General features: G+C 52.9%; 51 protein-coding genes and 1 pseudogene (1 of these 52 running past the window's edge). 33 read left to right on the forward strand and 19 right to left on the reverse strand.

Translation table 11 applies throughout. The features are described from left to right. Positions 1–13 precede the first annotated feature (13 nt). Both ACFE8Q_RS25770 and ACFE8Q_RS25775 read right to left on the reverse strand, forming a co-directional pair. Entirely contained in the window at positions 14–316 is a 303-nt protein-coding gene (locus tag ACFE8Q_RS25770) for a hypothetical protein (protein WP_375448330.1), read from the reverse strand. A 152-nt stretch (positions 317–468) separates the two neighbouring features. Then, entirely contained in the window at positions 469–1,305 is an 837-nt protein-coding gene (locus ACFE8Q_RS25775) for a hypothetical protein (RefSeq protein ID WP_375448331.1), read from the reverse strand. 570 nt (positions 1,306–1,875) lie between these two features. Here ACFE8Q_RS25775 and ACFE8Q_RS25780 point away from each other — a divergent pair. Both ACFE8Q_RS25780 and ACFE8Q_RS25785 read left to right on the forward strand, forming a co-directional pair. Further along, entirely contained in the window at positions 1,876–3,009 is a 1,134-nt protein-coding gene (locus ACFE8Q_RS25780) for a replication initiation protein (RefSeq protein WP_375448332.1), read from the forward strand. Positions 3,010–3,249: 240 nt separating this feature from the next. Then, positions 3,250–5,451, forward strand: a complete 2,202-nt coding sequence (locus tag ACFE8Q_RS25785) for a TonB-dependent receptor domain-containing protein (protein WP_375448333.1) — start codon at positions 3,250–3,252, stop codon at positions 5,449–5,451. Positions 5,452–5,523: 72 nt separating this feature from the next. Here ACFE8Q_RS25785 and ACFE8Q_RS25790 read toward each other — a convergent pair whose 3' ends face one another. The 8 genes from ACFE8Q_RS25790 to ACFE8Q_RS25825 all read right to left on the reverse strand — a co-directional run bounded on the left by ACFE8Q_RS25790 (position 5,524) and on the right by ACFE8Q_RS25825 (position 14,980). Then, entirely contained in the window at positions 5,524–6,276 is a 753-nt protein-coding gene (locus ACFE8Q_RS25790; protein WP_375448334.1) for a phosphatase PAP2 family protein, read from the reverse strand. Positions 6,277–6,362: 86 nt separating this feature from the next. After that, the gene (locus ACFE8Q_RS25795) at positions 6,363–6,776 is read right to left on the reverse strand and encodes an EamA family transporter (protein WP_375448335.1); all 414 of its coding nucleotides are present in this window, start codon (positions 6,774–6,776) and stop codon (positions 6,363–6,365) included. Between the two features lie 33 nt (positions 6,777–6,809). Beyond that, the gene (locus ACFE8Q_RS25800) at positions 6,810–7,826 is read right to left on the reverse strand and encodes a YncE family protein (protein ID WP_375448336.1); all 1,017 of its coding nucleotides are present in this window, start codon (positions 7,824–7,826) and stop codon (positions 6,810–6,812) included. 29 nt (positions 7,827–7,855) lie between these two features. Continuing rightward, on the reverse strand, positions 7,856–10,900 hold the full coding sequence (locus ACFE8Q_RS25805; protein ID WP_375448337.1) for an efflux RND transporter permease subunit: 3,045 nt from the start codon (positions 10,898–10,900) through the stop codon (positions 7,856–7,858). Further along, a complete protein-coding gene (locus ACFE8Q_RS25810) occupies positions 10,890–11,855 on the reverse strand; it encodes an efflux RND transporter periplasmic adaptor subunit (RefSeq protein ID WP_375448338.1) in 966 nt (321 codons plus the stop codon). The genes ACFE8Q_RS25805 and ACFE8Q_RS25810 overlap by 11 nt, the downstream gene beginning before the upstream one ends. Positions 11,856–11,871: 16 nt before the next feature. Beyond that, positions 11,872–13,131 carry a TolC family protein gene (locus tag ACFE8Q_RS25815; RefSeq protein ID WP_375448339.1) on the reverse strand — a complete coding sequence of 420 codons (1,260 nt, stop codon included), beginning with the start codon at positions 13,129–13,131 and terminating at the stop codon, positions 11,872–11,874. Between the two features lie 8 nt (positions 13,132–13,139). Next, entirely contained in the window at positions 13,140–14,270 is a 1,131-nt protein-coding gene (locus tag ACFE8Q_RS25820; protein ID WP_375448340.1) for a hypothetical protein, read from the reverse strand. Positions 14,271–14,272: 2 nt separating this feature from the next. After that, positions 14,273–14,980 (reverse strand): phosphatase PAP2 family protein, encoded by a 708-nt coding sequence (locus ACFE8Q_RS25825; protein ID WP_375448341.1) that lies wholly within the window; start codon positions 14,978–14,980, stop codon positions 14,273–14,275. 233 nt (positions 14,981–15,213) lie between these two features. On the opposite strand from ACFE8Q_RS25825, the gene ACFE8Q_RS25830 reads away from it, so the two are divergent. The 7 genes from ACFE8Q_RS25830 (at position 15,214) to ACFE8Q_RS25860 (ending at position 24,754) form a co-directional block, all read left to right on the forward strand. After that, a complete protein-coding gene (locus tag ACFE8Q_RS25830; RefSeq protein ID WP_375448342.1) occupies positions 15,214–15,891 on the forward strand; it encodes a response regulator transcription factor in 678 nt (225 codons plus the stop codon). Next, complete coding sequence (locus tag ACFE8Q_RS25835) at positions 15,891–17,159, forward strand: sensor histidine kinase (RefSeq protein WP_375448343.1); 1,269 nt, start codon at positions 15,891–15,893, stop codon at positions 17,157–17,159. The genes ACFE8Q_RS25830 and ACFE8Q_RS25835 overlap by 1 nt, the downstream gene beginning before the upstream one ends. 80 nt (positions 17,160–17,239) lie before the next feature. Next, positions 17,240–17,689 carry a PepSY-like domain-containing protein gene (locus ACFE8Q_RS25840; protein WP_375448344.1) on the forward strand — a complete coding sequence of 150 codons (450 nt, stop codon included), beginning with the start codon at positions 17,240–17,242 and terminating at the stop codon, positions 17,687–17,689. A gap of 97 nt (positions 17,690–17,786) precedes the next feature. Further along, positions 17,787–20,324: a TonB-dependent receptor domain-containing protein gene (locus ACFE8Q_RS25845; protein WP_375448345.1), complete on the forward strand. Its 2,538-nt coding sequence runs from the start codon at positions 17,787–17,789 to the stop codon at positions 20,322–20,324. 317 nt (positions 20,325–20,641) lie between these two features. Beyond that, positions 20,642–21,229: a type IV toxin-antitoxin system AbiEi family antitoxin domain-containing protein gene (locus ACFE8Q_RS25850; RefSeq protein ID WP_375448346.1), complete on the forward strand. Its 588-nt coding sequence runs from the start codon at positions 20,642–20,644 to the stop codon at positions 21,227–21,229. Continuing rightward, entirely contained in the window at positions 21,226–22,104 is an 879-nt protein-coding gene (locus ACFE8Q_RS25855; protein ID WP_375448347.1) for a nucleotidyl transferase AbiEii/AbiGii toxin family protein, read from the forward strand. The genes ACFE8Q_RS25850 and ACFE8Q_RS25855 overlap by 4 nt, the downstream gene beginning before the upstream one ends. Positions 22,105–22,423: 319 nt before the next feature. Further along, on the forward strand, positions 22,424–24,754 hold the full coding sequence (locus ACFE8Q_RS25860) for a hypothetical protein (RefSeq protein ID WP_375448348.1): 2,331 nt from the start codon (positions 22,424–22,426) through the stop codon (positions 24,752–24,754). Positions 24,755–25,122: 368 nt separating this feature from the next. Here ACFE8Q_RS25860 and ACFE8Q_RS25865 read toward each other — a convergent pair whose 3' ends face one another. Genes ACFE8Q_RS25865 through ACFE8Q_RS25875 form a run of 3 tightly spaced genes read right to left on the reverse strand, consistent with a single transcriptional unit; the run spans position 25,123 to position 27,033 of the window. Beyond that, the gene (locus ACFE8Q_RS25865; RefSeq protein ID WP_375448349.1) at positions 25,123–25,845 is read right to left on the reverse strand and encodes a LytR/AlgR family response regulator transcription factor; all 723 of its coding nucleotides are present in this window, start codon (positions 25,843–25,845) and stop codon (positions 25,123–25,125) included. Beyond that, positions 25,842–26,843 (reverse strand): sensor histidine kinase, encoded by a 1,002-nt coding sequence (locus tag ACFE8Q_RS25870; protein ID WP_375448350.1) that lies wholly within the window; start codon positions 26,841–26,843, stop codon positions 25,842–25,844. Before ACFE8Q_RS25870 ends, ACFE8Q_RS25865 begins: the two co-directional genes overlap by 4 nt. A gap of 58 nt (positions 26,844–26,901) precedes the next feature. After that, positions 26,902–27,033, reverse strand: coding sequence for a hypothetical protein (locus tag ACFE8Q_RS25875; protein ID WP_375448351.1), 132 nt, complete (start codon positions 27,031–27,033; stop codon positions 26,902–26,904). 20 nt (positions 27,034–27,053) lie between these two features. On the opposite strand from ACFE8Q_RS25875, the gene ACFE8Q_RS25880 reads away from it, so the two are divergent. The 10 genes and pseudogenes from ACFE8Q_RS25880 (at position 27,054) to ACFE8Q_RS25925 (ending at position 33,379) form a co-directional block, all read left to right on the forward strand. After that, entirely contained in the window at positions 27,054–27,644 is a 591-nt protein-coding gene (locus tag ACFE8Q_RS25880) for a DUF6134 family protein (protein ID WP_375448352.1), read from the forward strand. A gap of 12 nt (positions 27,645–27,656) precedes the next feature. After that, positions 27,657–28,292, forward strand: a complete 636-nt coding sequence (locus tag ACFE8Q_RS25885) for a hypothetical protein (protein ID WP_375448353.1) — start codon at positions 27,657–27,659, stop codon at positions 28,290–28,292. Between the two features lie 9 nt (positions 28,293–28,301). Next, positions 28,302–28,910, forward strand: coding sequence for a hypothetical protein (locus ACFE8Q_RS25890; RefSeq protein ID WP_375448354.1), 609 nt, complete (start codon positions 28,302–28,304; stop codon positions 28,908–28,910). A gap of 131 nt (positions 28,911–29,041) precedes the next feature. Next, positions 29,042–29,254, forward strand: coding sequence for a hypothetical protein (locus ACFE8Q_RS25895; RefSeq protein WP_375448355.1), 213 nt, complete (start codon positions 29,042–29,044; stop codon positions 29,252–29,254). 12 nt (positions 29,255–29,266) lie between these two features. Beyond that, a pseudogene (locus ACFE8Q_RS25900) lies at positions 29,267–29,410 on the forward strand (helix-turn-helix transcriptional regulator); the annotation flags it as partial. A gap of 104 nt (positions 29,411–29,514) precedes the next feature. Then, positions 29,515–30,645: a serine hydrolase domain-containing protein gene (locus tag ACFE8Q_RS25905; RefSeq protein ID WP_375448356.1), complete on the forward strand. Its 1,131-nt coding sequence runs from the start codon at positions 29,515–29,517 to the stop codon at positions 30,643–30,645. Between the two features lie 140 nt (positions 30,646–30,785). Then, positions 30,786–31,415 carry a hypothetical protein gene (locus ACFE8Q_RS25910; protein ID WP_375448357.1) on the forward strand — a complete coding sequence of 210 codons (630 nt, stop codon included), beginning with the start codon at positions 30,786–30,788 and terminating at the stop codon, positions 31,413–31,415. A gap of 195 nt (positions 31,416–31,610) precedes the next feature. Continuing rightward, positions 31,611–32,174, forward strand: coding sequence for a Crp/Fnr family transcriptional regulator (locus ACFE8Q_RS25915; protein WP_375448358.1), 564 nt, complete (start codon positions 31,611–31,613; stop codon positions 32,172–32,174). Between the two features lie 77 nt (positions 32,175–32,251). Further along, positions 32,252–32,815 (forward strand): hypothetical protein, encoded by a 564-nt coding sequence (locus tag ACFE8Q_RS25920; protein ID WP_375448359.1) that lies wholly within the window; start codon positions 32,252–32,254, stop codon positions 32,813–32,815. An 84-nt stretch (positions 32,816–32,899) separates the two neighbouring features. Then, positions 32,900–33,379, forward strand: coding sequence for a DUF1905 domain-containing protein (locus ACFE8Q_RS25925; RefSeq protein ID WP_375448360.1), 480 nt, complete (start codon positions 32,900–32,902; stop codon positions 33,377–33,379). A 123-nt stretch (positions 33,380–33,502) separates the two neighbouring features. Here ACFE8Q_RS25925 and ACFE8Q_RS25930 read toward each other — a convergent pair whose 3' ends face one another. Beyond that, complete coding sequence (locus ACFE8Q_RS25930; protein ID WP_375448361.1) at positions 33,503–34,027, reverse strand: TspO/MBR family protein; 525 nt, start codon at positions 34,025–34,027, stop codon at positions 33,503–33,505. Between the two features lie 22 nt (positions 34,028–34,049). Next, positions 34,050–34,187: a hypothetical protein gene (locus ACFE8Q_RS25935; protein ID WP_375448362.1), complete on the reverse strand. Its 138-nt coding sequence runs from the start codon at positions 34,185–34,187 to the stop codon at positions 34,050–34,052. A 95-nt stretch (positions 34,188–34,282) separates the two neighbouring features. Here ACFE8Q_RS25935 and ACFE8Q_RS25940 point away from each other — a divergent pair, with 95 nt between their 5' ends. Together ACFE8Q_RS25940 and ACFE8Q_RS25945 are read left to right on the forward strand one after the other, a co-directional pair. Then, positions 34,283–34,933 (forward strand): MarR family winged helix-turn-helix transcriptional regulator, encoded by a 651-nt coding sequence (locus tag ACFE8Q_RS25940; RefSeq protein ID WP_375448363.1) that lies wholly within the window; start codon positions 34,283–34,285, stop codon positions 34,931–34,933. A 185-nt stretch (positions 34,934–35,118) separates the two neighbouring features. Further along, positions 35,119–37,503, forward strand: a complete 2,385-nt coding sequence (locus ACFE8Q_RS25945) for a TonB-dependent receptor (RefSeq protein WP_375448364.1) — start codon at positions 35,119–35,121, stop codon at positions 37,501–37,503. A 233-nt stretch (positions 37,504–37,736) separates the two neighbouring features. On the opposite strand, the gene ACFE8Q_RS25950 is transcribed toward ACFE8Q_RS25945, so the two are convergent. After that, the gene (locus tag ACFE8Q_RS25950; protein ID WP_375448365.1) at positions 37,737–38,456 is read right to left on the reverse strand and encodes a hypothetical protein; all 720 of its coding nucleotides are present in this window, start codon (positions 38,454–38,456) and stop codon (positions 37,737–37,739) included. A gap of 193 nt (positions 38,457–38,649) precedes the next feature. On the opposite strand from ACFE8Q_RS25950, the gene ACFE8Q_RS25955 reads away from it, so the two are divergent. The 4 genes from ACFE8Q_RS25955 (at position 38,650) to ACFE8Q_RS25970 (ending at position 41,529) form a co-directional block, all read left to right on the forward strand. Next, a complete protein-coding gene (locus ACFE8Q_RS25955) occupies positions 38,650–39,234 on the forward strand; it encodes a Crp/Fnr family transcriptional regulator (RefSeq protein WP_375448366.1) in 585 nt (194 codons plus the stop codon). Positions 39,235–39,294: 60 nt separating this feature from the next. Beyond that, entirely contained in the window at positions 39,295–39,723 is a 429-nt protein-coding gene (locus ACFE8Q_RS25960) for a DoxX family protein (protein WP_375448367.1), read from the forward strand. After that, complete coding sequence (locus ACFE8Q_RS25965; RefSeq protein WP_375448368.1) at positions 39,720–40,394, forward strand: aquaporin; 675 nt, start codon at positions 39,720–39,722, stop codon at positions 40,392–40,394. The genes ACFE8Q_RS25960 and ACFE8Q_RS25965 overlap by 4 nt, the downstream gene beginning before the upstream one ends. A 361-nt stretch (positions 40,395–40,755) precedes the next feature. Next, complete coding sequence (locus tag ACFE8Q_RS25970) at positions 40,756–41,529, forward strand: hypothetical protein (RefSeq protein ID WP_375448369.1); 774 nt, start codon at positions 40,756–40,758, stop codon at positions 41,527–41,529. Between the two features lie 97 nt (positions 41,530–41,626). Here ACFE8Q_RS25970 and ACFE8Q_RS25975 read toward each other — a convergent pair whose 3' ends face one another. From ACFE8Q_RS25975 to ACFE8Q_RS25985, 3 genes are all read right to left on the reverse strand, one after another. Beyond that, positions 41,627–42,247 carry a lipoprotein signal peptidase gene (locus tag ACFE8Q_RS25975; protein ID WP_375448370.1) on the reverse strand — a complete coding sequence of 207 codons (621 nt, stop codon included), beginning with the start codon at positions 42,245–42,247 and terminating at the stop codon, positions 41,627–41,629. 90 nt (positions 42,248–42,337) lie between these two features. Further along, complete coding sequence (locus ACFE8Q_RS25980; protein ID WP_375448371.1) at positions 42,338–43,060, reverse strand: LytR/AlgR family response regulator transcription factor; 723 nt, start codon at positions 43,058–43,060, stop codon at positions 42,338–42,340. Then, the gene (locus ACFE8Q_RS25985; protein ID WP_375448372.1) at positions 43,057–44,061 is read right to left on the reverse strand and encodes a sensor histidine kinase; all 1,005 of its coding nucleotides are present in this window, start codon (positions 44,059–44,061) and stop codon (positions 43,057–43,059) included. Before ACFE8Q_RS25985 ends, ACFE8Q_RS25980 begins: the two co-directional genes overlap by 4 nt. A gap of 218 nt (positions 44,062–44,279) precedes the next feature. On the opposite strand from ACFE8Q_RS25985, the gene ACFE8Q_RS25990 reads away from it, so the two are divergent. The 8 genes from ACFE8Q_RS25990 to ACFE8Q_RS26025 form a co-directional block, all read left to right on the forward strand. Continuing rightward, on the forward strand, positions 44,280–44,720 hold the full coding sequence (locus tag ACFE8Q_RS25990; protein WP_375448373.1) for a hypothetical protein: 441 nt from the start codon (positions 44,280–44,282) through the stop codon (positions 44,718–44,720). Positions 44,721–44,740: 20 nt separating this feature from the next. After that, positions 44,741–45,187, forward strand: coding sequence for a nuclear transport factor 2 family protein (locus ACFE8Q_RS25995; protein ID WP_375448374.1), 447 nt, complete (start codon positions 44,741–44,743; stop codon positions 45,185–45,187). Between the two features lie 531 nt (positions 45,188–45,718). Next, positions 45,719–46,348, forward strand: a complete 630-nt coding sequence (locus ACFE8Q_RS26000) for a porin family protein (RefSeq protein ID WP_375448375.1) — start codon at positions 45,719–45,721, stop codon at positions 46,346–46,348. A 262-nt stretch (positions 46,349–46,610) separates the two neighbouring features. Beyond that, entirely contained in the window at positions 46,611–49,199 is a 2,589-nt protein-coding gene (locus ACFE8Q_RS26005; RefSeq protein WP_375448376.1) for a DUF5686 family protein, read from the forward strand. A gap of 64 nt (positions 49,200–49,263) precedes the next feature. Next, positions 49,264–50,652, forward strand: coding sequence for a flavin monoamine oxidase family protein (locus tag ACFE8Q_RS26010; RefSeq protein WP_375448377.1), 1,389 nt, complete (start codon positions 49,264–49,266; stop codon positions 50,650–50,652). A gap of 205 nt (positions 50,653–50,857) precedes the next feature. Next, complete coding sequence (locus ACFE8Q_RS26015) at positions 50,858–53,215, forward strand: ABC transporter permease (protein ID WP_375448378.1); 2,358 nt, start codon at positions 50,858–50,860, stop codon at positions 53,213–53,215. A gap of 640 nt (positions 53,216–53,855) precedes the next feature. Next, complete coding sequence (locus tag ACFE8Q_RS26020; RefSeq protein WP_375448379.1) at positions 53,856–55,745, forward strand: family 16 glycoside hydrolase; 1,890 nt, start codon at positions 53,856–53,858, stop codon at positions 55,743–55,745. A gap of 7 nt (positions 55,746–55,752) precedes the next feature. Then, positions 55,753–57,671 carry the 5' portion of a c-type cytochrome gene (locus ACFE8Q_RS26025; RefSeq protein ID WP_375448380.1) on the forward strand. Its footprint extends 82 nt past the window's final position, so the window shows 1,919 of its 2,001 coding nt (coding positions 1–1,919); its start codon is at positions 55,753–55,755; the stop codon falls past the right edge of the window.

Consider the following 57,671-nt stretch of genomic DNA (forward strand, 5'->3'; position numbering starts at 1 on the left):
ATTGGTAGTTTTTTTACTCCCATGTCGTTTTATGTACGATTCTGTCGAAATACCCAAGAACCTGCGTTACAGCATCGCGCAGCGTTGCATTAGGTACAAGCGAGTAGCCAGCCGATTGTACAGCAAAAATGGCTTCCTGGCTCGTTTTATTGCCTGTGGCTGGTAGACTGCCAATAATCAGCCGCTGGCGGTCTGGCGGAATCATCCGGTAGGGTTCATTGATAATCTGACTGACAGGTACGGATTTGACTGGAAAACAAATAGTTTCCCAATCAGTGGTGGTAAATAGGTGGTTTTTTTCGCTGGCCTTTCTCATGGCATTTTGAGTGGTTTAGTTAGTACTGCCGTTGCGATTGCAACAGTTTAACAACTCAAAATTAGTGGATTGAAAAAGACATTACTAATTGATAATCAGCTATATAAGTCTTTTAATACCCACTTTGTGATGGGTTTACGGAACCCCTTTGGTTACTTGAATTGATCCAAATTATCAATATCTGGTCGGCGGCGGGCGTACACGTCAGGTACAGCTTGTGAGGAACGAATAGGAAATTTCTTTAGGAATAGCTCTACCTCTTTATTCTGGAAGGGGTGGGGCCTGAAAATTTCTTCTGTGTCAATAAAAACCACGTTGTGCTTGATCTGATTGATGTTACCCAGCTTATCCCGTTTGTTGTTGAGCAAATGTTCGTTCGCACGGTCAAATTCCCCGCTGGGTAGTTTGTATTTCCAGTGAATGTAGAGGTAGGTATACCCTCGTCGGTACGTCGAAAAGGCTAATTCATAACTGGCTATGTCGTTAAGGATGGTCAACCATCCCTTCTTCTCGTTGATCAACTCTTCCATTAGCTGCCTGATTCGAGTCGACGAGCTGGTTAGTTGTTTGCCTGGAGCGATATCATTGCCAAATAAAGTCAGGGGAGGAGGGTCCGTGTGGTCAAGTTGCGTTTCTAGACGTGCCAGTCGGAGTTCGATAGACCCAATGAGTTGATGTAAGCGTTGCTGCTTATCTACATTAGTGAGATCACCGTCTTTTAGTACCCAATACTTGTGTTTTGGGAAAAAAGCTATTCTAACCGCCGGCGTATCGTAATTGACCAGTTTTATGGTCTTACAGTCAAAGTCTCGCCACGGCGCAAATTTGGCCCTCTCACGGGTGTCTATGAAGTGTACGGTAACGCCTTCCCAACTTCCATCCAGATCCCAGCGGGTTCTGTCGGCTGTAAGTTTGGGGCAGTCATCAACGACTTGCTGTAGCTGCGTGACTTTATGGGCGTAATCGCGGGGTGTAAGTTTCTGCTTCATTGTTTTACCTCTGGGGTAAAATTAAGACATTTACTAATGCAATATACTTGTCGTTTTTTGTTTTTCCTGTCGGGCTATGCTACTCCAGTCCTATGACGGTTATCCACACCCTAAATGCCGAATTCTGATGGGGGAAACTAAAATAGTAGGAAACAATTTTAGTTAGTATATTATATAAGGAGTAGACCGCCAAAAAGCAAGGTTTGCTAACCCTAACAGCCTTTGAAAAGCAAGTTATGCTGACCCTGTGCTTTTATAAAAGCAAGGGATGCTGTCCATTAAAGCAAGTAAGTTATCCACATCTGTTTTTATTGATTTATTTCGGTAGACACAATAATCAGTGATAAAGAAAAATAAATTTATTTTTCTTTATCACTGATTATCAGTTAATAATAGCCATTACGGTTAGGTGAACAGCTTTTGATTTCCTAAAAAGCAAGAGATACTAACCCAGATTGGACGCCTAAATATTTTGGTTACGCCTTTGTTGGCGTTAAAAAATTAGAAACAGACTATTACCTGTTTCTTATATTTTTGTGTTCATAAGTCATTCTAACTGAGTCATTTTTTATGGCTGATAAGCGCACTAATCAACTGATGTTGCCTTTTGATCTTCAGTACGAGCCTGAACACCGGCAATTTGTTAAGCAGCATTGGAATGTAACGTTTGCCCGTCAGAAGAAGATGAGTGTGCTGGCAAAACGGATCATGGCCAAGGTGATCGATCAGGTACGAGATGACGACATGAGTCTGCGCGAATTCTACCAGATACGCATTCAAGATATTATTGAAGATAGCAGTGTGTCAAAGTCCGGGGCTTATAGTTCTGTACAGGGTGCCCTTTACGAGTTGGCCCAGGTGATCTGGGAATTTGCCAGTCCTGATGACTCTCAATATTATTTGCTGCATTTAGTCGATACGTCCAAACAACATCGGGTGGGCTATCAGGATGGTATTATTACTATCGTCGTAAACCCCCAACTGGCTCCGTATTTCATTCAAATTGCCCATTATACGAAGTACCAGTTAAAAAACTACATGACCTTGCGTAGCTGGTATTCAATGCGTTTTTTTGAGATATTATCAGCTTTCAAGGATACAGGCGAGTGGATCGTCTCGGTGGAAGAGTACCGTATGTTGATGGATTGCTGGCACGAAAAGGACCAAAAGGGAAAAGTGAAAACTGACAAAGAGGGCAATCCGAAAATTAAATACCCTAATGTCAATTCATTGATCAAGTACACAATGACCGAGCCGCTTGAAGAGTTGGCCAACACGGAGTTGGCATTTACTTATGAGCCTATCTATGAGGAGAAGCGGTATGTGAAAGGACGTAAACGGGTAACTGCATTCAAATTTAGGATGACGAGTTTGCCACGTATGACCATACCGGCCAGTTGGCTTACGAACGAAGTAGTTGGCCGGACGATTACCAGTCTTCGCAAGTGGAAAGTATCGGATAAGAATATAGCGCTCTATCTCGAAGATATTGGCACAAAAAAGGCGGGTGAGTTAGTATATGAGTGGCAGATGAAGGAAAACTCAGACAAGCGTATCGATGACAAGATACGTTACTGCAATAAAGTCTTTGTTCATATAGGTAAGCAAGCTCAGCAAAAGTTGAAAGACGAAGTGACGGCCGCTCTCAACCGCATGAGTGAATCGAGTCAGCGAGATATATCTGGAAATACTGTACCGAAATAATCACCCCTCAAAAGAACTGTACCAAGATTGTCTGAGCGCGGCTTTTAGTGGGGTTCGGTGTACTGGTGTAATCACCACTTTAAAACGGTATATTAAAAATACGACAAACAAAGTGTATTAGGAGAGTCAGTAATGGTCTTTAAGTAATGGCCTTGCAGTTGGGCTAGTAAACCAGATAGCCAGCAGCTTCAAATTTTCTTCATAATTCATTCTGAGTTTTGTGGGCAAATCTAACCGCATATGAGATATTATATACTTTTCGGTTTACTACTGCAAGCTGCTGCATCGGCTTTTGGGCAAACGACCCGTTTTATTCGGGTTGAAGACAGCTTAACGCGTGAGCCGATTATCGGTGCCACCATTCGAACGCCTTCCGGTATAAAACCTGTAATTGGCACCGTCACCAATGTTGTCGGCGTAGCAGCGATGCCCAGCATACCAACAAGTGTCACTGCGCTCATGGTGAGTGCTATTGGCTACGAAACAGAATCGTTTCCGATTACCGCTGGTAGTGATACGCTTGTTTTTCAGCTACATAGTCAAGACCAATCGCTGGACGAAGTAACGGTTACCTCTACCCGCACGAATTCGCGCATTGAGGACTTGCCCATCAAAGTTGAAGTACTTGGTCAGGAAGATATGGATGAAGAGAGCGCGGTCGTCCCCGGTAACGTGAGCAGTATTCTGGGTGATATTTCTATCATTCACATCCAGCGTACCTCAGCCGTTAACGGGAATCAGGCCATCCGAATGCAAGGGCTAGATCCTAAATACACGCAGATTCTGCGGGATGGCCTGCCCCTTTATGAAGGATTTTCCGGGAATCTGGGGGTGTTGCAGATTCCGCCATTGGATTTGAAACAGATCGAAGTGGTGAAGGGGTCAGTTTCGACGCTGTACGGCGGAGGCGCGATTGGTGGCATGATCAACATTGTCTCTAAAGCACCAACGTCCGTAGAGCCCCAATTCACCGCTTTGCTGAACCGGTCAAATTTGAAGGAAACCAACCTGAATGTGTACTACTCGCAACGGTATGGTAAAACGGGTCTGACGCTCTTTAGTGGTTATACCCACCAACAAGCCGTAGACGTGACGGGAGACGGCTTTACAGATAGCCCCGAGATTAAGCAGTTCAATTTTCACCCTCGTTTTTTTTGGAATCCCACAGATCATACCAAACTGGACATTGGCTACGCTTTTACCACTGAACATCGCGCAGGTGGTTATCTGCCAGCGCTTGAAGGGTCTCAACCTGCTGCCTATAAAAACGTAACTGATTTGGATCGACATACGGTTGATTTCAATTCCAGCCATAACACGTCGGCAACCAATTTATTGACGTTCAAAGGAGCTTTAAGCACGTTTCACCGGCAGAATACTGACTATCAGAAATTATCGGATGGACGACAGTCATCGGTTTATCTGGAGGGAAATGATTTGGTGCGTTTTGGAAAACATCAGTTCATAGCCGGAGCTAACTTAACGGTTGAAGCTTTCCGCAAAAATCCCGATAGTACCCGTCTGGTCGATTACACATACAACACCGTTGGTGGATTTGTGCAGGATGACTGGCAAGTTGGTGAGAAAATCGCGTTGCAGGCAGGTCTTCGCTTCGATCATCACAACACATTTGGCAGTTTTTTATTACCCCGGCTCTCGGTAAAGCTCAAACCAGCTGACCCCTGGACGGTGCGTTTGAGCGTAGGCACGGGATACAAAACGCCCAACCTATTTGTAAATCAGACGCCCGGCGCGTTGAACGTAAGCCTGATTTTTCCCCGACTGCTTCCTATTGATGTGGCTACGGTGAAAGCAGAAAGGTCTGTCGGTGCCAACATCGACGTGGCTTATTCCAAGAGTTTTGAGAGTGGTTTTTCGGTGCAGGTCGATCAGGCTTTTTACTATACCTACGTTAATTCGCCGGTGGTCTCTGCCTTCGCCAGCTTGTCGAGCAACTTAGGTGCTTATACACAGTTGATCAACGCGCCCTACGATTTGTTTAGTGTTGGAACGGATACCTACGTCCGGCTCGAATATAAAGCGTACGAACTGTATTTCGGCTACAACCACACGCTCGCAAGGCGCGATGGTCCAACGGATAATACGTACCTGCCGCTGGCACCCCAGGACAAGTTTTCAACCACGATTGCCTGGGAAAATGACCACTTCCGGTTTGGTATCGAAACCAGTTATGTGGGCACACAATATCTCTATAACAACCAGAAAGTAGCGAATTACTGGTTCTTTGCCGGAGCCGCCGAATACCATTACAACGATCACTGGCGGCTGGTACTAAACGGGGAAAATATCTTCAATATCAAGCAGGCCAATTACGAAACTGTTGTGGTGGGTACAAACCCGACCGTGCAACCCACCTTTCGCCCGGTTTGGGCACCACTCGAAGGTCGAATCGTGAATCTGGCGTTGAAATTCACGTTGTGATAAAAACACGAGCTTACCCTGAATGTCCAGTCTCGAACCAAATAGCCCGATACTAGTGCATGAGTTTAGGCACTAGTGTCGGGCTATTTGGTTCGAGACTGGACATTCAGTTAGCACAATACCCACAATCAGCCAGCAGGCACCCAACAGGTAACCGCCCAGCACATCGCTCAGGAAATGAACGCCCAGATAGATTCGGCTAAAGCCAACGACCAGAATCAATCCAGCCGCGCACAGGCCGACTAACCACCGGTTCCCTATGCGGCGACGCCCCCGGACCAGCCAGTAACCAAGTAACCCATATAGCGTCATGGCCGTGGCCGAATGCCCACTGGGAAAGGAATAGCCGGATTCTACGTAATAAGCAACCAGTGTGGGTCGCTTGCGAACGAAGGTTCGTTTCCCTACCTGTACAAAAAGCCCAATGCCGGCCATTAGAATCCACAGAACCAGAATATTGCGCTTCTTCTTTTGCCGGTATAGCATGTATGACCCTATCAGAGATAGGCCTATTGTAACATAGCCGGAGCCCAACCAGGTAAGTACATACAGAGCTCGACTAATCGACTGACGGCGGCCCTGAAAGAGCAGTTGAGAAAACCACTCATCCACCTTAATCATAGGCTCGGAATTGACCAGATTCTCGGCAATTTCAGATAGCGTCAATATATTAATGACCAGTAAAGCGGCCAGCACGGTCAGGGGTAAGCCCCGGAATTGCTCAGTCGAAAGCCGTTCAGCTAGCCACCTGGTAAAGCCAGGAAAACGGCTAGCTAACCAGTTGGAGCGACGATGGATCAAGTGTTCGAGTTGAGTGGTCGTCATGCGGTATAAACTCAGTATGAACCGAGGGAAACTACTAGTAATATTCTGAAGTGATGTGGACGTTTAAGGCAGACTACTGCGATTAATTACAGAATCAACACTAACGTACCCCCAATAATCAGGAGGGCTCCGATTGCCGCTTTCCAGGTGAGGACCTCACCCAGGAAAACGACTGATAACAGAATGGCTATGGCCACACTGAGCTTATCGACGGGTGCCACCTGCGACACGTTGCCTAGTTGCAGGGCTTTGAAATAAAATATCCAGGAAAGGCCTGTTGCTATACCCGATAAACCTAGAAATAGCCAGTTCTGGCGGCTTAGCAAGGGTAAGGTATCGATACCGCCCCGCCAGAAAACCAGGCCCCAGGCCACTACAAGAATGACGACGGTTCGGATAGCCGTAGCCAGATCGGTATTCACCCCTTTGATGCCGACCTTAGCCAGTATGGCTGTCAGGGCGGCAAACAAGGCCGAGAGTAACGCATAGATCCACCACATTATCGACAGGGTTTATTGCGTATGAAACTGTATTTATCTGGCTGTGTATTCCAGCACCAGGAACGTTCCGGGCTTCACCGTAGCCCGAGGCCGTGGGTTTTCAGTCGTAGCGGCTGGGACAGCACCATATTCGGCGGTTGTCAGGAAAATGTGGTTGGTTTTGGGATCAATCGTGATCGTGCGGGCACCACGCTGGGTCGTTACCGTTTGAACGGCCTCAAATTGGCCCGGTTTTACTTCCTTCACGACCGTGAGGGTGCCTTCTCCGTTGGAGCTGATGGCCGAACCGGTCGAGGGGTCAAACACGGCGCCATCGGTTCCGCTGCCCGTTGGTACCTGCGCCAGCACCTTGCCTGTTCGCGAATCCAAGACGACCATGACCTTATTGCAGGTGCTGAACAACTGATGATGCGCTTTATCGAAAGCCAGTCCAGTGGGCTCCTCACCCGTTCCTAACTTCCAGTGATGTTTCACCACCAGGGATTTGGCATCGAATACAGCCACTTCATTTTTATCTTCCAGATTGACGAAAATCAGGCCGTGGTCATCGCTAACCGCCGCTTCGGGTGCACCACCCAACTCGACCGTACCGGCTACGTTGCCCGTGGCGGCTTCTACTACAGTGGCGCTATTACCTTCGTTGTTGAAGATAAAGACCCGCTTGGAGAAGGCGTCGTACATGATGGCATCAGGCTTTTTACCCGTCGGAATTTCCTTGATGGCCTTGAATGTGGTCCTGTCAAACATGGTCGCCGTGTTCGGGCGGCCATTCGTGGTGTAGCCAACATTGGTACCAGGCACAACGGTGATACCATGAATACCCGGTGTAGGCGTGATTACCCCAACTTTTTCGTGGCTTTTCAAATCGAGTACCTCAACCTGCGTTCCATGGGATACATAGAGCCGCCCCCCTTCGGTATCGGCCATCAGGTAGTCCCAGCCGCCTTCGCCCCCAATGGTGGTTTTTTTAACAAGTTGATACGTAGCCACCTGAGCGAAGAGTGGGGCCGTTAATGCCAGGCTTATAGCCGTAATCCATACTGTTTTCATCTGATTTTCTTTGTTCTATTGGTTTGTAGTCAAAGGGTAGCTTGTTGGTTTTTATAGGCTAGACGTAACAGACCGGGAAAAATTAAGAGCAGCAAAGGCAGGGCGGCGCAGAACCCACCAATGACGGCAATGGCCAGAGGCTGATGGAGTTGCGCGCCTGTGCCAATACCCAGGGCCAGCGGCATCAGGGCGATAATGGCACTGGTGGCGGTCATAAGTTTAGGACGGATACGGGCTGAGATGGCAAACTCGATGGATTCGGTGACCGGGGCCGTCTGGTGATGAATCGCAAACTGCTGGAACGTGAAAATGGCATTCTCGGCAATGATGCCTACAATCATGATAATTCCTGTATAGCTACCCACATTGAGCGGCGTTTTGGTAATAAACAGGGCAACGAATGAGCCAGAAACACCCAATATTGAAATGAAAAGAATCAAGGCGGCCGCTTTCAAGTCCCGGTATAAAAACAGCAACACTATAAACACCAACAGGGAAGCCGATACCAGAATGAGCAGCAACTCCCGGAACGATTGCTGCTGCTGCGCGTAGGCCCCGCCATACTCAATGTGCTGGCCTGAGGCCAGCGTAATGCCACTGTCAACTTTCTGCTGAATCTCCTTGACAACACTGCCCAAATCACGATTAGCCAGGCTGGACGTTATTGCTACCATCGGCTGCAGGTTTTCCCGCTGAATCTCGGCCGTGCCCGAATCAACCCGCACAGTGGCGAAGTCGCCAAGCAGCCGAGTGCGACCATCGGCGGTAAAAACGGGGCTTTGCTTGAGCAACTGTAAATCGCTGCCTGCATCAGGGTATTTCAGCCGCATTTTGATGAACTGGCTCCCTTCCAGAATATTACCGACTTCGTTGCCTATTAATCGGGTTGTGAGCTGATTTTGAAGGTCGAGCGGTGTTAGGCCAAATTGCAGTAAGGCGCTCGATTTCGGGCTAAAGACCACCGAGGGGCCGGCAATGGTGATGCCATTGAACACATCGGCCGTGCCAGGCACCTGGGTCACAATGTTACTGATCTGATTGGCCAGCGGGTGCAGTTCGGCAGGCTCATTACCAAACACTTTCACTTCTACCGGATTGGGTTCGCTCATTAAATCGCCCAGCATATCGCCGATAACCTGCCCAAAATCGACAGAGAGTCCCGGTTGGGTCGCTTCAATTTTTCTCCGCAAGTCGTCGATGACTTCGTTGGTGGACCGGGTGCGTTCTTTTTTGAGCGAAATCAGGTAGTCACCACCATTGGGCTCGGTAATGAAAAAGCCCATTTGGGCACCCGTCCGCCGCGAATAAGCCGCTACTTCCGGAATAGTCTTTAGTTGTTTATCGACCCCGGTAAGCATCACATTGGTTTCAGCTAGCGACGTCCCCGGTTCGGAATGGTAATCGAGCACGATAGACCCCTCATCCATTTCGGGCAGAAAACCCGTTTCTAACTGACCATAGATCAGGAGAACAGCGGCCGCCATCGCGCCAGCGAGCCCCAGCGCAATCCAGGGACGGTGAATAAAAACGGACAGAGCCTTGCCAATGGCCGGGTGCGTTGCCGCGTCTTTCTGCTTTTTCTTCTTCGACCCGAACAGGCTATAAATCACGGGTAGCCCCAGCCAGGTGATCAGAAATGAGCAGGTGAGCGTAACTACCATTGTCATGGCCAGCACCTTGAAGAACGCGCCCGCCACGCCACTCATTAATGAAAAGGGGATGAAAATAACAATCGTGCTGAGCGAAGACCCAACCATAGCCGGAAAAAGGTAGCTGATAGCCAGCTGAATTGTCTCGACGGTTGGCTTTCCTTCATATTCTTCCTCCGCCCGATGAATCTGCTCCACAATCACGACAGCATCATCGATAATCAGCCCGATAGCTGCTGCAATACCGCCCAGCGTCATAATGTCGAGCGTGTAACCCATCACGAACAGGACCAGGATTGAAGCCGCCAGAATGATGGGAATGGTGATAAGAATGACGATACTGGCTTTCATCGACCGGAGGAATAAGCTGGTGATGATAATGGCGAGTATCAACCCGATAAAAATACTGTCAGTCACACTGCTGACCGCCTCGCTGACAAAGTCAGCCTGCACGTAGGTAGGCGTTAATGTTACATCGGCGGGAAGCAGGTTCTTCAACTCTTTTATTTTCTGACTTACGCCATTACTCAAGCTGATGAGGTTGGCCGACGGCTGTTTGACCACATTGATCAGCACCGTTTCTTTCCCATTGGCTTCAACACGGGTGTATTCCTGCTGATCATGCAGTTCCACCGACGCGACATCGGCCAGACGAAGTACCCGCTGTCCATCGCTACGAATGATGATATTCTCAACATCCTGCCGGGAATGAACCGTCGCATCGGTCAAGGTCAGATAAAGGCGGTGATAATCTGACACTAACCCATCGGACTGGATAAAGTTGGTGTTGCCCAGCGCCGTTGTGATGGCCATCGGGGTAACATTCAAACTCGCCAGTTTGTCGGGCTGGAGCACAATCCAGTATTCTTTTGTGCGCCCCCCCATCACCTGCACATTCGATATACCCGCTACCCGGCTCAGGTATGGGCGGATGGTGTATATCGCCAGCTTGCGTAATTCAATTAAATCGCGGCTTTTCGATTCCAGCGCGAAATCCATCACAGGCAGAATCGACGGGGACATCTTCTCTACCGATAGGATCGTATTTGGCAAGAGCGTATTCTGAACCTGGTTGATTCGGGCATTGACACGTTGCAGCGACACGTCCATATCGGCCGACCAGTTCAGGTAAATAGACAGTTCGGAACTGCCCCGGCTAGTGGTGCTGCGGACCATGTCAACACCTTCAACCTGGTTAACAGCATTTTCGAGCGGTTGTGTAATAGCCACCATCATCAGCTCTACGGGCTGCTCCCCAGCGTCGGCGATGATTTTGATTTTAGGAAACGTGCGCTCGGGAAACAGGGATACCTGTATACTTCTATACGCGAAAATACCACCGACCAGCAGCAGGATAAGCAGCCCCAGAATCGGCTTAAGAAAGCGAAAGAAACCGGATTGGGCGGCAGATTGCTCAGCGGACATGAGCAGGGCGATTTATCGTGATAGTTGCGGTATCGGCCAACCCGTAGCCGCCTTTACTGACAAAGCGGTCCTGAGGCTTAAACCGAGGGCTGAGAATCTCGATCCGTGTCTCGCGCTGAATACCCGTTTTGACCGGTACCCGTATGGCCGTTGTATCGTTGATTAGCTTCATGACCCAGAAGTCAGTCTGAAGTTCATTAGACAGAACGGCTTCTTTAGGCAATGACTGCGCGTTGGTATGCTCCTGATTCGTAAAGGTGATACTGATTTGGAGGCGGGCCGGTAAGACCACTGGCTGGTCAGGTTTTACAACAAACCGCTCGGTCTGAGAAAGCGAGTCGGTAATGGCCAGCGTTCGGGAAATTCGCCCGCCAATGCGTCGGCCATTGGGTAACTGAATGCGGCAGACACTGCCTATATGCACCGCCGAGTCCTGCTCAGCGGGCACTTCGATCAGAAAGACAAACATATCGGGTGCCGAAAATGAAGCCAGTACAGCACCATCCTGCACGTATTCGTTCTCTTCGGCCTGCACCAGGGTAACCAGACCAGCATCGGGAGCGCGAATGATCAACTTACCGATGTTTTTGAGCGTAGGGTCATTCAGGTAGTTTTTGCCCCCCAGCGCATAGGATTCCTTCGTCTGTAGGCCAAATAAAGGGGACCCTTTCCGAAGCTGATCGCCAATTTTGACGTACACTTTGGTCACGTAGCCCGCAATGGGGGATTTTATGTCGCCGCTGGTCAGGTAATAGGTCATACCCCGAAATGTTTTTTCCACCCGGAACGAGTCAGCCTTTACGGTCGTCACCTCCACGGGCGTCTTGGGCCTGGGAGGATCGGCTGCGTCCGCCTGCGTAGTTGTATCGCTGGTCGACGATGAGCCACAGCCGGTAAGCAACAGCGCCAGGATGAACCCGATCCAATAAACTGTTTTAATGAAATGCTGAAGCATGAATGAGGTTTCTACGTTAGAAATTGCGGTAGTTGAACGTATTGATATAGCGTTGCTGCTGGACCGTTAATTGATTCAGGGTCAATTTAACATTGAGGTATCGCTGCACGATGAGCAGGTAATCGATAGCCGATATGTCGCCTCGATAAAGCCGTGTCTGGCTGATCGTCAGCAGGTTTTCGACGTCCGTATTTTGTTTTTCGGTTAAACCAATCAGAGTCTGATTCACGCGCAATTGCTCATTGACTGTTCGCAGTTGCAGGTTGAAGCGATTGATGTACTGATTGCGGTAATTCTGGATGGTGAGCTGGGCTACGTCAAGTTTCTGGTATTGCAGCTTTCTCTGGTTCCCGTCGTAGATGGGCATCACGAAGTTTAAGCCAATACTGTAGCCAAAACGCCGGGTAATCAGGTCGGGGCTAATAGCGTTTGTGCCGGCGTTGACGACCAAATCCAGCGCGGGTCGATAAAAGATGTCGATGACCCGGCGGTTCCGTTCCACAAGGACACTGTCGTACCGGTAGCGGAGAAAATACGGATTGCCATCGAGTGTGAAGCGGGCCTGAGGCGTCAGGGCCGGCTTTTCGAGCCGTACCAGCCCCGCTTCGGGAATATTGCAGAGTGTATTGAGGGCCAGTATGTCCTGGAGGAACTGTACTTTGGCCCCTTCATAATTTACTTCGCTTTGTTGCCAGTCGACCCGAAACGCCAGATAGTCCGACTGGTTGAACAGGGCCTTACGAAGTAGTTCTTTCAATATGTCGTTCTGGCGGGATAAAATCTGGTATAAACCGCCGAAAATGACCATCTGCTGGTAGTCCTGATAGGCCGTCAGGTACAGGTCGATAATGGCTTTTTGCAGATCGTTCTGGTTGATGTGAACGATGTTGACCAGCGAGTCGCGCACAGCTGTATTTAAGTTGTTCTGAATCCGCAGATTCCGGCGATACAGCAGATTTCGATTTGCCTGGATCACAGCGGTATATTGCCCCCCGTTGGTCGTGTTTTGGTCATAGCCCCATTTCGCGCCGGCGGGTGCGTAGAGGTACTGGCCAACAGCCTGAACATACGGTTTATTAAGGGCCACATTAATAAGGCTGTCGAACCGATTTAAGGCAATCGAGTTGACATTCTCTTTCAGCAGGGGGCTGTTTACAAGCCCGTATTCAAGGTAATAATCCAGGTTTCGGTGAACCAGGGTATCTTGTCCGTATCCGGAAATAGCTTGCGTGACAAGCCAGACAGTCACCAGTATAAATAGTCTGTATGCGCGCATATGCTTAGTCAGAGGGCCTGATTTCGTAATGCCGGGTATTCGGCAAGCTCAAGCATTTGTTTGTAGTATTGCCGGGCCTGTTTTTCCTGCCCTTCCTGCCTGGCCACCCGCGCTAGTACCTGAAAGGCATAGGCCCGCACGGTTTCGTCGCGCACCGAACTCCGCACCACCTCCCCGGCAAACGTCCGGGCAGTGGACCGCTGGCCAAGTTCCAGCGCATAACGGGCCTTCAAGAGCGTTCCCATCTGCTGGTAGGCTGGCTCCGGGGCGGCCATCAGCTGCGCAATCAGGGCTGGTATAGAGTCAACTTGATGGGCACTCAACAGGGCTTCGGCATATTTATACCGCCAATACGGGTTATCCGGGTAGTGTACAATCAATTGCGCCAGATAGGGAAGAGCGGATGTTGGCTTGTTTTCGTAGTCGGTCAATAGGTGCGTCAGGTATAGAATGGCTTCTGTTCGCACAAACAGGGCCTTTTGGGTAGCCAGCTGAAGTTGACTCATCCCCAGCCTTTTATCCCCGGCAGCCATTACCCAGGCAACCGTTTTATAAAATGGATGAATTTCCGGGTACACGTCACGATAGAAATTGTAGAGTCCCGTTGAGAGGTAAAAGTCGGGGTATTGCTGCTGGAAAGCCTTGCCTTTCTGAATGTACGGATACGCATTTTTAGCGTGCCGAATAACGGCGAACGTTTCGTGCTCGTAATGGCTAATTTTAGCGAGCATAGCCTCGGCCGTGAAGTACAAAAACACCGCTTCCGGACGTTCTGAACCGTTGGTTTTGGTTTGGGCTTTCTGCCAGTCGTCTGCTTTTTGGGCGGCCAGTTCCAGTTGTTGCAGACAACGCTGCTTCAGTTTACCATCGATGCGGGCGGGGAACCACTGGTAAAACAGACGTACTCCCCGCATCAGGTCAACGGCCGGATGCCCCGGCGTTAGCTTCTCTAAACGGGCGAAGGCGGCCTCAGCGGCCGTAAACTGGTTATCATATACCTGATCGAGCCCGGCCGTTAACAAAGCCCAACCCGCGGGATTGGTGTTAATCATCGAATACTGCGCCAGAACACGGCCGTGGAGCAGAACGGCCGTGCAGACAACCATCAGGACGTTTAAGAAGCAGGTTCGTGCCAGCATAGTCAAAAGTCTTTCGATTTGTGCCGAACTATCTTTCGTTTTAGCCACGGATAAACCTGATAGGCTATCTCGCTGGAAAGTAGGCCAATCCCCGCGCCAACCAGTACGTCTGATATCCAGTGTTTGTCATTCGTCATTCGTAAGAGTCCCGTTGTGGCCGCCATTGCATAGCCACCGATCGGAATAAGGGAACTGGCCCCGCCAAACTCCCGGTCGAGCAACCCTGCTCCTGTAAAAGCCAGGGCGGTATGGCCTGAGGGAAATGAAAACGAGTCAGACCCATCCGGTCGGCCTTCATGGGTGGCCTCTTTTAGGCCCAGCACCACTACGCTCATGATGCCGTGAGCCATCAGAGCTATACCAGCCCGGTCAAGGGGAAGTGAACGGCCCTTTACACCCGCCAGACTTAAACCGGTCCAGACCGCCATAGGCCCATATTGCAGAAAATCGTCAGCATGAGTACGGAAATGCAGTTTATCCTGAAGCTCACTCCGTACGTAAAACCGGTCGAAATGACTGTTTGGGTAATCGGGTGATAAGCTTACGCCAGCGGGTATGAGCACCGCTGGCATAACCCAGCGAAACGTGGCGGGCCGGGCAGGCATACTATCCCACTGCACGCGCAGTGGAACCTCCCTGATTGATTGCCCAATTGATGGGATCAGCGTTGCCAGCGATAGCCAGCAGAGCATCATCCAAGAAGTGAGCAAGGGACCTGATTTTCGGCTAAATTTCAGCATTCGTTGAGTTATAATAAGGCGTCGCTCTTTATTGATACAGCATCAGGCTAGACGAATTTTGCCTGTTTTGGTTGGGATGGAGCGAAGTAAAGGAGGAAACCTTAAGAGAATCTGTAGCCAGCCCAGGAGGAAGCATGCTCAGTTGTCTTCAATATGTCTTCAGTTTTATGGCTGTACTTTGAGAGAAAAGCTGAACAAGGGCCATGAAAATTTTACTGATAGAAGATGAACCGTCGCTATTGGTAGCTATGCGGCACTATTTAGAGGAGGAGCGATATATCGTATCAACGGCCAGCACGTTCCGCATAGCCTCCGAAAAAGTGCACGATCATGACTATGATTGCATCGTAGTGGACATTACGCTGCCCGATGGGAATGGGCTAGCGGTGGTGAAAGCGCTGAAAGAGGCCCATTCGCAGGCGGGCATCATTATTGTATCGGCCAAAAACTCGTTAGATGATAAACTTACCGGCCTGGAATTAGGGGCTGATGACTATCTGACCAAACCGTTTCATCTGCCTGAATTAAACGCCCGGATTCGGGCATTGATGCGGCGGCGGCAACATGAAGGGGAAACGCAACTCGTTTTCGGGGCTATCACGATCGTACCCAGCCGTAAGCAGACGCTCGTGAGTAATCAACTGGTTGAACTAACAGGTAAAGAATATAACCTCCTCTTATTCCTGATGACGAACAAGCATCGGCTTCTATCGAAGGCGGCCATTGTGGAACATGTTTGGGGCGATTACATAGATAGCAGCGACTCGCATGACTTTCTGTACACCCATGTTCGAAACCTACGCCGAAAACTGCTTGACGCCGGTAGCCCGGATTACATTACCACGCGTTACGGAGCAGGGTATATTTTCACGGAAGGCTGATGAAACTGCTTCATAAAACAGCCCTCTCCCTCCTGCTGGCGTCGCTACCCATTGCGCTTGGAGGCGTTTTTCTCTTGAATTATTACATTCACCGGTATATTCTGCACGAGATCGATGAGTTATTATTGATTGAACTCACGCAGGTGAAAGAACAACTAAATCAACATCCACCCGCTGCCACCTACTTTCCGGGTTGGGATCCGAATGTACGGGTTTCAATCGCTACCAGGCCACAACATCAACCTGACGCTGTATTCAAAGACTCTAGTGCCTTTAACGCACTGGAAAAAGAACAAATGCCCGTCCGTATGCTCCGCTCTACCTACTCAGTCGGTAGCCGGACGTATACCATAACGCTTCAGCAATCGTATCTGGAGTTTGATGAAATCGCCAGTGCTTTATCGGTGGGTGTTATTGTTTGTTTTCTACTGGTTGTGTTGCTGCTGATCCTGACCGATGTACTGGTTTCCCGGCGTATCTGGCAGCCCTTCTACAAAATCATCCGTCAACTTCAGCAGTATCGTATAGACCAGCCCGAGGAGACCGTATTTCCAGACAGCGATGTGTCCGAATTTGGTCTGCTTAGCAAATCGTTGGATGAGATGAGCCGTCGAACGCGCCATCAATATGCGCAGCAGAAACAATTCACGGATAACGCCTCGCACGAAATGCAGACACCCCTCAGCGTGTTATCCTTCGAATTAGACTTATTGCAACAGTCGAAGCAATTGACCGAAACGGACCTCGACCGAATTCAGCGCTCACAGCAGGTTATTAAGCGTTTATCGGCTATGAATCAATCGTTGCTGTTACTGGCCAAAATAGATAATCATCAGTTTGCCCGCAACGAATCGGTAAATATTGGTGAGCTAATCGCACACTTGGTAGCCAACTACAGCGATTTTATGGCTCACAAAGGCATGTCTGTTACCCAGTCGATTGATAGTAGCGTGTGCAGACCCCTGAACCGGCAGTTGGCCGATGTACTTTTCTCCAATTTAATAAAAAACGCTGTCCGCCATGGTGATCCGGATAGTACTATCCGGATACAAGTGAATGCGGCCAGTTTTATGATCAGCAATGAAGGCGAACCATTGCCTTTCCCCCAACAGTATCTTTTCCAGCGCTTCATTCGGAATCAGGCACTGGCTCAGTCCACAGGCCTTGGATTGGCCATAGTCAAAGAAATTGTGGAGCAGTATAGCATGAAAGTGCACTACAATTATTCGCCGTCTATGCGACGGCATACCTTCCAAATTATGTTCTAAAGAAGGCCGGTTAAAACTTCATAATTACTTTAGAATGCAGTGGTACGTTTATGTCCTCATCTAAATTAAAGAGGAAACACATGAGAAAGACCCTGCTTGTCGGCGCCCTGGCGTCACTGACTTTAACCTGTCTGGCACCTGCTGCCTTTGCCAAAAATGAGTTGTCAGGCGTAGCCACTGTTGGTATCGACGTTCCTGCGGCTACCAAAGCCGCTGTTGCCCGGCTGTATCCGGGCGCGAAGGGCGTGAAATGGGAGAAAGAAGACGGAAACTATGAAGCTGGTTTAACGCATAATGGCAAGGAGCTGTCGCTGGTTATTGATGCCAAAGGCAACGTGCTGGAAACAGAGACGACCATTGCCGTGTCGGCGCTGCCCGCGCCTGTCCAGGCTTACGTAACAAAACACCATGCCGGTAAGAAAATTAAAGAGGCCGCCGAAATTGTTGATGCCAAAGGAAAGAAAACGTACGAAGCACAGGTTGGTGGAAAGGATTTAATCTTCGACGAGAAAGGAACCCCAATCAAATAAAAAGTTAGTTGAGCCGCATTGTGTTCGCTATTCGGTATAAGCCAGGCAGAACACAATGCGATTTCGTATATGCTTCCACTTCATCAATACTCACGTTATGCGGCTTACCGTTACCGGTTCTCTCCTTTTACTCACTTCGGCTGTCTCGCTGGCACAAACACCAACAGCAGGTAGTGACTCCATTCCGCCCCCTGTAGCTCCCCTGAGCCAGCCAGCATCCTTGTCGATAGGCGAAACGGCTGTGAAAGGGAAAGCTAAAATTATGGGCTATGTAGTCGACTCTGCCCTCACTAAATCAGTTGAATATACCACGATAGCCGTATATAATGCCCTAACCAACGTACTCGTTGATGGGACGGTAGCCGATGAAAAGGGCAAATTTACTATCAACCGCCTGGCGCCAGGCACCTACAAACTACTACTTTCTTTTGTGGGCTATACCAGCAAAACGACTGAGAATATATCGATTACCAGCGGTGAGACCAAAGATATGGGGGTTATTCGGCTTAGAGCTACCACCCGTATCCTGAATGAGGTAACCGTGATGGGTAAAAAGGCCCTGGTGGAAGATAAGGTTGACCGGCTGATTTATAATGCGGATAGCGATTTATCGGCGAAAGGGGGCGATGCAACAGATATTCTTAAAAAGGTACCAATGCTATCGGTGGATCTGGCGGGGAATGTATCCTTACAAGGCAGTTCCAACGTACGGGTATTGATCAACAACAAGCCTTCATCCATTCTGGCGGGAAACCTGGCAGATGCCCTGCGGCAAATTCCAGCTGATCTCATTAAGACGGTGGAAGTGATTACATCGCCTTCGGCTAAATATGATGCCGAAGGAAGTGGAGGCATCATCAATATCATTACCAAGAAAAATACCCTACAGGGACTCCACCTTGATGTAGATGGCGGTGTCGGTAACCGGACCTCAACCCTGGGTTTGAACGGCAGTTTCCGGCATGGGAAGCTGGGCGTAAACCTGAACGGCAATGGTCGGGGGGTTTATAATAAATCGGCTTCCGACCTGAAGCAGACCACTTTTCTGGGCGAATCTATCCCCCCTGTCCAGACTCGTCAACATGCAGAGGGCTTCGATAGGGGTTTGTTTGGGCAATACGCCCTGGGGCTGGACTACGACCTGGCCAAAAATCAATCGCTGACGGCAGGGGTTCGTTTTGGGGTACGGGACCTGAACCGCGATCAGCATCTGGCCAGCAGTATAGTAAATGGGGACGTTGCGGGGACACCATCGAGACGCGATGTGTATAGCCAGGATCTATCCAATTCGGTGGATATGAACGTCGATTATCTGCATACCTACCCCAGCACCGACGATGGAGCCCAGAAAGAGCTGAGCTTTTCTTCCCAGTATAGGCAGACTAACCTGACCAACAATTTTGACGCGGATAATCTGGATACGACTGGCATACTGAGGAGTCGACAGCGAAATCTGAATGTCAATACCAATCAGGAGTTCGTGCTCCAAATGGATTACCAGACGCCAATAGGCATAGGGCAGCAACTGGAGTTTGGCGGTAAAGAGACCTACCGGCAGGTGAACAGCCAGTATCGGTATTTAGCCGCCGGACCCCTGTCCGATTTTATTACTGACAGCAAAAGGCCTGAAGGGTTCCTGGATTATAATCAGAACATTGCCGCTGCCTACCTGTCCTACACGCTGACAACGCGGAACAAAATAAGTCTTAAGGCAGGGGTGCGCTATGAGTATACGAGTATTCAGGCACTGGCAGGGGGGCAGGGACCCATTTCGATTCCAGACTACGGCAAACTGGTTCCCAGCATTAATCTCTCGAAAAAAATCAACGAGACAACCACTGTCAAACTGGCTTATAACCGCCGGATTCAACGCCCGGACATTCAGGATCTGAACCCCAATTTTAACACGGCCAATCCGCTTAGTATCCGTATCGGGAACCCGTATTTAAAGCCCGAAATTGCCGACCGGATTGAGTTTGGTTATAGCACGTTCGTCAAAAAGACGTATCTGAACCTGACGCTTTATGCCCGGCTTAATACCGATGATATTCAGTCGGTCAGCCAGCGCTCAGACACGCTTATAGGCGCGGTGGTTACCCGTGTTCAAAATATCGGTAAGGAGTACAACTATGGAACTAACCTCTTCGGCACAGTGACTATTACCCCCAGGTGGAGTGTCAATACGAACATCGATATCATGTACCGGTACATTAGTGGTTTGGCGCTCGATTTGAGGGGCTTATCCGTTACCCTCAGTAACACAGGTGTTCGCTGGGGTGGCCGCCTAGATACCCAAGTACAGTTTGACAAGGGGTGGGCGATTCAGGCTAACTTTGGCTATCGGGGGCGTGACATTCAACTACAGGGCTACCGCATTGGGTTTGCCCAATATTCGCTGGGGGCACGCAAGGAATTTACCAGTAAACGTGGTAGCCTTGGGTTGACAGCTGAGAATTTTCTCACCAACGGCATGCAGTTTACATCGGTATTAAATTCAGCACAGTTCAACCAGGATTTTCGACAATATATCTACAACTCTAATATCCGATTGACCTTCAGCTATAAACTGGGTACGTTGAACGGGGCTAAGGTGAAGAAAGGGAAGTCGGGGGATGGTGACGATGAGCCAAGCTGAGGGCTAAAACGAATGGGCTACACGAGTAGTAGGTAAGCCGAGGAAGTATCAGGGTTAAGTGAGGGAGAGACATTACTACTCCATCACCATCGAAGAATAGTAGTGTTTTTGCCAGTACAGTCAAGCATACGTACATCATTCATAATCAATCTATTATTGAGTGATTGCATACCTGCTTACGGAATCATCTCTGATCGGTTTGGTAGGCTGATTTTAGGCCTTTTCTGGCAACAAATCTTTGTTATTTTCACAAAACTACGGCTTATACCAACACAAGCCGTAGTTTTGTGAAAAATGATCGACTGATCTCCTGCGTTATGAATCAGATATTGCTGGCTGACTTTTTCCAGACTCATGGCGGCATTCTTCGTACCCGACAGTTACAGGCTGGCGGCTTTAGTCACTATCACCTCAATCCACTCATCCAGCAGGGAAAGATTCTAAAGGTTAAACGGGGCCTCTATAAGTGGCAAACAGCCGATCAGACTGAACTGCCCGAAGTGGCCAGCATCGTTCCAAGCGGGGTGTTTTGTTTGTTGACTGCTGGGACGCACTACGACCTGACGACCTTTAGCGCGTCGGCCTATTACGTCGCCATCCCCCGAAAAGCGAAAGTGACCCTGCCCGACTACCCACCCATAAAACTCTACTACTGGAATGAAACCGCTTACCAGCTAGGACGAACTACTGTTATCCTCAACGGGACGGTACTGCCCATTTATGATAAGGAAAAAACAGTGTGCGATTTTCTGCGGCAACGCCATAAACTGGGACTCGATGTCGCCAAAGAGGTACTTACCAACTACCTTCGGCGGCCGGATCGCCAGATTGCCCGGCTGGTGGAGTATGCCAGTCAACTTGGTTTGAGCCAGTATGTTGATACGACACTAAATGTGCTGTTGTGAAAAACACGACCGCGTCCATTCAGCACCAGTTGAAACAGCTGGCTGTAACCGAAAATAAGGCCTACCAGCTTATCCTAACTCGTTATTTTCAAGAACGGTTGTTGTTTCGCCTGGCTACGTCCTCTTATGAAACTCAGTTCTGTTTGAAAGGCGGCACATTGCTCTACGCCATCGAGCAGCAGAAAAGTCGACCTACGCTGGACATTGATTTGCTGGCTATTGGTCTAACCCGTGAGACGAGTCGGTTGCCAGCCATATTTAGGGAGATTGGCAGCATTAGCTGCGAAACGGATGGTGTACGCTTCGACACTACCAGCCTGACTACCGAGCCAATCACCAAGGTCGGCCCGTATCCGGGCGCACGGCTGAAGTTCCCCGCCAACCTGGGGAACATTCGACAAGTGATGCAGATTGATATTGGCTTCGGGGATGTGGTAACGCCTGCTCCCGTGCTAATGAGCTACCCGACGCTATTGGCTATGGAGCCGCCGCAGCTACTGGCTTATTCGTTGGAAACGGTCATCGCTGAGAAATTTGATGCCATGATTGACCTGGCGGAGATCAACAGCCGGATGAAAGACTTTTATGACGTCTACCAGTTGTTGTCCGGGGAGCGGTACACGGACACCATGCTCGTCGAAGCCATCCGGCAGACGTTCCGGTGGCGGCAGACGATGGTCAGTGCCAATCACCCGCTTTTTAGCCCAGGCTTCTCCCGTGATCCTCGCCGTAACAGTCAGTGGCAGGCCTTTCTGCGAAAAACAGGCTTGGCCAATTCGCTAGCCTTCATCGACGTCATGAACTTAATTACCGTCAAATTGCTGCCCGTTTACCAACTCCTGGTCAGAGAAGCTGATAGTAAGCCTACAATCTGATTAGGATGGCAGGCTAAGCAACTCCTGTATCATGGCTAAAAAAGAAGCCCAACTGCTACTAGTTGGGCTTCTTTTTTAGCCAAATGTGTGTCCCGAAACTTCGACTGATTATAACAGGACAAGCCTCACGAAAAGTGATCAAAATTCCCTCAAAACGCTCATTTTTTGCTGGGCTGGAGGAATCACCCTTTTTAACCACAGCCATACTGGAGGTACTGGCTCACCCCCATTCGACGTTATTGGTTCATCTCTCCCTGTCGTTAGTGATCAGTTCAGACAGGTTCAGCTATGGATAATTGATAACAAACCAATACAAGCCATGCCGATACGCTTCCCGGTATATATGCTGATGCTGTTGGTGGCGGCAGGGGCTACGGCTCAGCAGGCCCCGAAAGATGTTAACTACCTGCCCGAATACACCGTCAGCCTGGAAAACCCGCCCAGGCCAGCCCGAACCCCCGACGGGCAGCCTATGTCTTACAGCAGCCTCACTAATCTAACCGGTAACACCCGTGATAGTCTGCCAGTCGAAGCCCTGCTGCTAACGGTCAACGCGGTTGGTCCTACTGACTGGCAACGGCTACGCCAGCTACGTTCGTTGCGGCTACTGGCCATTTTTGTACCAGACACGATGGCGCTGGAATTGGATTCGTTGCTGCTAAACGTGGCGGGCCTGCCCCGTCTGGAGGCGTTGCGGATCAGTTCCTTCACCCCTACGCTCAAACGAAACCGGCCACCACGAGCCACTGACACCACCAGCCTAACGCCCCAGCGGCCAGTCCAGCAACCGCCCGTGATACCCGTAGCGGGGTTTGCTTCGCTGCGCGAGTTGCGACTGTCGGGCGATAAAATTCCGGCCTATGTGCTGATTGGTCGTTTCTGCGGCCACCCCAGCCTGCAACGGGTCGAGCTTTGGGGTGGCTGGCAACTCCCTCAAAAGACGCTGCCCGATAACCTCAGCTGCCTGCCTAACCTCACCACCTTGCTGGTGAACGGACGGGGGTGGCAGGCATGGGAAGCCGCCTTTAGGGGGTTGACAGGGTTGCGGTCGCTTTACCTCTCATCGGTGTCAGCCGGTGGCCCTCCAGCACGTTCGCACGACGAAGGCAACCCGGTCATTAAAGCCTATGAGGACCGCCACGTGGCTGATCTAAACCGAGGATTGGCGCAACTCACCCGCCTTCAGCAGCTTGATATATCCTCAGTCACCCAGACAGCGCAGCTTCGGCTGGGCGAGCTACCATCGCTAACCCACCTGCGACTGCAACACGTGACCCCCGGCGATATGATGTTTAGGGGTATGGAGGCACTTGAACACCTCACGCTGGAAGACTGCTACCTGACCAGCCTGCCCACGGCTGTTTGTAGCCTATCGCGGCTAACGAGCCTCAACTTGGTCCAGCAGAGCGCCAATAGGGATGAGGCCGGTACTCAGTTACTACTGTCGGCGTGCGTGAGCCGCCTGACCAGCCTGACGGCCTTAACCATCACTAACTATCCCATCCGCCGCCTACCGCTCCAGGCTGGTGAGCTGCCCCGGTTACGGCATGTTCAACTAGCGGCCTGTCAGCTCGATACAATACCCCCCTTTCTGTCATCGCTTCGGGCGCTTACCTACCTAGACCTACAGGGCAATGCCATTACGTCCATTCCCGACACGATCCGGGGCTGGTGGCAGCTCCATTCGCTCAATCTGAGTAGCAATCGCCTCACGAGATTACCCGACTTTCTCTCCCAGCTAAAGCAACTGCGGGTGCTGGCCGTTGGCGGCAACCACATTAGTCGACTACCTAACCGATTAGGCGATTTGGACTCCCTACGGAGGCTCGTTATTGGCGATAACGCCCTGACGGCACTGCCCCCATCGCTTGGGCGGTTACGGCGATTGCAGTCGCTAACCATTGCTAAGAACCAGTTAACAGAGCTACCCAACTGGCTGGGGCAACTGATCGACCTCACCGACCTTTCCTGCGATATGCCACTACGTAAGCTGCCAATTTCACTACTGAAAATGAGAAAGTTAGCCACGCTAACCCTGCTCAACACCCACTTGCGTACCCTGCCCGCCGGGATCAGTTCGTTGGCACAGCTTAGGTATATTCGTCTGGAATCCGACGAAATCCGTACCCTACCACAGGGCTTTGGTCGCCTGCTCAACCTAATTGGACTAGCCATCCATGGCGAAAAATTCAGCCGGTTGCCTACCAGTTTTGGCTGGTTAAGCAAGTTGAATAATCTAACGATCAAAGGTTGTCGCACTAGGGATGCGGCCGTGTTGGGGAGCCTGGTCCGCCTGCCCGCCTCGCTGGTAAACTGCCAAAAATTGGCTACCCTTACCCTCACCGACCAGTCCCAGCTCGACGTGGCGGCCCTCTTTGGGCAACTGGTCAAACTTTCCGCCCTACGGTATGTTAATCTGACGGGCGACAGTATCCGCACACTGCCGCCCATGCCCTGGGCAAGCCTCCGGTGGCGGTCATTGCGACTGGCTAACAACGATTTGATACTCCCGCCTTCGGAACTGGCCCAGATTCCGGATTTACAGTTGCTCGATCTACAGGGTAATCCGCTTCCGGCCTTGCTAAACCACTCTTTTCACAACCACACGATGATTCAGGCGGCCTTGCTGTCCGCTCCGGTCAACCGATAAGGTTTTACTATAAGTTACCCCCGGCGTGTGCCATTGTCATGGACAAATTCCGAACTGATCGTTATTCGCCCTTGCAACGTGTGCAAACAGGTAGGCACATCGGGAAGTAAACCACGTAGATAACTGGTGAAGAGGATAAGAAAGGATCTTGCCGTGTCAATAGACGTGGCGGAATAGTCCAAAAGGGAGGAAAGCTCGATGAACTGATAGCAATAGCTGTGTTTTTAACTAAAGAAGCCCAGCCATGGTTGGGCTTCTTTTTACCTGCTGGCAATGTGTCGAAACATCGACTGTTTATGGCAGGACACGCTCCTAGAAACGCCCAAAAATCGCTGGGCTATTAGAATCACCTGATAAGATAAACGGCATTACCCTGGTAATAAGGTCAGCCGGTGGCGGTAGGTGAGACCGATGGGCACCTCGACCTCTTCAAAGCCAATCCGGTTGCCCTCGATGTAGCGAATGTGGTGTTTGTTGACAATGTATGACTTATGCACCCGGATGAACGTCAGCGGGGGCAGGCTCTGCTCAAGGTCGTTGAGCGTCTGCATCGTCAGAATCATGCCCTGCGTGACGGTAAACACTTTAACGTAGTTGCCCCAGCCCTGCACGTAGCGCACATCCGCAGCATCCACTTTATAGATTTTCTTGTCTGATTTTAGAAAGAAGACCTCCGGTTTTGGTGCCGGGAACGAAGTCGGTAGAGCCTCGACGGGTGGGACCGGGGAGTGCGGGCGGAAGCGGTCGAGCAGGCGGTTGGTGGTTTTCAAAAACCGCTCGAACGTTATAGGTTTGAGCAAATAATCCACCGCGTCGAATTCGTAGCTGTCCACGGCATAGGTCGAGTAGGCCGTTGTCAGTACTACGGCGGGCGGGGTAGCCAGCGTGCGGAGCAGGTCCAGTCCACTTAATTCAGGCATCTGAATGTCTAAAAACAGGACGTGAATAGGCAGGGTTTGCAGCGCATTGATGGCCTCAAAGGCGTTGGGGCACTCGCCCGTCACCGCAAACGCGTCGAGCCGCTGGAGGTGCGTGCGGATCACGCCCCGGGCCATCGGCTCATCATCGACAATCAGGCAATTCAGTTTCATGGCAGATCAATCATCAAACTAACAACGTATTGAGTGTCGGTTTCAGTCAGTGTCAGTTCATGGCGGGCGGGGTAAAGCAGCCGCAGCCGCTGGCGCACGTTGGCCAGACCCGTGCCCGACCGTGCTTGGCGGTCGGTGCTGACCGACGCGGGTTTGTTGTTTTCAGCGTAGAAAAACAGCTTCGGGCCAGCCACCTCCACCCGGAGCAGAATCTGGGGATTGAGGGCGTTGCGGTCGGCTCCGTGCTTGAAACAGTTTTCCACGAACGGCATCAGCAGAAAAGGAGCCAGGTACACCCCGCCAAACGGACCTTCGCGGTGCAGTTCGACGTGCCCGCCGGGAGGAAGCCGCGTTTGTTCCAGCCGGACGTAGTGTTCCAGGGACGTGAACTCTTCGTCGAGCGGCACCCGGTCCTTTCGTCCCGCTTCGAGGTTGTAGCGCATCAGGCCCGAGAGTTGAGCCACCATGCCGGCCGCTTTGTCGGAGCGTTCGAGGCATAAAAAGTAAATGTTGTTCAGCGTATTGAACAAAAAGTGCGGGTTGATCTGTGCTTTTAGGTTAGTCAATTCCGACTGCTGAAGCAAATACTGCTGTTGCATCTGCTGGTTCTGATGCACCACTAATCGCCCAAAGGCCACGAACCCGAAAGCAGCCAGCACCGATATGAAGAACCGCACGAAATCGAGCAGCCAGACTAGCCAGTAGCGGTTGAAATAAGCCGGGTCGGCAAACCAGCGCGAGAGGAGCAACGTACCCAGCACCGTCACAAACAGGGTCAGACCGTAGGCCCGGTACCGGCCCCGGTCGAAGAAGTGGGGTACCAGGACGAAGTTATTGATAAAGACTGAACTGACTGGAAAGACGAAAAAGAAGGCCTGGAGCCAGGTTTGTTCAAAGAAGTTTTCGTTCAGAAAATAGTCCAACACCACGATGAGGGTGGTGAGCGATACCGCCAGTCCATTCAGCCACGAAATTGCCCGTTCGGACCACAAATTCATACAGGTATCGGCTTGAAACGAGTGTAAACCTACGGGCAATTATTAGCAACCCCCAATTTTAAGGACAAACGCAGTTGGTCAGCCGTTTAAGCCCGTTGGTCAATGTTTTAGGGTGCGGCATTGCGCCGGAGATGGGTACGTCGATCTTTGCGGCTGAATCAGATAGAGAAAACGGGTGGTTCGTTGTCATTACCGTATAAACGCGGAGACGTGAGGATACAACTAGTATATGTCAGCCTGTTGATGCTGGTTTCGGTGATAGCGCAGGCGCAGGCGCTGACCTACTCTATTCTGGTGGGCAACGACCCCGTGGGGCAACTCACGGCCACTGAAAGCGCGTACATCGGGGGCAGCACGGTGGTCAACATCGACTCGAAGCTGACGATCAGTTTTATCGGCTCGTTCGTAATTGAAAGTCATCAGATGGCTTACTTCCGGCGTCGGGTTTTACAGGAAGCCGAGCAGATCATTACCCGCAATGGCAAACTTAAAGAACAAACGGTGGTGAAACGCACCGCATCGGGCTACCAGGTTCAGCGCAAAGGCGAAAACGACCTGACCATTTCAGGCGAGGTGTTGTTCACGATGGGCCAGCTTTACCACCACGAGCCAAAGGGCATCAGTCAGGTATTTTCCGAACGGTTCGGGCTGTTGTGCGCCGTTCGGGTGGTTGGGGCGGGGCAGTACGAGGTCACCCTGCCTAACGGCAGCGTCAACCGCTACACCTACGGGCGGGGCGTTTGTCAGCGCATGGAAACCACCTCCAACCTGAAGGATGTCCGGTTTGAACGCCGACCTTAATTTAGCTGCCCGATGAAACCAATCCTGATACTGTGTTTTTCGCTGCTGACCCTGACCACCTCGGCCCAGGACGACCCCTACGAAACGGTGTTTCAACGCCGGGCCAACCGGCAGACATCGGCCCTGAAGGGCTACGGGATGATCCTGACGGAGTTTTCGCCCCGCGTCAACCCGTCGTCAGGCGTATATTCGTTTCTGAGCAACGGGCTGGAAGGGGGTGTCATCATCAACCGGCGGGTACGGCTGGGGGCCTACAGCCTCTATACACTGACACCGGGCGACCTTCTGCGGGTTAATCCGTATGCCGCGCAGGAGAGCGTATCGGGCTACTTGCAGATTGGGGGTACGTTCGCCTGGTTGCCCCGCTCGGAGAAACCCCTACACCTGACGCTGGGCACCCGCTTCGGCTACGGCGGTTCGCTCATTAGCTACGTAGCATTGCCCGACACCTACCAGACGATACAGACCAACGGGCTGCTGCTAACCCCGCATGTTGACCTCGAAGCCAACCTACGCCCCTGGCTGCGGGCCAGCATAGGGGTGGGCTACCGGATCGTGGCTGGCCCCAACACGACTTTGTTTGCGTTTGGTCGGGATTTTGGTACGCCCGTGCTACACCTTGGTATTCAATTTGGCAATTTCAAATAAGCACTTCACATGAGCGGGCGTCTGCTTTTTTTTCTGCTGCTATTGCTGGGGACGTACCCCGCGCCGGGCCAAGTGGACTTGGAGCCGGAGCCGATGCGGTATCTGGTTCAGAAAGGTCAGCCCCTTCGGGTGCGCGGATTTGCCGCGTCGCTCACCGAACTGTCGGGCATCAACAACCGGGCGGTGCTGTCGGTGGGTGGGCAGGGAGCGGCTCTGTTCAATCGGCACCTGTGGGTGGGTGCCTACGGCATCACCACAGTCACGCCCGTGCGCGACATCGTCTGGGACCGGCTGGGTACGCCTTCGGATCGCTACACCGAATTTACGCAGGTGGGCGGGTTGCTGGGCTATAGTTTCCGCCCCAAACGGGCCGTGCACGTGGCCGTAAGTTCGCGCATCGGGGTAGGTTTTCTCAACAGCGGCCTCACAGGCGACCTATCGGCAGTAGCGTTCGTGGTTACGCCCCAGGCGGACGTAGAACTTAACCTGTTCCGCTGGCTGCGGGCGTCGGTGGGGGTAGGTTATCGCTTCGTGGGTAACAACAGCCAACTCACGAGCCAGAACACGCTCAACAGTCCGGCCCTGTCGGTAGGCCTGTCGTTCGGCTGGTTCGACTGACCTATAATTGGGCTATTTATTCTAAAAGTATGAATAAATATTGAGTAGGCTTCCGTTAATGAAGTGGTGGCTTTTTTAGAAGTCAGAATACAGGATAGATCAATTGATGGGTAGAAAAAAACGTACCGCTCATGGAACAGCAGATTAAATTGAACACTATCGAGTTGTTGTTAATCTGTCTCACGATTGTCAGTGTTGTGATCCTGATACGTTGGAACAAGCGCGTTGATGCAAGGGCACTGCCGAACCCAGATGCTCGCGTACCTGTATCGGCCCACCTAATTGACCGTTCAGAGCCGACGCTGTCCCAACGAGAACAGGAGGTGCTGGCTAAAATCATATAGGGAAAAAGCAATAAAGAAATTGCGGCCGATCTGTTCGTTGAAGTAAGTACGGTTAAAACGCACATTAATAAACTCTATAAAGTCCTTGGCGTATCATCGCGTAAGGAGATTACAAACGCACAGGGCAAGGATTTGCCACCCGGCCAGATCAGCTAACCTAAATTCAACCAGGGTGTAGACCTTCTTTCCACCCCACTCAATTTGGTAGCCACTGAGCGTCTTGTCAGTTTTGAGCGATCAACTGATAAACGCCCTGACTATTGAAAAATCCTCGCTGGTACCTACGATGGCTAATTTTTCTATGCCTGTTTAGCTGCGAAAAGCCGACGATTGATGCATCGCTGCCGCTGACTCAGCAACTCGATCAATACCTCACTTTCTTACAGGACAAAAAGCAGTTTCACGCGGTCGTACTGATCGCAAAAGGGCAGGATGTGCTGTTGCAAAAAGGCTACGGGCTGGCGTCAGACGAAACGAAGCGGTCTATGCAGCGCCAAACCGTACTCGACATTGGCTCCGTTACCAAACAGTTTACGGCTGCGGGCATCATGCGTTTGGTTGACCTCAAGAAACTGACGGTTGAGGACAAAGTTGGCCAATATTTTCCCGAATTGCCCGCCGACAAAGCCGCCATCACCGTACACCAGTTGCTAACCCACCGGTCTGGCCTGCCATCTGATTTTGCCGAAGATTTGGACAAGCTAACCCCTACAGCGGCTTTGCACCACATTGTCATGGCGAAATTAGTCGCTAAACCGGGTGAGAAGTATGCGTACTCGAATACGGGGTATGCCCTGTTAGGCCTGCTGATCGAAAGGCTGACCGGCCAGACGTATTTTCAGTTCATGCGCCGATCCGTTTTTGCGCCGACCAAACTGAACTCCACGGGTTTTTACGGCGACGATTACAAAGGAGATCTCTATTTCACCGGCTACTTCAACCAAACCCGTACCAATTATAGCCAACTTGATTCCTCCGTTTATTATGGCAACACGCTGGCCAACGGGGGTATTTTATCGACAGTAGGCGATATGTACACCTGGTTTCAGGCCATAACCGGTACATTTCTTTCTTCGGATTCGCGGAACAAACTGTTTACCGATTACGGCGATGAATACGGCTACGGCTGGTCCGTTTCTCAAACCAGGCACGGAACGTTTATCAATCATAACGGCGGGGGATTAGGTGGGAATGCCTTCGTCGGTTTTTACCCGGACCAGCAACTGACGGTCATTATCCTGTCGAACCGGATCGAATATCGGACTCTTTTTGGGGTGCCGGTAAGCGTTAGTCTTCCGGCAGACGAAGCAGCCAAACAAGTGCTGGACAACCTGCTGGACGGCAATTTTTCCCGACTACCCAACCGCACACTTCCCCCCAGCCAATGGTAGTAGCTAAGCCGTTAAAACAAGGGCAAGTCGTTGCTTTAATGCGAAGACGGATACTGTGGATGGCCTGTTTAGCCGTATGCTGGACAGGCCAAGCCCGGGCACAACAACAGGCAGCGATACACCCGGATCCGGTTCACAACGTGAGTTATCTGACGGCTCCGTCGGCCTTTCAGCTACCGGCGGGCCGGGGTACGTATCAGACGAGCTACTTGCTGATACATACGACGTCGATAGGCCTGAGCCGCCATCTTTCCGTTGGCGGGGGCGTTGAATTACTGTCGCCCCTGCTGGCGGAGAAGGGTCCTTTTGCCCCGTTTATTCTGCTACATGCAAAGGCGGGGAGGCAACTTGCCAGGCGGTTTCACGTGGGGGCCAGTGCGGCCATTTGGCGGTCAATATCCGAAGTGTCATCAGCCCGCCAACTGTTGCTGATGCAGGCGTTGGGTACGTATGGGCAAGCCAACCGTCATGCCACAGTGGGCATTGGCTGGGGTTGGGCCGCGCTGACCGAAGCGGCCAGTGGTCGGCTCCAGTTTGAACCACGCCCAATTATATCATTGAGCGGCATCAGCCATCTGTCGGGCCGGTGGGCATTGCTGACCGAAAACCGGATGCTACCGACCAACGACGGTTACCTGATCGTGTATGGGTACGGGGTCCGGCTTTCGGGCAAACGCCTGGCCCTCGACTTGGCCCTTCTCAATAGTAAGGACCTTTCCGCGCTGTTCATAGCCGGGGTTCCGTTTGTTAAACTGGCGGTTCGTTTGTAGTTCGTTTATTAACTACATCGTCTACTGGCTCGGTTCTTTTAATTCGCTTATTTATGCCCTATTTTCGCCTTATTAACAGTCAAACAGCCGTACATAATTCTAGCCGTTTCATGGGCTTATCCGCTCACGGATCTGGGGGTCAGACGTAGCCAGACTGTAGCGAAGCGACCGGCGCAGAACAGGAACCACCTTAGCATGACAACGCTTAAAAGCGAAATAATCCGGTTCGCCGAATGCGACGCTGAACAGGCCGACGCAATTTTAGACAGCCTGCGGCCGGTCCGGTTGGAAAAAGGCCGGTTCCTGCTGATAGACGGCCAGGTTTGTGAGAGCTACTTCTTCGTGGCGAGCGGTGCCCTGCGGCTTTATTATCACAAAAACGACCAGGATTATACCGCCTGGATCGCTACGCCGGGGCAAATCTTTACCGACCTCGAAAGCTATCTTAGCGAAAGCCGGAGCCGGATGAACATCGAAGCCATTGAGCCATCCCTCGTTTTGACCATTCTGAAAAGAGACAGCGACAGGTTGGCACAGACCTCACCGGCCTACAACACTCTTCTGCGCCGAACGGTCGAAGAAGCGTTTGTCAACCTGAGCAAAAACGTGATTTCGTTCCAGAGCGACGAAGCCATCGAACGCTACCGACGGCTCGAAGCAGAGAAGAACTGGCTCGGCAAATTTCCGTTGAAGTACATATCAAGTTTTATTGGCATCACCCAAAGTTCACTCAGCCGGGTGCGGGCAAACAAGCGTTAATTTTTTGCCATAAGGCAAATTTCAAGTCAGGGCCAACGTATACTTTTGCCTTATCCATCAATACAAACTTTACGGCAATGCTCGTTACCCTGCTCATTGGCCTGGCCATCGGTATAATTACCGCCTTTATCATACTCACTATTACTCTCCCGACCAAAGTACAATATATCGAGACGGTGGACGTACTGGCACCGGTTTCGAGGGTTTACGATGCGATCCGCTATCAGGAACAGTTGATGGAGTGGTCGGCCTGGCCCTCAGAAACAAATTCTCAGTGTTCAGTTAAGGGCAACGACGGACAGGTTGGGGCGCAAACAACTTATTTTCAAAAAGAGAAACAGTTTGGTTATCAGGAGGTCACTGGCTTGATTGGAAACGAGCTGGTGAGTTTTTACCTGACCAGCGATGCCCCGTTTGAACAGGATACCCGGCTGCATTTCTGGCTAAAAGAAGTAGGCACTGACAAAACAAGGGTTGCGCTTTGGTTCGACAATACGCTGAAGAAACCAAGCCATGTGCTGCCCTACGTGTTCGGCATTATTCGATGGACACACCAGATGCACCTGAAAGACCTGGCAGGGCTTAAGCACTACGTTGAAAACACGACCAAAGCAAACCTGCACCGGGCTGGCGTTGCCTGAGCGTTTGGTAGTTTAACCGGTCTGGCCTTACTTATCGCTTCCTGTGGGAGCGCTTAGACAGGCCAACTTTTCATTGCAACTATCATGTCTGTATTTGAGGCTACACTACCCATTGAGCGATTGGACGAGCGGAAGGGCGGCTACTTTTACTTACAGATTACTGCTGGAGCCGTTGACCAGTTCAGCAAGAAACGCGCCACCCGGCTAATCTGCACCCTCGACAGGACGGTTTCCTACCCGTGCGGCCTGAATCACCTCGGCGACGGCAATTTCTTTATCATCCTGGCCAGTAAACACCTAAGGAAGCTTGCCAAAAAATCCGGTGACAGCGTGTATTGTGAACTGACCGAAGACCCTAACCTGCTGGGCGTTGACGTGCCCCCGGTCGTGGAGGCACTGCTCGAACAAGACGACGACTTGAAGACGCGGTATGAGCAACTCACCGATGGTGGAAAACGGGGACTTATTCACGCCGTCAACACGTCTAAAGACATTGACCGGCAGGTTCAGATTGCCGTTGCTATACTACAGGGCGTATCCAGGCGGCAGGCCCTTCGTCGATAAGTCCGTTTTTAGCCATTACCGGGTAGAACTGGGCAGTCAACCGCGATATACTGCGCAGTATTTCTGCCAAGCTGATTACCCGCCCGGTGCTACGTTGGTCAGCCGCCGGGCGGGATTTTTTGACTATGGCGTCGTTCCGAAGAACGCGTCGCTGTTGTTGAGGGCAACATACACCGAAACGTAGCTGGCCAGCAACAGCCAGGCAAATCGGGGCGCGATGCCCCACCCAGCCCGTTTATCGACGCGGAAGCAAAGCCATAAGCTAATGCCCGTCAGGGTGCAGCCCAGCACAGTGTCGATGGCACCCAGGACAGGGCTTTTCAGGCCGAAATACAGGAGCGTGAAAAAGGCAAACAAAGCCCAGTTGACCGCTTCCAGCCACAAAATAGACCGGCGGTAGGGTGTGCTGACCGGCTTGTTAGCCACGATAGCCAGGGCGTAGAGCGAGGTAATATTGTTGAACAGCCAGGCGGGGGGAAACAGCCAGTCGGGCGGAGCAATGGACGGCTGTTTAAATTGGTTGTAAAAGGCTTCGTCGCCGTTAAAGCCCGCCGGGAAGAGGCTGATGGCGTTCGCCACCACGAAAATAATCAGCGCGTGCCACCACCGGAAAATGGGGCGGGCAGGTACTTGCGTTGCAGTCAGCATGAGTAAACTAATTTAGGGTTTATTAAATGTGTAAATCGGTCGGGCGGGCTTGCGGATGAAACGAGTCGGCATACGTACCCAGTAGGCAGTTCTGTTCGGCGGCCATCTCTTTGAGCTTAGTGATAGCCTCCTGCTTCGGTAAACCGCAGATTTCTCCCATGTTTGTATCTTTGGCTTTTAGAATGTCAGCAATTTACAACAAAAACGTTTTAATTTTAAAACTGTTTTGTTTTATTATACATAAATAGCCGCATAGTGAGCAATCACGCAGAGGACACAGGTTCATACGTACCGCTTATTCAGCAGTGGGAGGAGTACATACGGGCTACCGGAAACCGGTCGCTCGACCACTTCGGCCTGTGGCTGCTGAGCAGTCGGCAGCAGGAACGGCAGGACAAACCGGCCCTGAACGATCCGGCGCTGGCCCGCTATTTCAAGGGCAACACCGATCAGCACGGGTATGGGTATCGAAGCTCGGAAGCCGCTTACCTGATCTGGCGGCTAAACAAGTTCGTGCGGTTCTACACCAAGCCTATTTTTCAGGAGATGGGGCTGAGCGGTCAGGACGATTTTGCCCTGCTGGCACACCTTGACTATCAACCCGATTGCCCTAAGAAAGAAGCCATTCAGGCCAACATCATTGACGCCACGACGGGCATCGAAATCATTCGGCGGTTAGTTAAACAGGGTTTGGTGGCCGAACGCCCTAACCCCGCCGACAAACGGGAAAAGCTTATCACGCTCACGCCCGTCGGTCGCGATACGCTGCACGAGACGTACCGACGCTTCGCGGCCATTCAGGACCTGTTAGTCGATTTAAGCCAGCAAGAACGCGACGAACTGATGGCGACGCTGAAAAGCTTGGACGAGTTTCACACCACCAACCACAGTAATCTGATCCGATAAGGCTGGGCAATTCAACTGCCTCCGATGAGATCGACGGGGGGCATCAGTTTGGGGCCATCTAATCCGCAAACTGCAGTGGCCCTGTTTCTGACAGTGTTGGTCAGTGGGTAGGTAGCGTTGGTCACTCTTTCTTCGGCTTGCGCGTTGGGCCGGGCAGTTTTGCCCCGTCATCACGCACAATCCTCATGAAAACGCTGACCACCCGCCCACGACCGGGCCACCACCCCGCCCGACCCATCCTGTCCCTGCTGCTTTTCGCGGCTTCATTCTCCGTAAGCGTTGCTCAATCATTTACCCAGACTATTCGGGGCACGGTGGTCGATGCCGGGCTGCAAACGCCCCTGCCCGGTGCTTCTGTCGTGCTGCTTGGCTCGGAGCCGTTGCAGGGTACAACCACCGATGCGGAAGGTACTTTCCGGATTCCAGCCGTGCGGGTGGGGCGACAGTCACTACGGGTGTCGGTGGTGGGCTATAAAGAACGATTATTGAGCAACCTCACGGTCGATTCCGGTAAAGAATTGGTGCTGACCATCGCACTTGACGAAAGCGTCTCGCAATTAGCAGAGGTAACCATCCGCCCCACGGTTGACAAAGACAAGCCGCTCAATGAACTCTCGACGGTATCAGCCCGGACGTTTTCGGTGGAGGAAACCGGTCGGTTCGCGGCTGCCATCAACGACCCCGCCCGCATGGCCACCGCCTACGCGGGTGTCGTCGGCGGTAATGATGGCAACAACCAGATTATCATCCGGGGCAACGCCCCCAACGGGCTGCTGTGGCGGATGGAAGGCGTGGAAATCCCCAACCCCAACCACTTTGCCGAGCTGGGTACGTCGGCGGGGGGCGTGTCGATCCTGAGCGCCCAACTGCTGGCTAACTCCGATTTTCTGACCGGTGCCTTTGCCGCTGAGTACGGCAACGCGCTGTCGGGCGTGTTCGATCTGCGGCTGCGCCGGGGTAACAACGCCAAACGCGAAAGCTACGTGCAGGCCGGGGTGCTGGGCCTCGACGTATCGAGTGAGGGGCCGTTCAGCAAGAAGTACAAGGGTTCGTACCTGTTCAACTACCGTTACTCCACGCTGGGGCTGCTGCGGCAGGTGGGCTTTAACCTCGGCAGCGGTACGACGACTTTTCAGGATTTTTCGTTCAACGTTTATCTGCCCACCAACCGGCTGGGTACGTTTACTTTATTTGGCTTTGGGGGCCTGAGCCGCCAGGATACACCCGCCAAACGCGATTCGACGCAGTGGCAATACGACTTTGACCGCTTGAACGAGCAACTGACGGCCAACACCGGCGCGGTCGGCCTGACCCACACGCTGAACCTGGGACGGCGGGCCACACTGAAGACGGTGGCCTTAGCTTCGGCTTACGGTTACACCTACCAGAGTCAGTTTTTGACCGACGAGCTTCGGCTGGACGGGCGCGAACAGTCGCGCTATCTGAACCGCAAAGATATTCTGTCCAGTACGCTTACCTACAAATTAAACGCCCGCCATACGGTCCGGCTGGGGGCTATCGGTGCCCGGCTTGGGTTCAGCCTGAACCAGGCCGCCTACCAGCCCCAGCCCCAGCAGCTCGAACCGACCGTAGCCGTAGCCGACCAGACGACCCAGACCGTGCAGGCATTCGGGCAGTGGCAGTTCCGACCCACCGAGCAACTGACGCTCAACGCCGGGGCGCACTACCTCCGGTTACTGCTCAACGGGCGGGCGTCCATCGAGCCACGGGCCGCCTTGCGCTGGGCCTTTCGCGAGGGGCAGAGCTTGAGCCTGGGTTACGGGCTGCATTCGCAGGTACCCAATGTGGGTACGTTGTTTTCGGTGGTGGCGCAGGAGCGGGGATTGGTTCAGGCCAACCGGAGGCTGGGCTTCACGCGGGCGCACCATGTCGTGCTGGGCTACGACCGGCTGCTGACCGAGGCCTTGCGGCTGAAAGTAGAAAGCTACTACCAGTGGTTGTTCGACGTGCCGGTGAGTGCTGCCGGGCGCGATGCGTATTCCCTGCTTAACCAGCAAACCAACTTTCCAATCCAGCGGCTGGTTAACGCAGGCACCGGCCGCAACTATGGCCTGGAGCTGACGCTGGAGCAATTCCTGAAAAACAACGTGTATTTTCTGCTGTCGTCGTCGCTGTACCGGTCGGAGTACCAGGGTTCGGATGCAATATGGCGCAGTACCCGCTTCGATGGCCGCGTGGCGACGAGCCTGCTGGCTGGTAAGGAATTTATCGTTGGCAACAGTACGCTGGGTCTCAACGTCAAGCTGACCTACGCGGGCGGCTACCGCGACACGCCTATCGACGTAGCGGCCTCGCGGGCGCAGGGCCAGACGGTGTACGTGGATGCGCTGACCAACAGCCTCCAACTCACAGACTACCTGCGGCCCGACTTGCGGGTAAGCTGGAAAAAGCAGCGGCCCCACTCCACGCGCACCCTCTCACTCGACGTGCAGAACCTCATCAACCGCCAAAACGAGTTTAACCGCTCCTTCGACCCCACCAGCGGCACCGTGCGGGTGGTCTACCAGAACGGCCTGCTGCCGGTGCTGAGCTACCGCGTCGCGTTCTGAAAGCTAACAACCACATTGCAACAAGTTCACACTGTCAAGTATAGGCCTGTCGAAGATCACTACCTATACCCGACATTGTGGGGGCTGTGCATAATCGATAGTGATAGGACTGTGATTTTGGACCACGAAATCTTCGAGGTGGACATAACTGCCGGGGTGAAGTCTGTTCATTTTCGGCAGCGGCAACCCGTAATTTTACCATCTTATTGCCGGTGCGGAGCCTTCTAATTGGTCTACTCAATAACAACCATCACCATAGTACGGCCATTAGCTTCCATCGTTTGTTTCCAAAGCCGCCGGTTGGCTTTATCGATAAAGTAGGTGCTTTTTCCATTGCCAATCTCGTCAGTCACGTCTACTACCCATACGTTTCGCAACCCTGCTGTTTTGCTGGCGTATGTACCACTGCTTACGTTACCAACCGACGCGGTGATTACCCCAATTTTCGCGGATGGGTTGTAATCGTAGATGGCTATCTTCTGGGTAAACCCCTGTTTAAGCGGCAACCAGCGAATCAGAATCGGGTAAAGGTTACTGTCGAAGTAAGGAGTTCGGGTGGTGTCGTTGATGGGCGTGTCTTTCTTACGCAGCTTATCACGGTAGAAGCCCGTTACCACCTTGCCAAAGTTCAGGACCATGTCGCGTTGCATATTGTACGAGGCATGACGAATCGGCTCTAAGGTGTTTCTGACACAGACTGTCGAATCAACCCAATCGCCCTTCATTCCTTTCATGGCCACCGATGTTACCGCCGTTAAGCGGTCTTTAGTCGTCGTCAAGTGAGTGGATACGGTGCCAATCTGTATCTGGGCAGTGTCGCGAACCATATACCAAGCCATCCTGTAGGCTTCTTCTTTGATCCATTGTTTGTCAATCGCTTTGACGGAAGGTGTCAGTTGCGCGTGACTCAGGCTGTAACAGCATAAAAGTAAAAAGGTCAGTATATACTTCATAATCGGCGTATGGTTGATTTATGAGTAAATATGTTCGCCGTCCCGGCAAGTGGAACCAACAGTATGATGGTAGGTTGAAAAAATGGATCGAAGGGAATTTAGCCGCCTACATTATGTCCATATCAAAATAGCTATACGTTTGTTGAGTGTAGCGGGTCCATTACGTGGATGCTACTAACCCTGCGCACTGTCTATGACCTACCAACTACTGATTGAAGCAATTGAGCGACAGGTACACCTCGATGAAATTGAGATCGATAACATCCGGGCTGCATTTCAGCCCCAATACCTGAAACGGCGGGAAGTGCTGATTCACCAAGGCGACGTGTGCCGCTATGAATACTTTGTCAATAGCGGGTGTCTGCGCTCGTTTTATACGGTGAAAGATACTCAGCACACGCTGATGTTTGCCACCGAGGGCTGGTGGACTGGGAGTTTAAAAAGTTTTTTAAAAAGTATACCATCAGCTATTACCATCGAGGCTATGGAATCCACCCACCTATTGCGTATCAGCCGCCCTCAACTTGAAGCACTTTATGACCATGTTCCTAAACTCGACCGCTTTTTTCGACTTCTGCTCCAGAATCGGTTAATGGCCACGCAGGACCGTGTCCTCGATCACCTCACCCTGCCAGCTACAGAGCGTTACGCGCAGTTCTTGCAGCAGTACCCTACCTTGGGGCAGCGAGTCGCCCAGAAGTATATTGCTTCGTACCTTGGCATTAGTCCGGCTTTTTTGAGCCGCCTGCGCCGACCTCCCACTGATTTATTGACTTAGTACACTTTTTTCCGGCTACCGAAGAGGCACCTTTACGGTTTCATCAAAACTGCCTTTTCCATGAGTGACGTATTGCAGCGAGCAACGATTCACCTAACACCCTATGCCGTTTTGTTTATTCGACTCGCCTTCGGAATGCACCTGATACTATATAGCTACGAGGACATATTCAGCCTGAAGGCGGGCGATAACGGCGCGCCGTTTCTGGCGCAGTTGGGCTTTCCGCTTCCCTACCTGATGGCCTGGCTTTACGTCAGCACTGAGTTTTTGGGGGGACTCTCGTTGCTGACGGGTTTCAAAACCCGCTGGTTTAGCCTGCCGCTCATCTTGCTGTTCCTAGTAGCCATTTTCGTGGTGCATTGGCAAGATCCATATAGCAAAACCTTCGACGCGTTGCATATGCTGGCGGTATCATTTTTTTTCCTGTTTAATGGGTCGGGGGTTTGGTCGGTGGATAGCTGGCTCGCTAAACAGATGGGTAACTCATGAGAGCATTTGTGGCCGAGCTAATCGGCACCGCCTTGCTGGTGTTTATCACTGTTGGGGTAGATGTGATTGCGCCCAAAGGGGCTGGCTTGTTGGGTATCGGGGCCACGGCTGGCCTGACCTACGCAGCTCTATTTTATTCTGTGGCTCAGTTATCCGGTGGGCAACTTAACCCGGTCCTATCTCTGGCGGCCTATCGAAATCAGGCCTTGTCGGCACGGGGGCTAGCTAAGTATATATTGGCACAGGTAACAGGGGCCATACTGGGGGCGGGAGGCATCTGGTTAGTTGTGCAGGGGCTACCTGCTCCCTACGACATTACCACATTTGGGTTTGCCCACAATGGCTGGGGAACGGGCTACGTTGATGCATACGCCATGTCCTCGGCCCTTATTATTGAGTTTGTGGGCAGTACCGCTTTGGCTGTCGTGTACCTGACCACCCGCCCGCTGCTGTTGAGAGGTTTAACGGTAGGTGCGCTGCTGATGGTGTTGCATTGGCTGGGCCTATACGTAACGGGCGCGTCGTATAACCCGGCCTATTCGGTAGCCACGGCTCTATTTGCGGGGGCTGATGCACTGCGGCAAGTGTGGCTGTTCATCGTCGTACCGATGGTAGGGAGCCTGGCAGGGGCATCCATCAGTCGGTATCTGGTTTTATCTGAATACCCCTGACCACCAGACCTATCAGCGAATGGTTGGGGCTTTTTATAAATAGCCCATGATCGTCGCGCTCAACGAGCATAGAGCGTTCCGTTGCGAATCACAGAGAAGGGTTAATCATGCCGCCTATTGCAGGTACGTTGTTAGGCAGGCTTTGGGGTGTCGTATAGCCTTTGAGCTACCGTGTGGCGTTCTATTAGATTTGTTAGCATAATGGGTGACTGAAGAATTGCGAGCCACAGAACCGGCTAGTCGACTCTTGGCGGGTAACCAATACATCTTCAGCAATTTGCGCCGGATTGAGAGGGGTAATTTGTGGTTAATACGGTACTGTACCAGCGAACACAACTGCTTCATTTTCTGAGCAATCAGTATGGGAACGTTTTTTGGCATCGTTTTGCTGGGCATCATCCTGACAGGCTGCTCCGAAAAAGCCAACAACCTTATTCTTGCGGGCGGGCAACGGGCGCGAGGGGCAATGCTATTTGGTGAATTGCAACGTGTGCCCAGCGATGGTGAGCTGTTTGAGCGGGTGCAGCGCAACGCCTATCATACAGTGCCTGTGGTCATTTTCCATTCTGACAGTATTCCGTATGATGAGATTGCCGTTACAGCTACACTGGCGAAGTATAAGCTGCTGTATCCGATTGACACGGCTACCTGGCGCAGTGACTGGCGAAAGACCCACGAATCGGTACAGCAACTATTCGCGAGTACGCAATCAGATCCGTGTCGGGATTATTACCGGCAGATTGGCGCAAGCGTGATGCTCATCGGCACCGGTCTGCTGGTCAACGCCGATGCACCCGTCTCGCTCAAAGAAGAGTATATCGACATCGTGCTGACCCAATCGCGAAACGCGGGGCTGGCTTTTTACGCGCTCAAGAACACGAAGGGCAATTGGACACGCCCGGACTGGCAGCAAAAAATCGACACCTTCCGGCTGAATTGCCGACAGTCAGTAACCCAAACCGCACAGAAACTTGATGAGTTAAAAGCTGAGTTCGAGTCACGCCGGGATCGAATGACTCCGCAGGACATCGCCTATCAGGATGCTGTTGTTAGCTTCGTAGCAGCGCGACAAGCCGAGAGCGTCTTCTACACGGCCCGGCTAAACGAACTGGTAGCGAAGCAGCGTGGAAAATGATCGGCCTGTGGTGCCGCTGTTGAATTGCCAACGAGGTAACACCGCTCACCAGTGGCAACTGAGCAGGGCGAGAGCAGCAAAAAGGAGTGGTGAAGCCTTACAAACTGTAGCGTTCGGCGGGCGATGGAGTCAGCAATTGATTCAGGAAACGACGCTCGAACAGCAAAAGCCACCAGATGCCCATGAAGATAAATGAATCGGCAAGGTTGAAGATGGGCATGGATATAAACTGCCCGCCCCAGACAGGTAGCCAACGAGGTAAAAATCCTTCCCAGACATCGGCAAAAATCATGTCGATCACCTGACCGTGAAACCAGGCCATCGGCGAATCAGGAGGGGCATTGTGGAGCAGTACCCCATAGAAGGTAGAGTCGATCACATTACCGAGGGCACCGGAAAAAATAAACGTTACTGCCCCAACCGCCGTCGTGGGCGCAGGTTGCTGGCTCAGCCGAACCAGCCACGTGCAAATAAACCACAGCGCCAGCAGCCGAAAACCAACCAGCACCAGTTTGCCGTATTCATGCCCGATCTGCATACCAAAGGCCATGCCGGGGTTAAGAACGTAATGTAGTTTCAACCAGGTGCCGATCAGGGGCAATTCACCCAGCGGGCCGGGGGCCATGGTGAGGTGTACGCCTAATTTCGTGGCCTGATCTAGGCCCGTTAGCAGACAGCAAGTCAGCAGGACGCGGAGTAATCGCTTGCGCTTTTCCATGAAAATTTCAGGCTTTGCCGATGTATATCGTGATAAGCCCGGCTTTTTGTTGACCAATTACAGTATCTATCAATGGCTATTTGTTGACAATCAGGTGTCGGGCCAGTTGCCTTGTTTCTGGAGTGTTTCGGTCAAGGTTCTGCGGTAGAGATTACCCACCGGAATTTCCTGTTTCCCGATCCACACCGCCGTGCTAGTGAACCGGGTGATGCGGTGAAGAGCCACCAGAAACGACCGATGCACTCGCAAAAACTGGTGCGGGACCAGCACCTCTTCTAAGGCCGTTAGCCGGTCGGAAGCCAGCAGCATCTGATCGGTCAGGTACACCTTGACGAAGTTGCCGTAAGCCTCCACGTACTGAATGGCCGAGGGGTCCAGCTTGTGAATCTGCCGGTCGGCTTTGAGGAAGACGAAGGCAGCAACGCCCGGCCCGGCCACCGGGGGCGGCTCACGCAGCGGGGGCGTACCCATTACCCGGTTGACAGCCTTCAGAAAGCGGTCGAACGAAAACGGTTTGAGCAGATAATCAGCTACCCCCAGCTCGTAGCTCTCCACGGCAAACTCCGAATAAGCTGTCGTCAGAATAATTGGGGGCGGATTGGGCAGGCTGCGGATAAGCTGAACCCCGGAGTAGCCCGGCATCTTGATATCCAGAAACAGCAGATCGACCGGTTCGGCATGGAGTACCCGTAGGGCCTCGAAGGCATCGCTACAGCGTTTCACCATCCGCAGTGAGGGTAGTTGGGCCACGTAGCGTTCCAGTATGTCGAGTGCCAGCGGTTCGTCGTCGATCAGTAAACAACGGTAACTCATAGGGTCAGGTGGAGGGAAACCCGGAAGTGGCCGGGCGATTCGTCGATGTGCAACGTGTGTTGGTTGGGGTAGGTCAGGTTCAGCCGTTTACGCACGTTGGCGATGCCCGTGCCGGGTAGTTCTGGCTGGGACAAAACTACCGGGGGGCGGGTGTTTTCGACCCACAGAAACAGACCGTTGGCCTGAATGCCCACGTCGATGCTCACCACGCCCTGCCGCGACTGCTGTTCGATGCCGTGTTTAAAGGCGTTTTCCACAAAGGGCAGCAGCATCATGGGGGCAATAACCCGGCCCGCTGGGTCGCCTTGCACGGTGAGCCGGACGGTTGTGGGGTCTGTCAGCCGCATGGATTCAAGGGCAACGTAGTTCTGGATGTATTCGATTTCTTTTTGCAACGCCACCTGCGGCTGGGGGGCAAAATCGAACATATAGCGCATCAGATCGGCCAGCCGCAGAATCTGGACAGGCGTGTGGGGCGACTGGGCCAGCGAGAGCGAGTAGAGGCTGTTTAGATTATTGAAAAAGAAATGGGGGTTGACCTGCTGCTTGAGCAGGTTCAGCTCGGTCTCCACCTGCTTCTCGCGCAGACTCTGGTTGTTGCGCTGAAGCTGTCGGTACTGATGCAGAAACGTGGTGATGCTCAGGAACAAGGCAATATTGGTGAGTTCAGCGCTGAATGTTTGTCCGAACCCGTGCTGATGGTTGTTTAAAGCCAGGGCAATGGCTGTCAGCGGCAACGCGCCCACACCAACCAGCCCGGCCAGCGACAAGCCGTAGTACACATACCGGCCAGGCCTCAACAGACGGGGCAGCAGCCCGTAGAGGTGGGCGTAGCACACGGCGGCCAAGACACCGTGAATCAGCAGCAGCAGACCGTAATAATTGGGGGGAGCCGGGCTGATGCCAATGAGCGTGAAATACACCCCGTAGCCGTACCACGTCAGCCAGAACAAGACGTGTAGTAGTGGGCGGGACGTAAACAGGGTTTTCCAGACGCTCATTAGAAAATGGCCTAACAGTCAACGGAGTAAAATTACGTACCTGCCCGCCATAACCCGCCGGACCGGGCCGAACGGCCCAGTAGAATGATAAACACTGTTCGTGCGTTTTCTGGAGCTTTTCAACATCAAAATGGGGTGTTGGTCATTATCTGGAGTAGAGTTAGGGGCCATCTTTTTGTTTTGTCTCAGCGAAACAGACAAACTAAACAGCTATCACTATGCACAAACTATTGCTGACCGCCCTCACCCTGGGTACGCTACTAACCAGCTTTACCCCCGTAGCCGACCCCGCTACCGACATTCTTGGCCCCTGGAAAGTAGCTGCGGATGGCCTACCTAACGCTAAAAAACAACTCATCGAGCGACTCAAAGGCACTAACCCCGAAATTGTCGAGCAGCTTGAAGCCAATCCGGGCATGGCCGAGCAGTTGATCGAGTCGTTTATCTACGACTACAAGGCCGATGGTACGCTGAACATTACAACAGCCCAGGGACCCCAAACCAACAAGTGGCGGTTCTCGGACGATAAGTGCGTCATCATTCGGACCCGGTCCAATAGCACCGAAGTACAGGATAGCGTGATCTCGATTTCGCCCAAACAGCTTGTGCTGGCTACCCTGCCGTTGCGCCTGCCCGTTACCTACGAACGGGCTAATTAAGCCGCTTCGCCAACAACACGATGCCCGGCAAACTGATCAGACTGCTCGCCCGACTACTGCTACTCTTACTCTGGCTGGCAGGACACCTGACCCCGGCCATGGCCCAATCCGTACGCCCCGTCGCTAACGCCGGAGTAGACGTAGCCGCCTTAGCGCAGGCGGAGGTAAAGGCTTACAATGCCCATGATATCGAGGCTTTTCTGGCTACCTACAGCGACAGTGCAACCATCTACACCTATCCTGACAAGGTGTTGGCGCGCGGCAAAACCGCCCTGCGGATTCTGTACGGGAGCGTGTTCAAACTGTACCCTACACTTCGCTGTGAGGTTGTGCACCGCGTGGTGCAGGGCCACATTGCTACGGCGGTGGAAAACACACACGGTGTAGGAAAAACCCTAATGTTGGGCGTGGGTATATACACTTTCGGAAAAGACGGCAAAATCACGGAAGTTCGATTTATCGAATAAGGCGTATAAGACACCGGCTGGCGGTTAGGGGCGAGTACCTGTCAGTCGGTACTTTTAAATACAATTGCTTTTGTTCGCCCGCTCGTTGTGCGTCAGGTACGTCCCGACGGCCTGAGGTGGAGAATTATCTTTGCCTCTGTGGTTAGCTGGCTTTTTTAGCCAGGGTCATTCACGTCTGAGCACCGGGCCAAAACTTGCTGCGTGGAGGGCTGACGTTGACTCTTCCTTTAGTAGCATACCGCTCCGAAACATCGTCGGGCAGGAAGCCACTATGGAGTACTTAGAAGCGAGGCCGGAAGAAAATAGCAGCAACGTTTCCAAGCTGAATGAACTGGTAGCGATGCAGCACGGAAGGGATCGGCTTGTGAAGCAACCACAAGCCATCGGGAAGGCTTATTTTTTCGATACTAACCAGCTGAGCACTGTCGTTAATAACTCCAGTAGTACAGCCTATATGCGGGTGAGTCACGTTGCTCCGAAGCATTTAGGCAACCACTACCCTAATGCACCACTCTCTAAGTCACAGACGAGATGCGTTCAATTACAATAAAAAGAGTGAATTACACCTTGTTTTTAACGATAAGTTGTGTGGTTAGCCACTTCACTGTATTGTCGGCATCTGGACAGGCTTTGCCCAACAGAACTGGTCTGAAAGTTGGCTTTAATCTGGCTAAATTTACCGTAAGTCAACCAATTGAAGCCCGGCTCGAAAACCAGTCGATACCTGCTTTTCACGTGGGTGCTTTTCATCGCCACTGGCTTAGTAAGCGGGTGGCCCTACAGAGCGAACTGCTGTATAGCTTAAAAGGTGCTCAGTTTACCCAGCCTACTGGCAGCTATGTGCAATACGCACATTATCTGAACGGCGTGTTGCTCGCTAACTACCTGATTGGCGAACGTATCGCTGTAGAGGTAGGACCGGAAATCGGCTATTTACTGGGTGGCAACTCACGGGTGATTGACCTATCAAACAGGGTAGATGTGGGAGTAGATGTTGGCTTACGCTACAGCCTAAGTAAGTACGTTGATCTGGGTCTTCGGTATAGTTTTGGATTAAGTCAGGTAGCAAGTTACCAGTCCATAACCAGTACTGGGGTTACTCAGGGCGAAACGGCACTCCGAAATCGGGTAGCTATGTTGTCACTCGGGTACCTTTTTTGAGTTTGGTAGTCCTATAAGAATCTGCGCGAACCACTCAATATAAGTCGTGAGTTTCGCCGGGCGATAGCAATTCATGGCCCGCTGACCAACGATCCAAAGGATGAGATCGTAAGCCGTTCTATATACGTTTTCAACGTAGTTCATCAACCAACTAACCCAGTTCGTCCATCTTTTTTGGTCGCCCCTCGTCCGACGTTCAACTTCACCAGCGAATCAACACCGCCCGACAGGCTTAGTCCTGCGCAGGTGGTTCGACAACGCTATGAAGAACGGACTGGACCTTATTTTTTTGCAATTGCTACGCATTACGCTATTGACGTTAGGCATCGTCACTGGCTGGGGTAGTGCTGCACAGGCCCAACGGACGGTTAACGGGCAGGTAGCGGAGACCGGTTCGGGGGCACCGGTGCCCTTTGCCAGCGTGGCCGTGCGGGGTACAGCGGTGGGTACGTCGGCAGACGACGAAGGGCGGTTTCAGCTCGTGCTTAAGCAGCCCGCCGATACGTTGGTTGTTACGGCGGTGGGCTACCAGACCACCCGCGTGGCCCTCGACTCCGCCCAAACCCAGCCGCTGACTATTTTGCTGACCCCGGCGAATCAGACCCTGAGCGAAGTGGTCGTGCGGGCAGGCGAAAATCCGGCTTTCCGCATTTTGCGCGAAGTGGTCGCCCACCGGAATCAGACCGATTATCGGCGAGCAGCGGCCTACGAGTACGAAGCCTACAGCCAGTTGACCATCGGCCTGAATCAACTCTCGGAAGGGTTTCGTCGGCGGGGGGCGGTGCAAAAACTGCTGCGCCCGTTCGAGCAGGCGCAGCTGGGCCGCACCACGGATTCGGCGTTTGTGCTGCCCGTGTTTGTGTCCGAAACCGTTTCCCGGCTCTACGGTCGGCAACAGCCGACCTTGACGAAGGAGCGCATTCTCAAAACTAACATCAGCAGCGTGGGCCTGACCGACGACAGCTTCGTGGCCCTGTTCACCGGGGCGGGTTTCAATACGCTCAATTTTTACCAGAACACGGTGGGCCTGTTCCGCAAAGAGTTTATCTCGCCCCTGTCGGCCAACGGACGGGCGGCTTACACGTACTTTCTGGTCGACACCACGCAGATGGGGCGGCATACCTGCTACGCCATCGACTTCGACCCGCATAACCCCCGCGATCTGGTGATGCAGGGCCGGGTCTGGATCGACACGCTGACCTACGCGCTGGTGCAGATCGAGGGGCGTATCAGTCCCGAAGCTAATATCAACTTTATCAACGGCATTCGGTTCGAGCAGACCTACGAAACGCTGGATAGTGCCGGAAGCTACTGGCTCCCCGAACGGCTGCACCTCACGGTGTCGGTGGGTGAACTGGTGAAAAACACGTTTGGCGCACGGGTCGAGTACCTGACCACGACACGTCAGGCCCAGGTAAACCAACCCAAACCCACGGGCTTTTTCGATACTGAGGTGGATCTGGCCTCCGACAGCAGCGCGGCACCGGAAACGTATTGGCAAACGCTGCGTACCACTACCGACCAATCCATTAGCGTGAACGCCCGGTCGATGCTCGATACACTCCGCAGCCAGCCCATTGTGCGGACCTACGTGCGGGCCACGACCTTTGCCCTCAACGGGGGGTACGTTCGGGTGCTGCCGGGCCTTCAGGTGGGGTCGTTGCTGTCGGTTTGGGCTTACAATCAAGTGGAAGGGCACCGCCTGCGGCTGGGGCTCCAAACCAACAACGCCTTTAGCCGACGCTGGCAACTGGCAGCCTACGCAGCCTACGGTACCCGCGACAGGGTCTGGAAATCAGGACTGGAAATCAACTTCATCCCGTCGCGCCAACCCCTTACGCTCCTTGCCTTCAAAACGAGCTACGACCTCGATCAGCTTGGCCTGCGGTCCGATGAAGGGGCTGAGCTGCCGTTTTTCAGCGTCGTTAACCGGTTCGGGCAATTGCCCCGCGCCTACTACCAGGGCCAAACCAGCTTGTCTGTTCAGCGCGACGTGCTGCGCGACATCACCAGCACAATGGGGTTGCGGCACCGCACGTTCGACCCCGCCTTTCCGTTTGCTTTCCGCTTGCCCACCCCACTCGATTCTGCCCCTATGGCGGGAGTTCCAATGCCTGGTCAATCACCAATGAGGCTGGGCCGGGCGTTTGCCACGGGCGAACTGTTTGGCGAACTGCGCTATGCACCCGGTCGGTTACCCACCCGCCGGGCCAATTCGACCCGGCTCCGTCGGCGGTCGGGGACCGTCAGCCCGGTTATTACGCTGCGCTACGCTTATGGCGTGTATTGGACACCCGGTGCGCCCGCCGAGATCGCCTACCACAAAGTACAGGCGGAGTGGCAACACGCGCTGCGCTGGGGCCTGCTAGGTCGCACGGAGTACACACTACAAGCTGGTTATACACCTTCCACGCTACCGTTTCCGCTGTTATCTGTACACGTCGGGAACCAGACGCCGTTTTATAACCGGCAGGCGTACAACCTGATGAACGTCGGGGAATTTGTCTCTGACCGTTACGTATCGCTGTCGGCGGAACACCGTTTTGACGGATGGCTGACCAACCGTCTACCATTAATCGGGCGCTGGGCATGGCGGTCGTTTCTGACGGCCAACGTCCTGTGGGGCCGATTGAGTGTGGCCAATCAGCAGCTACTGGCCAGCACCGACGGGGCGGGGCAAACGCTGGCTCCGGTTTACGCGCTGGGGTCGGTTCCCTACGTGGAGGTGGGCTACGGCGTTGAAAATGTCTTCAAGGTGCTACGCCTTGATATCATTCACCGGTTGACTTACCGACAAGTGCCCGGCGCGATACCCTTCGCTCTTAAAGCCTCGTTTCGTTTCAGCTTATAACCCCATTGCCCGGCCCACGCCCGTTCCTACACACCGTCCGCAACGTTGCTTCACCTCGTTCCTTATGTCCAGCCAACCTGTTCTTGACCGCCTTTCCTTCATCCGGCTCCTACTGGCGTCGGCCGCCGGGGTTGCCCTGCCCACTTTTGCGAACCGAACGCCAGCAACCGCCCCCACACGCACCGTCATAGTGGTGGGGGCGGGTATTGCCGGGGCCGCAGCCGCTCAGGCCCTGCGGCAGCAGGGAGTCCAGGTGATTGTGCTCGAAGCCCGCGACCGCATTGGTGGGCGTATTCATACCGATGACTCGCTTGGCTTACCCATCGAGCTGGGGGCCAACTGGATTCATAACCCAACCGGCAACCCATTGCTCCCGCTGGCCCGGCAAATGGGCGTTGTTACCCAGCCTTCGGCCTATGATGACCTAAACCTGTTTTACGAAGACGGCGAACGGGTGGGCAAACTGCGGCTGTTTCGGATGAACAACCGCCTGACCAGGCTAACCCGAACGGCCAGTACCCAGGTGCGGACCTCAACGACCGACTATTCCCTGTACGAAGCCATTAACCGGCTGGCCGATCCGGCAACACACCGGGGGCGGGACGGGCAGGTGTTCAATTTTTTAATGAGCGCGGTTGAAAACGAACTGGCCTGCTCACTCCGCGATGCGTCGGCCAAAACGTACCTGCCGGGTAACGACACCCATACGGGTCGGGAACGCGACCAGTTGGTGACCGGCGGGTATGTCACTCTCGTGCGTCAATTGTTAGCCGGTATTGACGTGCGGCTGAAAACGGTTGTTCGGGCGATCCGACAGTCCGCCACTGGTGTGACCGTCGAAACGGATCAGCAGGTGTTTGAGGCCGACCAAGTCATTGTAACCGTGCCGCTTGGCGTGCTGCAACGGGCCGACATCGTGTTCTTGCCTGAACTGCCGCCTGCCAAACAAACTGCCATTCAGGGCCTTGCGCCCGGCCTGATGAACAAGGTAGTGATGCGCTTCACCCAAAAATTCTGGCAAAGCGACGCCCAGTTTCTGGGCCTGCTGGGGGCGGGGCGAAGTGGTAATGATATTTTAGTGAATTACGATCATTACACGGGTAAGCCCATACTGGTTGCCATGCCGGTGGGGTCGGCTGCGCTACGTCTGGAACAGCACGACCCAGCCAGCAACCAGGCCTATTGGCAGGATCGGTTGCACAAAGTATGGCCCAATCAATCCATCGAGTTTACTCATTTTCTGACTACCGCCTGGCAGAATGACCCTTTCTCAAGGGGTTCGTACATGCACGTACCTGTAGGCGCGTCCGCGGCATACTGCGCGGCACTGGCCGCTCCGTTTGGGCGGGTGCGTTTCGCGGGCGAGGCCACCATTAGCCAGTACCACAGCTACACCCACGGGGCCTATCTGTCTGGCCGGCGGGAAGCGGAGGCTCTGTTGACGATTAAGTAACGTGACTACGGAGTGCCTGTACCGGTGTCCATGAAGGCGAGAAGGGGCATCTTCTGTAGCTGATAGGTGTACGTATTTGGATGGGATATGTCCGTTTACGGACAAACAGCATGAGAAAAAATAGTGTTAATGTGCTGATAATTAGGTAGAAATGAGCACGGTGTAGTTATTGATAGCTGCATCGGCGTGATCACTCCTATTTACCATGCTTCGCAACTACATACTCATCGCGCTTCGTAGCCTGAAGAATAACAAGGTATTCACCCTCATCAACTTGTTGGGGCTGGCCGTTGGGATGAGTGCCAGTATCCTGTTATTGCTCTGGGTGCAGGACGAACTAAGCGTCGATAATTTCCATACAAACAGCCAGCAGCTCTACCGGGTGGTGGCGCAGTGGAAGATGTCGAATGAGACAAAACACTATCCTTCTACCCCCGCGCCCCTTGCCACTACCCTGCAACGCGACATTCCCGGCATTGATAAGGTTAGTCGGTTCTCATCCATAGGTCGGGCACTGTTGGCGTATCAAACCAACGTCTTCGATGAAAAAAAGGGAGCCTTAGTAGATCCATCCTTTTTGCAGATGTTTACCTTCCCACTCCTCAAAGGGAACATGCACACTGCACTCACCAATCCGCATTCCATCCTCCTGTCGGAAAGTCTGGCGGCTAAATACTTCGGCACCGAAGACCCGGTAGGCAAGATCATTCGGATCAACAACAAACACGACCTGACCGTAACGGGCATCCTGCAGAACGTACCTGCCAATTCGCACCTGTCGTTCGATTTCCTAATGCCCTTCGTTTACCTCAAAGAGCGGGGTACTGACCTGGAAAACAACTGGGACGACTACAATTACATCACCTACGCCCAGCTAAGCCCCGGGGCATCAGTAGCGGCTGTGAATCGGCAGGTAGGCACCGTTCTGAAGCGACGCGATCCCCAAAACGATGGGTTGTTGTACCTTCAGGCACTGCCAGCCATTTATCTCGACAAAACGGTAGAAGGCAACGGCGAGGCCCACGGCAACCTACAGTACGTCTATGTTTTCTCGGCAATTGGCCTGTTTATTTTGTTGCTCGCCTGCATCAATTACACCAATCTGTCTACGGCCCGCTCGGCTAAACGGGCTAAAGAGGTAGGCCTGCGGAAGGTAGCAGGGGCCTACCGGGGGCAGCTTATCGGGCAGTTTTTGAGCGAATCGTTCCTGATGGTCAGCATGGCTTTGCTGATTGCACTGGCCTTAGTATGGTTGCTACTGCCCATATATAACAATCTAACAGGCAAGCAGTTAACTGTTAATCTGCTCACTGGCCAGACTTTACTCACCCTGATGCTGGTAGCACTGACCACTGGCTTGGTGGCAGGTAGCTATCCTGCCCTGATGTTGTCGGGCCTGCAACCGGTGAAGGTATTGAAAGGCGTTTTTAAGGCCGGAAAAGCAGGGATTACCCTGCGGAAAGGGCTGGTAGTGGTTCAGTTCACGCTGTCTATTCTCATGATTGCCAGCACCCTGATTGTCTCCCGGCAACTGCACTACATCAGGAGCAAGAGCGTAGGCTACGACAAAGAGAATGTCCTCAGTTTCTCGCTTCGGGGCAACCTCGATGCGCAATACGAGGCTTTCCGCGACGAACTGGCCCGTCAACCGAGCGTGGGTAATGTTACCTCGGCCAGTAGTGATCTGAATGACGTAAACAGTTCGTCGTCGGGCGGGGAGTGGGAAGGGAAAGCACCCAATGTCAACATCATTCTCAATCAGCTATCGGTTGACCGGAATTTCACCCAGACGTTCGGTATTCCGATGCTGGTCGGTCGTGGGTTTTCGTCGGCCATGAAAACCGACTCCAATGCCTTTATCCTCAACGAAGAGGCCGTGCGGCAAATGGGCCTCCAACATCCTGTTGGCAAACGACTGACGTTGCACGACGTGACCGGGCCGATCATTGGCGTGGCCAAAAACTTTCACTTCCGGTCGCTGCACGAATCCATTGGTCCGATGGTCCTGTTTGTCTCGCCCAACTGGCGGAGCCGTGTCTACGTGAAGGCTAATGCCGGGTCGGCTGAAGCTGTAGTGGCTGCCACCCAAAAAGTGTGGAAGGCTTTCAATCCAGACTACCCGTTTGAGTACCAATTTATCGATGAAAGCTTCGACCGGCTCTACCGGGCCGACCAGCGTACGGGTCAACTGTTCAACTACTTTTCATTCATCGCTGTCTTCATCGCCTGTCTGGGCTTGTTTGGCCTGGCTGCCTACACCGCCGAGCAACGTACCAAAGAGATTGGCGTACGAAAGGTGTTGGGCGCAAGTGTTTCCAGCATCATCACTCTACTCTCTGGCGAATACCTCAAACTGGTGCTGATTGCGCTGCTGATCGCCACGCCAATTGGTTGGTACGCAATGAGCCAGTGGTTGACCGAGTTCGCCTACCGAATCAACATCGACTGGTGGATCTTTCCGCTGGCGGGTATGCTGGCTATGGTAGTAGCCCTGCTGACGGTAGGTACGCAAAGTGTTAAGGCCGCCTTGATCAACCCCATCGAAAGCCTGCAAGTCGATTGACTCGCCGGTTTGTGTGAGCAACGCAAAGTGTTACCCATGTCGTTGATCCTATAAGACGGTTGCCCCTCTATCAACAAGCCAATACGGTTGATAGAAGGGCAACTTGATCTAGTATTAGGTGAATAAAGCCTCACTTTTAAGGTAAGCTAGTTGAAGCTATGCCCTTTAGGGCAAGACTTCAGTTGCTACTCATTTTGAATAGCTTTGGGCCATGAAGCAACGCTTTATACAAGGCCAGTTTAACAGAAGTGTATCCGTATAATCGTCGATTGTTTTTTCACAGTTAGCGGCAAATAAAGTCAGGCTAATTTTGTATAATCAATCAGGGCACAAACCCTCTTACACGGATACGGATCGGTTTGTCACTGATGTAAATACGTACATAAACTCTCTATAAAAACGCTGACAGCGGGAATGGAAGCTAAGCGGCTCCACCAACTGATCCGCTACCCAACAGGGACATCCGGCCCGTTTTCAGCCATTTAGCTCAAGGCGATAAGTTTATTTTGGCGATGATGTAAACGAACGATGCACGGGTAAAGGGATAATTCCTACGGCTAACTGTACTATACGAATAGATTGCCTGGCAGAGTCACACAGTGTGTTATGGTGGCAACGTACCTATAAGCTCGTCCTACGTATGCGAAAAAAGATAGTAGTTGCCGGTCTTAGCTGGCTACTTGGTTTTTCATGTTCATTCCCAACGTACGCCGTAGCGCAAGCTCCACCGGGCACCTCCTTAGCCCTTAACGACCTGAGCGCGTTTAAACCAACGGCCCCCAATTGGCGGATTGTCGGCGGTGTTCGTGCGGAGCTGACCAAACCAAACACGTTACTGACCGAGGGCGGGACCGGTGTGCTGGTCAATAGTCCGGTATCTGTTGCGCTAAGCAACCCCAACGCTAACCTCGCCACCTTGTTTGAGCATGGCGACGCGGACATTGATTTTGATTACCTGATGGCCTCCGGTGCCAATTCGGGGCTGTATTTACAGGGTCGCTACGAGGTGCAGTTGCTCGATAGCTGGACGGTACGCACCCCCAAAGCCAGCGATAACGGCTCAATTTATGAACGCTGGGACGACAGCCGGGGCCAAGGCCGCGAGGGGTACGATGGCCACCCCGCCCGGCAGAACGCCAGCCGTGCGCCAGGCCTGTGGCAGCACCTGCGTATTTCGTTTCAGGCACCCCGCTTTAACGCTGAGGGAAAAAAGACCCAAAATGCCCGATTGCTGCACGTGGAACTGAACGGCGTAGTCATTCATGAGAACGTAGAACTAACCGGCCCCACCCGTGGATCTGCCTTTACTGAGGAAGCCGCTACCGGCCCATTGCTGTTTCAGGGCGATCACGGGGCGGTCGCGTTTCGCAATATCCGGTACGTCAGTTTCGACAAACCACGCCCTCAACTCCTCGGTCTGACCTACGCGGTATATAAAGGTCGCTACGAAAAAGAGCCGGTGTTTGCTCAGCTAAAGCCCGACACGCAGGGAGATTCCGAGCAGCTTACGGCCTCGGTGAGCCGCCTGAATAACGAGTTCGCGCTTCACTATATGGGTACACTCCGGGTGCACGAACCCGGCGAGTACCGTTTCGACATAGCCGTACCGGGCGGCAGCGGTCGACTGCGCGTCAATGGGCAATCCCTGGGCGACCTGGGCTGGTGGGCTGGCGGTGGTCCGGTTACGCTGCCCAAAGGCGACGTACCGATTGAGTTGTATTACGCCAAACTCGTTGACTGGGCTAAACCTTCGGTAGGGCTGACCATTGCCGGGCCGGGCATCCGGGCGTTTACCCTGTCGGGCGATAGCCGGGAGGAGGGGGAAGAAGTAGACCCTATTCGGGTGGAAACGCCCACGACCACCGTTTTGCGGAGTTTCGTGGACGTACCGGTATCGACCTCAACAAAAAACCAGGTCCCTAAAACCGTGCGCATTACCCACGCCGTATCAGTCGGTAGCCCCGACGGGGTGCATTACACTTATGATCTGGACAAGGGAACGTTGGTGCAGGTCTGGCGGGGGCAGTTTCTCGATGCCACACCGATGTGGCACGACCGGGGCGACGGCTCGGCCCGCCCGTTGGGCATGGTTGTGCCGCTGGGTGCGTTGTCGCTCACTGTTGCCCGGCTGACTTCTCCTCAAACCAACTGGCCCGCCGACACTATAGGGTCGGGTTTTCGGCCACGTGGGTATGTGCTCGATGCCGACGACCGGCCTACCTTTCGCTACCAGAGTTTCGGCCTGACCCTCGACGATTGCATCCGGGTGCTGCCCGATAGCAAAGGCGTTCAGCGGACCGTATCGATAACGAACCAGGCAGTCAACCCCCTTGCCTCGACCCTTTACGCCCAATTGGCCACGGGCACCCGCATTCGTGCGCTCGAAGACGACCTTTATCTTATTGATGAGCAGCAGTACGTGCGCGTTGACGACCTCGGCGGCACCAAACCAACCGTGCGCGACGCAGGCGGTCGGCAGGAACTGATTGTACCTGTGACCAGCCGCATTGTGTATTCTATCCTGTTCTAACACCTTCATGAAAACTATTCTAACCATTTGCCTTGCGCTGGCCACCCTCAAGGCCGCCCGGGCGCAGGAATCACCCAAAGAGGACGATTTTTTCAAGATACTAAAAGTGTCGGCTCCCGAAGGCACGCTGCTCGAAGTGGGGGGCTTAACCACTCTGCCTAACGGCGATCTCGGCGTGGCGACACGCCGGGGCGAGGTCTGGATCGTGGAAAACCCGGCCAGCCGTAAACCCTACTTCCGCAAATTCGCATCAGGATTGCACGAGATTCTGGGCCTGGCGTACAAAGACGGATCCCTCTACTGCGCTCAACGGGGCGAGCTGACCAGGCTCGTGGACACCGACCAAAACGGCAAGGCCGACGTGTTTGAGACGGTGTATGCCTGGCCGCTGTCGGGCCACTACCACGAATATAGTTTTGGCCCTAAAATCGCGCCCGACGGGCAGTTTTTCGTGACGGGTAACGTAGCCTTTGGCGACGAAGAGTGGTATCGGGGTGAAAGCCGGGTGCCGTGGCGCGGCTGGACAATGAAGATTTCGGAGACGGGTCAAATGCAACCCTGGGCCACAGGTATGCGTTCGCCCGCCGGGCTGGGGATGATCGACGGAGAACTGTTCTACGCCGATAATCAGGGCGATTGGATAGGGTCAGGCGGCATCGTGCACGTTAAGCGGGGGGCTTTCGTGGGCCATCCGGCAGGCCTGCGTTGGACGGGCGCGGTCAACTCGCCTGTTAAACTGACAACCGAGCAGTTTGATGCCAAGGTGGATGAGCGACGGCGGAAAGACGAGCAGGGCCGGGCCATTAAACCCGAAAACATCGCCAACGAAACGCCAACGCCATTTTACGCACTAAAAGCATTGTTTCCCGACGTAACCATTCAGACCCCCGCCGTGTGGCTACCGCATGGCATTCTGGGTATCTCGAATTCCGAGATTCTGGAAATTCCGGCTGGTACATTCGGGCCATTTACTGGTCAGCTACTGGTGGGCGATCAGGGGATGAGCAAGATTTCACGGGTATTCATGGAGAAGATAAACGGGGAATACCAGGGCGGGGCTGTTGAGTTTCGTAGCGGCTTCCGGTCGGGCGTGTTACGACTGGCATGGGGCCACGATGGTTCGCTGTTCGTGGGGGAAACCAACCGGGGCTGGGGGTCGGCGGGTGATGCCAACGAGGGGCTGCAACGACTAACCTGGACCGGTCAGGTGCCGTTTGAGATACGCACCGTAAAAGCTATGCCCGACGGCTTTGAAGTCGAATTTACCAAACCAGTTGACCCTAAGTCGGCGGGTGACCTGGCTTCCTATCAGGTCGATAGCTTTATTTATAAATACCATCCCGTATACGGTAGCCCACCGATCAATAAAGAAACCCTGCCGTTAACGGGAGTACGGGTATCGCCGGACGGACTACGGGCCAGGTTAATTGTGGGTAAGTTGCGTCGGTATTACATTCATCAGTTGACGCTCGACGGAATTCGCGGGCAGGAGGGCAGTTACGCGCTGGTTCACCCGGTGGCCTACTACACGCTCAACAGCATACCCGACGGAGAAAAGCTGACCCTGGCGGAGGTCAGCACGACGAACTCGGCGGCTCCTGCGGGCAAAACGCTGACAGGTAAACAGGTTGTAGCCGTCTCGGCGCGTAACAGTTTCTCAAAGGGCAACAAACCAACCCCTATCGGAGGGCAAGCCGTGACGGTAGCACAGGCACCCACCTACGCGGAGGTCAAAGGCCTGTTGACACGGCATACGTGCCTGGCCTGCCATCAGACAGACAAGCGGCAGGTTGGCCCCGCCTACACTGACGTGGCAAAGCGGAGATACACCAACGAGCAATTGGTAGAGCTAATCTACAATCCTAAGCCAGCCAACTGGCCCGACTACGCCACGGAAATGCCGCCCATGCCGCAAGTACCCCGCAC

Origin of the sequence: uncultured Fibrella sp. (genome assembly GCF_964250085.1) — a bacterium.
Lineage (GTDB): Bacteria > Bacteroidota > Bacteroidia > Cytophagales > Spirosomataceae > Fibrella.

What these genes read in the sequence shown, in the direction of transcription:
- ACFE8Q_RS25770 (WP_375448330.1), bottom strand. Translation starts at nt 316, where the DNA reads ATGAGAAAGGCCAGCGAAAAAAACCACCTATTTACCACCACTGATTGG.
- ACFE8Q_RS25775 (WP_375448331.1), bottom strand. Translation starts at nt 1,305, where the DNA reads ATGAAGCAGAAACTTACACCCCGCGATTACGCCCATAAAGTCACGCAG.
- ACFE8Q_RS25780 (WP_375448332.1), top strand. Translation starts at nt 1,876, where the DNA reads ATGGCTGATAAGCGCACTAATCAACTGATGTTGCCTTTTGATCTTCAG.
- ACFE8Q_RS25785 (WP_375448333.1), top strand. Translation starts at nt 3,250, where the DNA reads ATGAGATATTATATACTTTTCGGTTTACTACTGCAAGCTGCTGCATCG.
- ACFE8Q_RS25790 (WP_375448334.1), bottom strand. Translation starts at nt 6,276, where the DNA reads ATGACGACCACTCAACTCGAACACTTGATCCATCGTCGCTCCAACTGG.
- ACFE8Q_RS25795 (WP_375448335.1), bottom strand. Translation starts at nt 6,776, where the DNA reads ATGTGGTGGATCTATGCGTTACTCTCGGCCTTGTTTGCCGCCCTGACA.
- ACFE8Q_RS25800 (WP_375448336.1), bottom strand. Translation starts at nt 7,826, where the DNA reads ATGAAAACAGTATGGATTACGGCTATAAGCCTGGCATTAACGGCCCCA.
- ACFE8Q_RS25805 (WP_375448337.1), bottom strand. Translation starts at nt 10,900, where the DNA reads ATGTCCGCTGAGCAATCTGCCGCCCAATCCGGTTTCTTTCGCTTTCTT.
- ACFE8Q_RS25810 (WP_375448338.1), bottom strand. Translation starts at nt 11,855, where the DNA reads ATGCTTCAGCATTTCATTAAAACAGTTTATTGGATCGGGTTCATCCTG.
- ACFE8Q_RS25815 (WP_375448339.1), bottom strand. Translation starts at nt 13,131, where the DNA reads ATGCGCGCATACAGACTATTTATACTGGTGACTGTCTGGCTTGTCACG.
- ACFE8Q_RS25820 (WP_375448340.1), bottom strand. Translation starts at nt 14,270, where the DNA reads ATGCTGGCACGAACCTGCTTCTTAAACGTCCTGATGGTTGTCTGCACG.
- ACFE8Q_RS25830 (WP_375448342.1), top strand. Translation starts at nt 15,214, where the DNA reads ATGAAAATTTTACTGATAGAAGATGAACCGTCGCTATTGGTAGCTATG.
- ACFE8Q_RS25835 (WP_375448343.1), top strand. Translation starts at nt 15,891, where the DNA reads ATGAAACTGCTTCATAAAACAGCCCTCTCCCTCCTGCTGGCGTCGCTA.
- ACFE8Q_RS25840 (WP_375448344.1), top strand. Translation starts at nt 17,240, where the DNA reads ATGAGAAAGACCCTGCTTGTCGGCGCCCTGGCGTCACTGACTTTAACC.
- ACFE8Q_RS25845 (WP_375448345.1), top strand. Translation starts at nt 17,787, where the DNA reads ATGCGGCTTACCGTTACCGGTTCTCTCCTTTTACTCACTTCGGCTGTC.
- ACFE8Q_RS25850 (WP_375448346.1), top strand. Translation starts at nt 20,642, where the DNA reads ATGAATCAGATATTGCTGGCTGACTTTTTCCAGACTCATGGCGGCATT.
- ACFE8Q_RS25860 (WP_375448348.1), top strand. Translation starts at nt 22,424, where the DNA reads ATGCCGATACGCTTCCCGGTATATATGCTGATGCTGTTGGTGGCGGCA.
- ACFE8Q_RS25865 (WP_375448349.1), bottom strand. Translation starts at nt 25,845, where the DNA reads ATGAAACTGAATTGCCTGATTGTCGATGATGAGCCGATGGCCCGGGGC.
- ACFE8Q_RS25870 (WP_375448350.1), bottom strand. Translation starts at nt 26,843, where the DNA reads ATGAATTTGTGGTCCGAACGGGCAATTTCGTGGCTGAATGGACTGGCG.
- ACFE8Q_RS25875 (WP_375448351.1), bottom strand. Translation starts at nt 27,033, where the DNA reads ATGACAACGAACCACCCGTTTTCTCTATCTGATTCAGCCGCAAAGATC.
- ACFE8Q_RS25885 (WP_375448353.1), top strand. Translation starts at nt 27,657, where the DNA reads ATGAAACCAATCCTGATACTGTGTTTTTCGCTGCTGACCCTGACCACC.
- ACFE8Q_RS25890 (WP_375448354.1), top strand. Translation starts at nt 28,302, where the DNA reads ATGAGCGGGCGTCTGCTTTTTTTTCTGCTGCTATTGCTGGGGACGTAC.
- ACFE8Q_RS25895 (WP_375448355.1), top strand. Translation starts at nt 29,042, where the DNA reads ATGGAACAGCAGATTAAATTGAACACTATCGAGTTGTTGTTAATCTGT.
- ACFE8Q_RS25915 (WP_375448358.1), top strand. Translation starts at nt 31,611, where the DNA reads ATGACAACGCTTAAAAGCGAAATAATCCGGTTCGCCGAATGCGACGCT.
- ACFE8Q_RS25920 (WP_375448359.1), top strand. Translation starts at nt 32,252, where the DNA reads ATGCTCGTTACCCTGCTCATTGGCCTGGCCATCGGTATAATTACCGCC.
- ACFE8Q_RS25925 (WP_375448360.1), top strand. Translation starts at nt 32,900, where the DNA reads ATGTCTGTATTTGAGGCTACACTACCCATTGAGCGATTGGACGAGCGG.
- ACFE8Q_RS25930 (WP_375448361.1), bottom strand. Translation starts at nt 34,027, where the DNA reads ATGCTGACTGCAACGCAAGTACCTGCCCGCCCCATTTTCCGGTGGTGG.
- ACFE8Q_RS25935 (WP_375448362.1), bottom strand. Translation starts at nt 34,187, where the DNA reads ATGGGAGAAATCTGCGGTTTACCGAAGCAGGAGGCTATCACTAAGCTC.
- ACFE8Q_RS25945 (WP_375448364.1), top strand. Translation starts at nt 35,119, where the DNA reads ATGAAAACGCTGACCACCCGCCCACGACCGGGCCACCACCCCGCCCGA.
- ACFE8Q_RS25950 (WP_375448365.1), bottom strand. Translation starts at nt 38,456, where the DNA reads ATGAAGTATATACTGACCTTTTTACTTTTATGCTGTTACAGCCTGAGT.
- ACFE8Q_RS25955 (WP_375448366.1), top strand. Translation starts at nt 38,650, where the DNA reads ATGACCTACCAACTACTGATTGAAGCAATTGAGCGACAGGTACACCTC.
- ACFE8Q_RS25960 (WP_375448367.1), top strand. Translation starts at nt 39,295, where the DNA reads ATGAGTGACGTATTGCAGCGAGCAACGATTCACCTAACACCCTATGCC.
- ACFE8Q_RS25965 (WP_375448368.1), top strand. Translation starts at nt 39,720, where the DNA reads ATGAGAGCATTTGTGGCCGAGCTAATCGGCACCGCCTTGCTGGTGTTT.
- ACFE8Q_RS25970 (WP_375448369.1), top strand. Translation starts at nt 40,756, where the DNA reads ATGGGAACGTTTTTTGGCATCGTTTTGCTGGGCATCATCCTGACAGGC.
- ACFE8Q_RS25975 (WP_375448370.1), bottom strand. Translation starts at nt 42,247, where the DNA reads ATGGAAAAGCGCAAGCGATTACTCCGCGTCCTGCTGACTTGCTGTCTG.
- ACFE8Q_RS25980 (WP_375448371.1), bottom strand. Translation starts at nt 43,060, where the DNA reads ATGAGTTACCGTTGTTTACTGATCGACGACGAACCGCTGGCACTCGAC.
- ACFE8Q_RS25985 (WP_375448372.1), bottom strand. Translation starts at nt 44,061, where the DNA reads ATGAGCGTCTGGAAAACCCTGTTTACGTCCCGCCCACTACTACACGTC.
- ACFE8Q_RS25990 (WP_375448373.1), top strand. Translation starts at nt 44,280, where the DNA reads ATGCACAAACTATTGCTGACCGCCCTCACCCTGGGTACGCTACTAACC.
- ACFE8Q_RS25995 (WP_375448374.1), top strand. Translation starts at nt 44,741, where the DNA reads ATGCCCGGCAAACTGATCAGACTGCTCGCCCGACTACTGCTACTCTTA.
- ACFE8Q_RS26000 (WP_375448375.1), top strand. Translation starts at nt 45,719, where the DNA reads ATGCGTTCAATTACAATAAAAAGAGTGAATTACACCTTGTTTTTAACG.
- ACFE8Q_RS26005 (WP_375448376.1), top strand. Translation starts at nt 46,611, where the DNA reads ATGAAGAACGGACTGGACCTTATTTTTTTGCAATTGCTACGCATTACG.
- ACFE8Q_RS26010 (WP_375448377.1), top strand. Translation starts at nt 49,264, where the DNA reads ATGTCCAGCCAACCTGTTCTTGACCGCCTTTCCTTCATCCGGCTCCTA.
- ACFE8Q_RS26015 (WP_375448378.1), top strand. Translation starts at nt 50,858, where the DNA reads ATGCTTCGCAACTACATACTCATCGCGCTTCGTAGCCTGAAGAATAAC.
- ACFE8Q_RS26020 (WP_375448379.1), top strand. Translation starts at nt 53,856, where the DNA reads ATGCGAAAAAAGATAGTAGTTGCCGGTCTTAGCTGGCTACTTGGTTTT.